This is a genomic window from Candidatus Zixiibacteriota bacterium, from assembly GCA_040752815.1.
GTDB lineage: Bacteria > Zixibacteria > MSB-5A5 > GN15 > FEB-12 > JAGGTI01.
On record JBFMGC010000011.1, the window covers coordinates 1 to 57,671 of the forward strand.

Annotated in this window: 50 protein-coding genes, 1 tRNA gene and 1 pseudogene (1 of these 52 running past the window's edge); 44 read left to right on the forward strand and 8 right to left on the reverse strand. The window is 57.5% G+C overall.

What is annotated here, in order from left to right; genetic code table 11:
* The 8 genes from AB1772_04490 to AB1772_04525 all read left to right on the forward strand — a co-directional run.
* A partial coding sequence (locus AB1772_04490; protein ID MEW5795601.1) for an AsmA-like C-terminal region-containing protein occupies nucleotides 1-1,394 on the forward strand: 1,394 nt, incomplete at its 5' end.
* A gap of 238 nt (nucleotides 1,395-1,632) precedes the next feature.
* Nucleotides 1,633-3,474, forward strand: a complete 1,842-nt coding sequence (locus tag AB1772_04495; GenBank protein MEW5795602.1) for a PAS domain-containing sensor histidine kinase — start codon at nucleotides 1,633-1,635, stop codon at nucleotides 3,472-3,474.
* A gap of 174 nt (nucleotides 3,475-3,648) precedes the next feature.
* Nucleotides 3,649-4,515 carry a YicC/YloC family endoribonuclease gene (locus tag AB1772_04500; GenBank protein MEW5795603.1) on the forward strand — a complete coding sequence of 289 codons (867 nt, stop codon included), beginning with the start codon at nucleotides 3,649-3,651 and terminating at the stop codon, nucleotides 4,513-4,515.
* A gap of 17 nt (nucleotides 4,516-4,532) precedes the next feature.
* Entirely contained in the window at nucleotides 4,533-5,162 is a 630-nt protein-coding gene (gene gmk, locus AB1772_04505; GenBank protein MEW5795604.1) for a guanylate kinase, read from the forward strand.
* Nucleotides 5,163-5,191: 29 nt separating this feature from the next.
* Complete coding sequence (gene rpoZ, locus AB1772_04510; protein ID MEW5795605.1) at nucleotides 5,192-5,422, forward strand: DNA-directed RNA polymerase subunit omega; 231 nt, start codon at nucleotides 5,192-5,194, stop codon at nucleotides 5,420-5,422.
* A gap of 33 nt (nucleotides 5,423-5,455) precedes the next feature.
* Nucleotides 5,456-7,744, forward strand: coding sequence for a type I DNA topoisomerase (topA, locus tag AB1772_04515; protein ID MEW5795606.1), 2,289 nt, complete (start codon nucleotides 5,456-5,458; stop codon nucleotides 7,742-7,744).
* A gap of 237 nt (nucleotides 7,745-7,981) precedes the next feature.
* Nucleotides 7,982-9,982: a PAS domain S-box protein gene (locus tag AB1772_04520; GenBank protein MEW5795607.1), complete on the forward strand. Its 2,001-nt coding sequence runs from the start codon at nucleotides 7,982-7,984 to the stop codon at nucleotides 9,980-9,982.
* A gap of 65 nt (nucleotides 9,983-10,047) precedes the next feature.
* Nucleotides 10,048-10,962, forward strand: coding sequence for a tyrosine-type recombinase/integrase (locus AB1772_04525; protein MEW5795608.1), 915 nt, complete (start codon nucleotides 10,048-10,050; stop codon nucleotides 10,960-10,962).
* A 157-nt stretch (nucleotides 10,963-11,119) separates the two neighbouring features.
* Here AB1772_04525 and liaF read toward each other — a convergent pair whose 3' ends face one another.
* The 3 genes from liaF to AB1772_04540 form a co-directional block, all read right to left on the reverse strand.
* Entirely contained in the window at nucleotides 11,120-11,839 is a 720-nt protein-coding gene (gene liaF / locus AB1772_04530) for a cell wall-active antibiotics response protein LiaF (GenBank protein MEW5795609.1), read from the reverse strand.
* 310 nt (nucleotides 11,840-12,149) lie between these two features.
* Nucleotides 12,150-13,559: a multiheme c-type cytochrome gene (locus tag AB1772_04535; protein ID MEW5795610.1), complete on the reverse strand. Its 1,410-nt coding sequence runs from the start codon at nucleotides 13,557-13,559 to the stop codon at nucleotides 12,150-12,152.
* A 60-nt stretch (nucleotides 13,560-13,619) separates the two neighbouring features.
* A complete protein-coding gene (locus tag AB1772_04540) occupies nucleotides 13,620-14,912 on the reverse strand; it encodes an alginate export family protein (GenBank protein ID MEW5795611.1) in 1,293 nt (430 codons plus the stop codon).
* A gap of 258 nt (nucleotides 14,913-15,170) precedes the next feature.
* Here AB1772_04540 and argF point away from each other — a divergent pair, with 258 nt between their 5' ends.
* The 5 genes from argF to AB1772_04565 all read left to right on the forward strand — a co-directional run bounded on the left by argF (nucleotide 15,171) and on the right by AB1772_04565 (nucleotide 21,295).
* Complete coding sequence (gene argF / locus AB1772_04545) at nucleotides 15,171-16,076, forward strand: ornithine carbamoyltransferase (GenBank protein MEW5795612.1); 906 nt, start codon at nucleotides 15,171-15,173, stop codon at nucleotides 16,074-16,076.
* 51 nt (nucleotides 16,077-16,127) lie between these two features.
* On the forward strand, nucleotides 16,128-16,964 hold the full coding sequence (locus AB1772_04550; GenBank protein MEW5795613.1) for a hypothetical protein: 837 nt from the start codon (nucleotides 16,128-16,130) through the stop codon (nucleotides 16,962-16,964).
* Nucleotides 16,965-17,213: 249 nt separating this feature from the next.
* A complete protein-coding gene (locus tag AB1772_04555) occupies nucleotides 17,214-17,705 on the forward strand; it encodes a PaaI family thioesterase (protein MEW5795614.1) in 492 nt (163 codons plus the stop codon).
* A gap of 139 nt (nucleotides 17,706-17,844) precedes the next feature.
* Entirely contained in the window at nucleotides 17,845-18,357 is a 513-nt protein-coding gene (locus AB1772_04560; protein ID MEW5795615.1) for a hypothetical protein, read from the forward strand.
* A gap of 172 nt (nucleotides 18,358-18,529) precedes the next feature.
* Complete coding sequence (locus tag AB1772_04565; GenBank protein MEW5795616.1) at nucleotides 18,530-21,295, forward strand: M20/M25/M40 family metallo-hydrolase; 2,766 nt, start codon at nucleotides 18,530-18,532, stop codon at nucleotides 21,293-21,295.
* Between the two features lie 185 nt (nucleotides 21,296-21,480).
* Here AB1772_04565 and rpsT read toward each other — a convergent pair whose 3' ends face one another.
* A complete protein-coding gene (rpsT, locus tag AB1772_04570) occupies nucleotides 21,481-21,735 on the reverse strand; it encodes a 30S ribosomal protein S20 (protein ID MEW5795617.1) in 255 nt (84 codons plus the stop codon).
* A gap of 94 nt (nucleotides 21,736-21,829) precedes the next feature.
* Here rpsT and murJ point away from each other — a divergent pair, with 94 nt between their 5' ends.
* The 7 genes from murJ to AB1772_04605 all read left to right on the forward strand — a co-directional run bounded on the left by murJ (nucleotide 21,830) and on the right by AB1772_04605 (nucleotide 29,735).
* Nucleotides 21,830-23,365 (forward strand): murein biosynthesis integral membrane protein MurJ, encoded by a 1,536-nt coding sequence (murJ, locus tag AB1772_04575; protein ID MEW5795618.1) that lies wholly within the window; start codon nucleotides 21,830-21,832, stop codon nucleotides 23,363-23,365.
* A 16-nt stretch (nucleotides 23,366-23,381) separates the two neighbouring features.
* The gene (locus AB1772_04580) at nucleotides 23,382-25,682 is read left to right on the forward strand and encodes a ComEC/Rec2 family competence protein (protein MEW5795619.1); all 2,301 of its coding nucleotides are present in this window, start codon (nucleotides 23,382-23,384) and stop codon (nucleotides 25,680-25,682) included.
* A gap of 186 nt (nucleotides 25,683-25,868) precedes the next feature.
* Nucleotides 25,869-27,080 (forward strand): DUF4388 domain-containing protein, encoded by a 1,212-nt coding sequence (locus AB1772_04585; GenBank protein ID MEW5795620.1) that lies wholly within the window; start codon nucleotides 25,869-25,871, stop codon nucleotides 27,078-27,080.
* Nucleotides 27,077-27,439 carry a hypothetical protein gene (locus AB1772_04590; protein ID MEW5795621.1) on the forward strand — a complete coding sequence of 121 codons (363 nt, stop codon included), beginning with the start codon at nucleotides 27,077-27,079 and terminating at the stop codon, nucleotides 27,437-27,439. The genes AB1772_04585 and AB1772_04590 overlap by 4 nt, the downstream gene beginning before the upstream one ends.
* Nucleotides 27,440-27,545: 106 nt before the next feature.
* Nucleotides 27,546-28,415: a tetratricopeptide repeat protein gene (locus tag AB1772_04595; GenBank protein ID MEW5795622.1), complete on the forward strand. Its 870-nt coding sequence runs from the start codon at nucleotides 27,546-27,548 to the stop codon at nucleotides 28,413-28,415.
* Nucleotides 28,416-28,432: 17 nt separating this feature from the next.
* The gene (locus AB1772_04600) at nucleotides 28,433-29,410 is read left to right on the forward strand and encodes a hypothetical protein (GenBank protein MEW5795623.1); all 978 of its coding nucleotides are present in this window, start codon (nucleotides 28,433-28,435) and stop codon (nucleotides 29,408-29,410) included.
* Nucleotides 29,394-29,735, forward strand: a complete 342-nt coding sequence (locus tag AB1772_04605) for a roadblock/LC7 domain-containing protein (protein MEW5795624.1) — start codon at nucleotides 29,394-29,396, stop codon at nucleotides 29,733-29,735. Before AB1772_04600 ends, AB1772_04605 begins: the two co-directional genes overlap by 17 nt.
* 38 nt (nucleotides 29,736-29,773) lie before the next feature.
* Here the strand turns inward: AB1772_04605 and AB1772_04610 are convergent.
* A pseudogene (locus tag AB1772_04610) lies at nucleotides 29,774-29,908 on the reverse strand (hypothetical protein).
* Between AB1772_04610 and AB1772_04615 the strand changes: the two are divergent.
* The 12 genes from AB1772_04615 to AB1772_04670 all read left to right on the forward strand — a co-directional run bounded on the left by AB1772_04615 (nucleotide 29,869) and on the right by AB1772_04670 (nucleotide 42,937).
* Nucleotides 29,869-30,822: an ADP-ribosylation factor-like protein gene (locus AB1772_04615; protein ID MEW5795625.1), complete on the forward strand. Its 954-nt coding sequence runs from the start codon at nucleotides 29,869-29,871 to the stop codon at nucleotides 30,820-30,822. The pseudogene AB1772_04610 and the gene AB1772_04615 sit on opposite strands and share 40 nt — an antisense overlap.
* Nucleotides 30,823-30,840: 18 nt before the next feature.
* The gene (locus AB1772_04620; GenBank protein MEW5795626.1) at nucleotides 30,841-31,326 is read left to right on the forward strand and encodes a roadblock/LC7 domain-containing protein; all 486 of its coding nucleotides are present in this window, start codon (nucleotides 30,841-30,843) and stop codon (nucleotides 31,324-31,326) included.
* A gap of 77 nt (nucleotides 31,327-31,403) precedes the next feature.
* Entirely contained in the window at nucleotides 31,404-33,101 is a 1,698-nt protein-coding gene (gene pilB / locus AB1772_04625; GenBank protein ID MEW5795627.1) for a type IV-A pilus assembly ATPase PilB, read from the forward strand.
* A 161-nt stretch (nucleotides 33,102-33,262) separates the two neighbouring features.
* Nucleotides 33,263-34,339, forward strand: a complete 1,077-nt coding sequence (locus AB1772_04630) for a type IV pilus twitching motility protein PilT (protein ID MEW5795628.1) — start codon at nucleotides 33,263-33,265, stop codon at nucleotides 34,337-34,339.
* Between the two features lie 39 nt (nucleotides 34,340-34,378).
* Nucleotides 34,379-35,578, forward strand: coding sequence for a type II secretion system F family protein (locus tag AB1772_04635; protein MEW5795629.1), 1,200 nt, complete (start codon nucleotides 34,379-34,381; stop codon nucleotides 35,576-35,578).
* A 104-nt stretch (nucleotides 35,579-35,682) separates the two neighbouring features.
* Nucleotides 35,683-37,362 (forward strand): ATP-binding protein, encoded by a 1,680-nt coding sequence (locus AB1772_04640; protein ID MEW5795630.1) that lies wholly within the window; start codon nucleotides 35,683-35,685, stop codon nucleotides 37,360-37,362.
* A 72-nt stretch (nucleotides 37,363-37,434) separates the two neighbouring features.
* A complete protein-coding gene (locus AB1772_04645) occupies nucleotides 37,435-39,234 on the forward strand; it encodes a peptidylprolyl isomerase (protein ID MEW5795631.1) in 1,800 nt (599 codons plus the stop codon).
* A gap of 58 nt (nucleotides 39,235-39,292) precedes the next feature.
* Nucleotides 39,293-39,850 (forward strand): phosphatidate cytidylyltransferase, encoded by a 558-nt coding sequence (locus tag AB1772_04650; protein ID MEW5795632.1) that lies wholly within the window; start codon nucleotides 39,293-39,295, stop codon nucleotides 39,848-39,850.
* Between the two features lie 195 nt (nucleotides 39,851-40,045).
* On the forward strand, nucleotides 40,046-40,252 hold the full coding sequence (locus AB1772_04655; protein ID MEW5795633.1) for a cold shock domain-containing protein: 207 nt from the start codon (nucleotides 40,046-40,048) through the stop codon (nucleotides 40,250-40,252).
* Nucleotides 40,253-40,384: 132 nt separating this feature from the next.
* The gene (locus AB1772_04660; protein MEW5795634.1) at nucleotides 40,385-41,416 is read left to right on the forward strand and encodes a GntG family PLP-dependent aldolase; all 1,032 of its coding nucleotides are present in this window, start codon (nucleotides 40,385-40,387) and stop codon (nucleotides 41,414-41,416) included.
* Entirely contained in the window at nucleotides 41,413-42,186 is a 774-nt protein-coding gene (locus AB1772_04665; protein ID MEW5795635.1) for an MBL fold metallo-hydrolase, read from the forward strand. Before AB1772_04660 ends, AB1772_04665 begins: the two co-directional genes overlap by 4 nt.
* Nucleotides 42,187-42,415: 229 nt before the next feature.
* Nucleotides 42,416-42,937 (forward strand): multiheme c-type cytochrome, encoded by a 522-nt coding sequence (locus tag AB1772_04670; protein MEW5795636.1) that lies wholly within the window; start codon nucleotides 42,416-42,418, stop codon nucleotides 42,935-42,937.
* Between the two features lie 137 nt (nucleotides 42,938-43,074).
* Here the strand turns inward: AB1772_04670 and AB1772_04675 are convergent.
* Nucleotides 43,075-43,148 (reverse strand) — tRNA-Pro (locus AB1772_04675).
* Nucleotides 43,149-43,381: 233 nt separating this feature from the next.
* On the opposite strand from AB1772_04675, the gene rlmN reads away from it, so the two are divergent.
* From rlmN to AB1772_04690, 3 genes are read left to right on the forward strand one after another with little or no spacing between them, the layout of a single operon-like run.
* Nucleotides 43,382-44,413 carry a 23S rRNA (adenine(2503)-C(2))-methyltransferase RlmN gene (gene rlmN, locus AB1772_04680; protein MEW5795637.1) on the forward strand — a complete coding sequence of 344 codons (1,032 nt, stop codon included), beginning with the start codon at nucleotides 43,382-43,384 and terminating at the stop codon, nucleotides 44,411-44,413.
* 9 nt (nucleotides 44,414-44,422) lie between these two features.
* Complete coding sequence (locus tag AB1772_04685) at nucleotides 44,423-45,832, forward strand: hypothetical protein (GenBank protein ID MEW5795638.1); 1,410 nt, start codon at nucleotides 44,423-44,425, stop codon at nucleotides 45,830-45,832.
* Complete coding sequence (locus AB1772_04690; protein ID MEW5795639.1) at nucleotides 45,829-46,254, forward strand: hypothetical protein; 426 nt, start codon at nucleotides 45,829-45,831, stop codon at nucleotides 46,252-46,254. Before AB1772_04685 ends, AB1772_04690 begins: the two co-directional genes overlap by 4 nt.
* Before the next feature lie 240 nt (nucleotides 46,255-46,494).
* Here the strand turns inward: AB1772_04690 and AB1772_04695 are convergent, their stop codons facing one another.
* The gene (locus AB1772_04695; GenBank protein MEW5795640.1) at nucleotides 46,495-48,297 is read right to left on the reverse strand and encodes a S41 family peptidase; all 1,803 of its coding nucleotides are present in this window, start codon (nucleotides 48,295-48,297) and stop codon (nucleotides 46,495-46,497) included.
* Between the two features lie 344 nt (nucleotides 48,298-48,641).
* Between AB1772_04695 and AB1772_04700 the strand changes: the two genes are divergently transcribed.
* Genes AB1772_04700 through AB1772_04715 form a run of 4 tightly spaced genes read left to right on the forward strand, consistent with a single transcriptional unit; the run spans nucleotide 48,642 to nucleotide 51,735 of the window.
* Entirely contained in the window at nucleotides 48,642-49,421 is a 780-nt protein-coding gene (locus AB1772_04700; GenBank protein ID MEW5795641.1) for a S26 family signal peptidase, read from the forward strand.
* A complete protein-coding gene (locus tag AB1772_04705) occupies nucleotides 49,418-50,077 on the forward strand; it encodes an HAD-IA family hydrolase (protein MEW5795642.1) in 660 nt (219 codons plus the stop codon). Before AB1772_04700 ends, AB1772_04705 begins: the two co-directional genes overlap by 4 nt.
* Nucleotides 50,078-50,080: 3 nt before the next feature.
* Nucleotides 50,081-50,581, forward strand: a complete 501-nt coding sequence (locus tag AB1772_04710) for a methylated-DNA--[protein]-cysteine S-methyltransferase (protein MEW5795643.1) — start codon at nucleotides 50,081-50,083, stop codon at nucleotides 50,579-50,581.
* A gap of 53 nt (nucleotides 50,582-50,634) precedes the next feature.
* The gene (locus AB1772_04715; GenBank protein MEW5795644.1) at nucleotides 50,635-51,735 is read left to right on the forward strand and encodes an aminopeptidase; all 1,101 of its coding nucleotides are present in this window, start codon (nucleotides 50,635-50,637) and stop codon (nucleotides 51,733-51,735) included.
* A gap of 77 nt (nucleotides 51,736-51,812) precedes the next feature.
* Here AB1772_04715 and AB1772_04720 read toward each other — a convergent pair whose 3' ends face one another.
* The gene (locus AB1772_04720) at nucleotides 51,813-53,588 is read right to left on the reverse strand and encodes a S8 family serine peptidase (protein ID MEW5795645.1); all 1,776 of its coding nucleotides are present in this window, start codon (nucleotides 53,586-53,588) and stop codon (nucleotides 51,813-51,815) included.
* Between the two features lie 359 nt (nucleotides 53,589-53,947).
* On the opposite strand from AB1772_04720, the gene AB1772_04725 reads away from it, so the two are divergent.
* The 5 genes from AB1772_04725 to AB1772_04745 form a co-directional block, all read left to right on the forward strand.
* Nucleotides 53,948-54,475: a prepilin-type N-terminal cleavage/methylation domain-containing protein gene (locus tag AB1772_04725; protein ID MEW5795646.1), complete on the forward strand. Its 528-nt coding sequence runs from the start codon at nucleotides 53,948-53,950 to the stop codon at nucleotides 54,473-54,475.
* A 306-nt stretch (nucleotides 54,476-54,781) separates the two neighbouring features.
* Nucleotides 54,782-55,834, forward strand: a complete 1,053-nt coding sequence (gene pilM / locus AB1772_04730) for a type IV pilus assembly protein PilM (protein ID MEW5795647.1) — start codon at nucleotides 54,782-54,784, stop codon at nucleotides 55,832-55,834.
* An 11-nt stretch (nucleotides 55,835-55,845) separates the two neighbouring features.
* Entirely contained in the window at nucleotides 55,846-56,580 is a 735-nt protein-coding gene (locus AB1772_04735; GenBank protein MEW5795648.1) for a PilN domain-containing protein, read from the forward strand.
* Between the two features lie 13 nt (nucleotides 56,581-56,593).
* Complete coding sequence (gene pilO / locus AB1772_04740) at nucleotides 56,594-57,220, forward strand: type 4a pilus biogenesis protein PilO (protein MEW5795649.1); 627 nt, start codon at nucleotides 56,594-56,596, stop codon at nucleotides 57,218-57,220.
* 15 nt (nucleotides 57,221-57,235) lie between these two features.
* Nucleotides 57,236-57,671, forward strand: the 5' portion of a protein-coding gene (locus AB1772_04745) for a hypothetical protein (GenBank protein ID MEW5795650.1). 1,112 nt of this gene lie beyond the right edge of the window; the window shows 436 of its 1,548 coding nt (coding positions 1-436); its start codon is at nucleotides 57,236-57,238; its stop codon lies beyond the right edge, outside the window.

Sequence of the window (57,671 nt, forward strand, 5' to 3'; positions counted from 1 at the left end):
GCCGGTTTCCCTCGGGTCAGCTTGCCGTCAAGGGCAGGGTGACCGACCTGATGCCGTACCTGCTGGCCGACTCGGGAGCGGCGGTGGCCGTCCCGCCGATGATCGATGCTGACATTCGAGGTACGGTGAACCTGGCCATGGTTAGACCTTATTTGCCGCCGCTGGGCAATCCGCAGGTCTCCGGAGAACTAACTGTCGATATCAACGCCTCAGGTAAGCTGAGCGAGTTGGCCAGCCTGCGCCCCCGTGGCAGAGTCAGTATAACCAACGCCGCCTACAATGATTCGCTCCTGCCGGAACCGATTGATCACTTCAACGCTGAGCTAACGCTCCGGCCGGATACAATCGACATCGGTCGCCTCGCCGCCCGGTTCCCGTCGAGCGATGTCTCCCTTAAGGGCCAGTTAATCCGACCGTTTCCTTATTTCCTGCCTGTGATGGGGCTGAACCGCGACAGCCTGGCCAAGCCGCTGCTTCTATTCGAACTCACGTCGCACCGGTTTGACACCGACCGCTTGTTTCCCGAGGCGGTGCCGGGTTCCGGCGACGCTTCAATGACCATCTCCGCCGACTCGGTGTCTCCGGTGATTCTGCCCGACATTGAAGGGCGCGGCACCTTCAAGGCCGATACAGTCATCTACTGCAAAGTGGAGTTTACGCAGGTCGACGGCAAGGTGCGGATCAAAGATCGCAAGATAGAGTGTTACGATGCCGCTGCGAGGGTGTATTCCGGGTCGGTCGCGGGCAACACGACAATCGATCTCTCCGATTTCGAAAACCCTCGATACGTCGGCGAATTCCAGGCCACGCAGGTAGAGGCGAACGATTTCGCCTCCCGCTTCACCAAGTTCGGCGGATTCTTGTTCGGAAAGGGGAATTTCACCGGAAGCTATAACGCCCGGGGGTGGGAGCCGAAGGACTTCTTGAACTCGCTCACGCTCGACGGCAACCTGAATGTCCGCGATGGCCGGCTGGTTACATCGGGCGAGTTCCTTTCCGCCTTTAACAACCTGGCTACGGCTCTGGGTAAGTCGTTTGGCAAGGAACAGGCGCTCAAGGACCTGGCTTCGAAAGTAGCCATTCGCAGCGGGCGCGTTTTTGTGGATAGCCTGATGACCTCGCTCGGGCAGTTCGGAGATTTTGCGCTGGCCGGCTCGTATGGTTTCGACGAGACGCTCGATTATACCGGCGTAGTCAAAATGACTGCCGCGACCGCCGACCAGCTCGGCGGCTTGGGCAAGCTGCTGGGGCAGAAAGACACCAAAGGAGTAAATGTCCCGTTCCGTATTACCGGCTCGATTACTGCCCCCAAAGTCGAGATTGACGCCAAGGCTCTGAGCAAACAGGTGGGGGAAAACCTGCTGGAGCAGGCTATTGATCGCCTAAAGAAGTAGGGTGGAGCATAACCCGCCCGGGGCACGGCGAGCTCGCCGCATCCTGGTCCAACCACCTCAAGTCTTACCGAGCGAAATCGCGCGGGCCAGAGCCTTTTTTTCTCAATTTCCGTCCTGTAACAGCCGATACCATATAGAGTAACCGGTAATAGGCACTCGGCTGCAAAATTGGTTGTCCATAGTCTCCTGGTGGAGGATGTCAGCCGAAGCGCTTTGGATGCCCGGACATGAGTGGTGTATGACTGCGACCGTGATTGACCAGACGACCAACATTCGCCGCTGTGCGATGTGCAAGATTGATCGAAAGGGTCGTTTCATCCTGGCCAATCCGGAAGCGCAGAAACTTCTCGGACTTAGCGAAGTCGAACTCTTCGGCAAACCGTTTATCGATTTTCTCCAGGCGGCCGATCGCCAATCGTATCTCAATCTCATCAAGAATCGCAACCCGTACGATGCCGGTTATGACTCGGCCTGTGTCACGATGATTGGCGCTGACGGTCAGGCCATCCCGGTCACGCTGTTTGTAGCGGTGAATTTTGGTGGCGGTAATCCGGCTAATTATCAGGTTGTGATCCGTCAGGAGGAAGTCCGACTGCCGGCCGTCTCTGCCGATTCGAAACCCGAACACTGGGAAGAGATCATAAGATTGCTCGTGAGTGAAACCGGCTCAGTGAATCATCAAAGGCTGATCGAGTTACTTCTGGTCGTTACCGGTGTCAAATCGGTTGCAGTCTACGAGATCAGCGATACCGAGTGCCGCATTCTCGCCGCCGTTGGCGACGAGCCGATTGGCCTTGACCTGACACCCCTTCCGTCCCTGGAGCAGTCGGATCCGCCTTGCGAGGTCCGGGCGACTTTCAGTCTGGAGCCCGGTCGCAACGGCCTGGTTCGATTCATACTTGATCAATCACTCCCGGCTGAGGTCGCCGCTCCAATTCGCGGACGGACAGAAATTGCGGCCAATCTCGTGCATGCGGCCCGGCCACCGATCCACTCAGGATCGACCGACGTCAAGACCCCGGCGCCGCCGGTGCATCCGTCGCAGATACTCGACCACCTGAGCATCGGCTACATTGCCTTTGACGACTTCGGCAAGCCGTTTCTTAGCAACCAGACATTCGAATCGCTGCTGAACCCATCGTCAATGCCGGCCACGCTCCAGCAGTTGGTCGAGCTGGTCGGCGCCAGGTGCGGAGAATCGGCGGCGATGGCGGTGGATGGATATCTGTCGGCCCTCGCCACCTGCGACTGCCTCCCGAGTTTCAAGGCCACCTACGATACTCTCGACAGCCGCACCCTCACTGTCGAGGTTCTGCCCTTCGAGTCACAATCGGAGAAGCCGTCGTGCTGTTTCCTGTTTTATGAGCCGGGCAGTGCCCACCCGAGACCTGTTGGATCGCACGGGGTATCGCCCCACGTGGGGACCACAGCGATCGAGTTGCTCCGCTCTACGGTGACTGCCGCTTTGTCCGTGTGGCAGAAGCTGGAACATGAGCATCACAATCAGCTTAGCCGCGACGGTGGATTCTACCTCGGCTGCCTGAGTCATCATTTGGCGATGCTCGAGGAGACGATTGCCGACCTGGATAGGATGCTTCGGTTGATCGGCGACGAAGAAGAGCCGCAGGTAGTCGACCTGGGCCTGCTCGTTTCACGAGTGTCCGATGAAATCGGCAAGAATCATCCCGGGTTGTCATTTAGCGTGCGCCACACTGATCTCTCCAAGGTCAAAACCCGGCTTCGGAAGATCACGGCCGTGTTGTATGATGTCCTTGCAGTGGCCACTCAGTCCGGGATCGACCGGAAAACGGAAGTGACGGTCACCACGTCGGTAGAGTCCGGCATCTGTACCATCTGGATTCGTGACAACGGGCCGGGACTAAACTCGCGCCAGAAGAAGACAATCTTCACAATTCGCCGAAGTTTCGCGCAGGACAAAACGCGTCGGCCGGGTGGTCTGACCGTGGGCCTGGCGCTGGCGCGGGAGATTGTCACCGGTATGGGTGGTGCGCTCGAACTTGAGACCCGTCCCGGTAAGGGCACGATCATCAAGATCACTTTTCCGATTGTTCAAGGCTGACTTCGCCGCATCCAATCTCCTTGTACGGCATTGCTTTAGGGCCAACAGCTCGACTGATTACGGCAGAGATTCGGCGCGCTCATTTATTCCTGGCGTCCACATTACCGGTTGACAAACGGGGTCAAGCCTCTATTTTGCGGGCTTGTCTTTAGCGACGGGTGGAATATGAACTCGATGACCGGCTTCGGCCGGGCGGAAATTGACAGTCGATTTGGCCGGTTTACAGTTGAAGTGTCCAGCGTCAACAGCCGTTTTCTGGAGTTGGCGGTGCGCCTTCCCCGAAACCTGACCGCTCTGGAACCGCAAGCAAGAGAACTGCTTAATGCCGGTGTCACGCGTGGAAAAGTAAGCCTGTTTGTCAATCTGATGGACAACGGCCACGCCCTCACCGGGCCGCTCATTAATAGGGAGCTCGCCCGAAACTACCACCGCGAGCTGTTAAAGCTCAAACGCGAGCTCAAGCTTGAGGGCGACCTGAGGTTAAGCGACATCCTCCAGATTCCCGAGATTACCCATCCCGTTGCTGCCGAGCCAGACCAGGAACGTATTTGGCCCGTTATCAGGAAGGGGATTCTCAAGGCACTCAAGGCGATGCAGGCGATGCGCGCCCGCGAGGGCAAAGCAATGGCTGCCGATATGGCTCGCCGTCTCAAAGTCATGACTGGCCTGATTGCCAGTGTGGAAAAAAGCACGGCGGGGGCGGTTGAAAAATACGCCGCCAAGCTCGCGGCACGGATCGCGGAACTGCTTAACGGCCAAAAGTACGATCCTGTCCGCCTTGAAGAAGAAATCGCCATCTTCGCCGACCGGACCGATATCGCAGAGGAGTGCCTCCGCTTTCGCAGTCACATTGACCAGTTTCTGCAGACGATGAACCAGTCTGAGGCCGTCGGGCGCCGTCTGAATTTCATCTTGCAGGAGCTGAATCGCGAGGTCAACACCATCGGCTCCAAAGCCTCGGAATTCGACGTTTCGGCGAAAGTGATTTCGCTGAAGGAAGAGATTGAGAAGCTTCGCGAGCAGGCCCAGAATGTCGAATGAGGAACGCGGAGCAACTGGTGCGAGATAACAAACCGGGCAAGATTATCATCATATCCTCCCCCTCCGGCGGCGGCAAAACATCTATTTGCCGTCGACTTCTCTCATCAGCGCGCCGTCGACTCGGATGGCGGTTTTCAGTTTCGTACACGACACGCGCCAAACGGCGCGGTGAACGCCACGGCCGTGAGTATTTTTTTATCGGCGAGGACGAGTTCCGTCGCCGGGCCCAAAGAGGCTTTTTCGCTGAACACTTCAAGGTGCACTTGTATCACTATGGCACACCGCGCAAACCGATAGAGGATGTGCGCCGCGATGGCGGCGCGATGCTGTTCGATGTGGATGTCCAGGGCGCTGCAAAACTAAAGAGAGAATACCCCGACGCCATATCGATCTTTGTATTGCCGCCGTCGCAGGCCGAACTTCGCCGCCGCCTTAGGCGGCGAGGCACCGAGACCGCCGAGCAGCTACAGCTGCGGTTGTCGCACGCCCTTCAGGAGATGCGAACGTTTCGGAAGTACGGTTTCGACTATGTCGTTGTAAACAAGGAACTTGGGCGCGCCGTGGCACAAGTTCTGTGTATTGTGGAAGCGCACGAGTGCAGGGTGGATCAAACCGGCCCGGAACAATTAAGAAAGCTAACAGGTTAGGGCACGATACTTATTGGAGAGTTGATTTAATGGTAAGCAAACTGAACGACAAAACCGAAACTATCGCCGCCAATCGATACGAGATGGTCCTGGTGGCTTCCAAGCACGCCCGCCATCTCAATTCCAAGCGTCTAGCCAAGCTGGCCCGGCTTCAGGAAGGCACAACCGAAGTGGACATTGAAGCCAGGAAAATGACCGCGGTGGCCCTGAAGGAAGTGCTGGAGGGTAAAGTAAATTTCCAGCGGACCGATAGGGAATAGCAATATCGCTAGCCAGTCGCATAGGAAAGTTCGATGGCCAAAAACCTTCTCATTGTAGAATCGCCTGCCAAATCGCGCACCCTCAGCCGATTTCTCGGCAAGGATTTTGAAATCCTGTCGACCATCGGTCATCTCATCGATTTGCCCAAATCGGCCCTGGGAGTTGACGTCAACAACGACTTCCAGCCCAATTATGAAGTGATCGACGGCAAGGAGAAGGTGTTGTCGAAACTCCGCAAGGCAGCCGAGAGCGCCCGAGCTGTCTATCTCGCGCCCGATCCGGACCGCGAGGGCGAGGCGATCGCCTGGCATGTTGCCAACAACCTCCCCGGCAGCCGCGCGAAAGTGCATCGCGTTACCTTCAATGAGATTACCAAGTCGGCCGTGACTGAGGCTATCAAAAATCCACGAGACATCGATCTCGACCTGGTGAACGCCCAGCAGGCGCGCCGCGTGCTGGATCGGCTGGTGGGATACATGGTGTCACCGTTCCTTTGGAAGACCGTGGCGCGAAACCTGTCCGCCGGGCGGGTACAGTCGGTGGCGCTTCGCCTGATATGCGAGCGCGATGTAGAAATCGCGAATTTCGTGGCCGAAGAGTATTGGAAGATCAAAGCCAATCTGTCCAATTCGTCCGACGAGTCATTCTGGGCGGTACTGTTCAAGATCGACAATCAAACCGTTGTCAAGGCCGGCGAAACCACCCGCAACAGCATAGTCATCACGAACGAGGCCGACGCCAGGGCGATTGAGAAAGACCTCCACAAACAGAAATACCAGGTTGCTGAGTTAAAACGCACTGAGCGGATCCGCCGTCCACCTGCGCCGTTTATAACATCGACCCTTCAGCAGGAAGCAGCCAAGGTGCATGGGATGTCGCCCAAGCGGACTATGGCCATTGCGCAGGCGCTCTACGAGGGTGTCGAGCTTGGCAAAGAGGGCCCGGTTGGTCTGATCACGTACATGCGCACCGATTCAACCCGCATAGCAGGCGAGGCGATAACCGCCGTGCGTGACCATATAGCCGCCGAATACGGTGCATCTTACCTGCCGAGTAAGCCCAGGGTGTATGGAAAGCAAAAGCAGGCCCAGGATGCCCACGAGGCCATCAGGCCCACCTATCTAACTCTGGCTCCGGATAAGGTCAGGAAGAGCCTGACTCCTCCCCAATATAAGCTGTACAAGCTGATTTGGAACCGGTTTGTGGCGTCGCAGATGAAGGACGCCGTTTATGACATTGAAACGGTCGATATTACGGGCGGCAAGTATCTCCTTCGGGCCAAGTCACAGCGAATCAAGTTCGACGGTTTTCTTAAGGTCTATCACGAGGAGAAAGAGCCGGATGAGAACGGCAACGGCGACAACGGGTACGAGCAGCTGCCGGCGATGGAAGAAGGGGAGAGCCTCAAGCTGAACAAGGTCGAGTCGGAGCAGTCGTTTACCAAGCCGCCGGCGCGATATTCGGAGGCGATGCTGGTCAAGCGGCTGGAGGCTGACGGAATCGGCCGGCCTTCGACCTACGCCATGATTATCTCGACCCTGAAAGAGCGCAAGTATGTCGACTTGACTGAAAAGAAACTGCACCCAACCGATCTGGGGGTGACCGTCAACGGAATACTGGTCGAGCACTTTCCGAAGATATTCAACGTGCAGTTTACAGCCGGGATGGAGAAGGAATTAGACCTGGTCGAAGAGGGGAAAGACGACTGGGTGGACGTGGTACGGGAATTCTACGAGCCGTTCAGCGAACAACTCTCCTCCCTGAAAGGAAAAGAGCGCCAGATTAAGGCGGCGATGGTCGAAACCACCGATGTCAAATGCCCGAAGTGCCAAAGCCCGATGGTCATCAAGTGGGGGCGCAATGGCCGGTTCCTGGCTTGTTCATCCTGGCCCAAGTGCAAGTCCACTCAGCCCCTACCCGAGGAAGCCGCCCGCAACCAGACCGATGAAAAGTGTGACAAGTGTGGTTCGCCGATGGTGGTTAAATCCGGGCGTTTCGGCCGCTTTATGGCCTGCTCCGCATATCCGGAATGCAAGAACACCAAGCCGCTGACTCTGGGGGTCAAGTGTCCCAAGAAGGGGTGCAACGGCAAGGTGATCGAAAAGACCACTCGCACCAAGCGAACATTCTTCGGGTGCACCAATTACCCGAAATGTGATTTTGCCAGCTGGGATCGCCCGGTGGCTACCCCTTGCCCCGTGTGCAGCAGTCCGTACATGCTGCAGAAATCGTCGAAAGTAAAAGGCGAGTATCTCCGTTGCCCCGAGTGCAAGCATGAGATGGTCGAAGAGCAGCCTGCCGAGAATACTACCCCTGCCTGATATGAACGAGTCTTGAAGACTGTATCGCCCGACTTGACTCGACCTGCCCATGCCGGTATGATTTGCCTTACAGGCTGAATGGTCTCAGAACTTCGCGGCCGGCGCCTTCACGACGGTAACTGGCCGCAAAATACCCGCAGTTGCCACGGATTGGCGCGTATGATCTATAACAAGCCTTGTAGAAGCCACCTGGGTTCGCCTCGCCGAGAAGATCAGTCGTAGTATTGGCCCGAACTTATGACTGCATCGAAACCAGATTCCGACTCCCCCCGCCGCGACCACGCCGGTGGCCGCGCCGGACCCTCGTGGCATCCCTCGCCGAACGTGGTACCGTCGGCTGCCCGTCAGCTCCTCGATTCCCTGCGTGGAATCGACGATATGGTGTATTTCCTGGGCTTCGACGGCCGCACCTGTGGGTTCAATCCGGCCAGCGGGGAGCTGACCGGCTATTCACTTGACGAACTGGAATCCGACCCCGGGTTTCTCGGTCACCTGATCCACCCCGATGACCTCTCGGCGTTGCGCGATCTCCACACTGATCGGCAGCCATCGATTGAGATCGACTATCGTCTGAAGGGCCGGGATGGTTCCTACCGATGGGTGCACTCCCATCAGATCGGAGTGAGGGACGAAGACGGTATGCTGTCCGGATACATCTGCCTGGATCGTGACGTGTCGGAACAAAAGGCTGTTCAGGCCGCGGTCCAGGTCGAACGCGATCGCACGCTGGAGTACATTAACATAGCCGGTGTCATTTTGGTCGCCCTCGACACCCAGGGGCGAGTCACCATGATAAACCGCATGGGGCGTCAGATTCTCGGGTATGAAGAAAGCGAGATTATCGGCGCAGGCTGGTTCGAGCACTTTCTACCGGCGTCCGAAAGGCAGCGGACACGGCGTGCTTTTGACCAACTGATGGCCGGAGAACTGAGTCTGGCCGAGCGTTTTAACAACCCGGTGCTGACCAAGGACGGCCGTGAGCGCCTGATATCCTGGCGCAACATGATCCTCCGCGACAAGTCGGGCAACATCACGGGCACGCTCAGCAGCGGAGAAGATATCACCGACCGTCGCCGCGCCGAGCGAGCCCTGGAACAGAGCGAGGCTCAGTTTCGCGCTCTGTTCGAGGGTACTTCAAGTTGCATCGTATTCATCAAGGACCGAATCATCAAGTATGCCAACGCGGCGGCCCTGCGGATGTTCGGCTATACGCGCGAGGAAATGATCGGCCGGGACACGATGATCGTGCACACCTCGCCTGAGAGCTACGAACAGGGCAATCGCATTGTCTATGAATCGGTCCGGCAGAACGGGACATGGCAGGGCGAGTGGCTGCTAAAGCGAAAAGACGGCAGCCGGGTTTGGATGGATACGTATGTGACGGCGATGCCCGATGGCGGAACCGTCGTGATTCTCCACGACATCACCGACAGGGTCCAGGTCAAGGCCGCGTTGAGCGAGCGGGAGGCTGAGCTGACTGCTATCTTTCGCGCGGCGCCAGTCGGCATCGGCCTCACAGTCGATCGTGTACTCAAGCAGGCCAACGAAAAACTTTGTGCCATGCTGGGATACACTCCGGAGGAACTGATCGGGCAAAGTGCCCGGATTCTCTATCCTACCGATGAAGAATTCGAATATGTCGGTCGGGTCAAATACGATATGATTCACGAAAAGGGCACCGGCACGGTGGAGACACGTTGGAAGCGCAAGGACGGGACGGTTATCGACATCCTGCTCAGCTCGACACCGGTCGATCCGGCCGACTGGTCGAAAGGAATCACTTTCACGGCGCTGGACATTACGGAGCGCAAGAAAAGCGAACAGGCGCTGCTCGACAAAAACGTCGCTCTCAGGGAAATCCTCAATCAGATCTCCGCCGACCGCGAGGCTATTCGCGAGCAGATCGCTACCAACATTGGCGAGACGGTGCTGCCGATGCTCAAGCGAATCGAGGAGAAGGCATCCCCGTCGCAGCTCCCCCTTGTGGCGCAGCTCGAAAAAGACTTTAAACAGATCAGCGCCCCCTTCCTTGATCTGCTGAAGAAGCGCCAGCCCGCGCTTACTCCGCGTGAGACGGAGATTTGTCGGCTGATCAAGAACGGCATGACCTCAAAGCAGATCGCCGAAGCACTTAATGTTTCGCTGGGCACGGTCCACAAATACCGCGAGTTGATACGCCGCAAACTCGGCCTGGCGAATGTCGACATCAACCTCACCAGCTACCTGCAGAGTCTCTGAAGATCCGGCACCGGACAGCACCGTTTTACTTTGACTGCCCCGATTGATTTCAATATCCTTAGAACATGCTCAGGGAAGCGCTGTCAGCGTTCTTGAAGGATCTGGCGGAAGACAAGGGGCGCGCCGCCCAGACGATTGCGGCCTATCAACGCGACCTGACCCCGTGGGTGGAATACCTCGAAGAACAATACACCGCGCTGCCGGACCAATCTAAGAATGACCCGCTGCTTTTGCGGGTATATCTGCAACAACGAGGCACCTCCGGCGTGTCTAATCGCTCGCTGGCACGGTTTCTTTCGGCGTTGTCATCGTTTCAGAAGTTTCTTGCGGGTAGGTCGAGTACCGCCGGCTATCTATTTCAAATCCCCCGTATCAAGTTCGGTTCGCGCCTGCCGCAGTTTTTGCCGCAGGCGGACACCGCTCGGCTGTTTGAGCATGGCAATGCCCGCGAGGATAAGCAGTCGTATTTCTATTGGCGCGATTATCTGATGATAGCGCTGCTTTACGTCACCGGAGTGCGGAGGGAGGAACTGTCCCGTATCAGGCTCGGAGATATCGACATGCGCCAGGGTCTGATACGTGTGATCGGAAAAGGCAACAAAGAACGCGTGGTGCCGATTGGCGACACCACCACGGCCGACTTGAAGGTGTATTTGGCCAAACGCGGTCAATTTGTCGATGAGAGAGGACCACACGCAACAGAGCTGTTTTTGAATCGCCTTGGGCAGCCTCTGACCGTACGGTCGGTTGACCGACTGGTGAAGCAGTTTGGACGCGGCGAGGGACTTGACTTCACGCCGCACACTCTCCGACACTCCTTTGCCACGCACCTGATGGAGAACGGCGCCGACCTGATGTTGATCAAGGAGATCCTCGGGCACGCATCACTGTCAACCACCCAGAAGTACACCCATGTCACTGCAGAGACGCTGAAGAAAGCGTATCAAAGAGCGCACCCGCGGTCAGGGGCGAAGAATTAGGGGGGATATCTCAATCTCATCCCACCCCCAAGCGGGTGGGCCACCCGGCATGGTTTGTAGTGCCCGGCAGATGTCCTCATCTGCCGGCGGCGGCCAGTTCTTCACTTGGGAGCGACTCCCATCCCAGCGCCCGCCGCAGGCGGGCTGGGGCAACGGGTCAGACCACGTATATCCGCACGTCGCCGATGAAGTGATTGCTGGCGATATACATTTTCGAAGGTGCGTCGCTATAGTCCGCGGTTTGAGCGTCCAGTGAATTTCCGAATCCGGATGACCGCTTGCCCATCATCTCGATATCGCCGATAAAACTGGAGCTCTGCGCCAGAAGCGCCATCCCTTCGGGCACCAGGACGCGCACGTCACCTACGAATCCAGAGATGATCATGCGATTGAGCCCCGGCGCCAGTTGTCCCCCGTGAAGCTTGACCTCGACATCGCCGATGAAGCTGCTGACCTCAACGTTCTGGAGCGAGACGCCGCTGCAGTCTACGTAAAGGTCGCCGATGAATTTGTCGTAGCGCACCTTGCCGATCTTCCCCTGCTCAGGAGTCGCTGATACTCGTACGCTTTTGCCCGGGGCAGCCCCACGAGAAGTTCGATCTGATTCAGGCCGTCGGAAGTCTTGGCTATGAACCGCCGGCGCAGGCGGAGGGGACGGGTACGGGTACTGTTCGGCAGCCGTGCCGGTCGTTGGATCGACCTTCTCCTGGCTGCGCCGCCGGGCTAACAGCCACAACCCGACGCCGATCAAAAAAAGCGGAAAGAGGTAACCGAGGAATTCCCCGAAGGTGAAATCGAGCAGTCCGGTGGTCCGGCAGAGCAAGAGTACGCCCAGGACTATTAAAATCGCACCTGCTATCCATTTTTGCCCGGACATGTTACTCGTCTCTCGTTCAGCTTCCTCTATATGGCTTACGAAATATGCCTCAAGCGGTTACACGCCGCAAGGTATTTGACCGAGTGGCATAGGAAACGAGGGTTGACGAATTGCTCGAATTCTAAACAGCATCCCGGCGTGCTGGGCGGACACCGGGCATGCGGCCGAGGCGTCAGTTCTCCGCCCATTCCGGCCACGGGCGGCCGGAATGGTTCAGACTATGAATCTGACGCAACAAGTCGTCGGTAAGCGGACTGCTGAATCCACTACGTGAGAGACGTCGTGGCGCGAGTCGCCACTACAAGCCCGGCTACTGCCCGTAACGCTTGCGGAATTCCTCCGCCGCCTTAATTCGCGCCTTCTTTACCTCTTCCGGTTCGTTGCCGGTGTACCACTTGTGGTCATCCATATCGAGTACCGACGCTATCAGCTCTTCGACTTCTTTGGCAGCTACCGCTTTCTCGTCACCTTCGGCCTTGCCGTGCTCGACTATCTCACGAGCCTGCGCCAGGAAGGGGCCGTAGAACCGGTCGGCAACTTCAAAGAAGCCGTGCCATTGCGTGTAATCGGGGGCGAACATGGCGGCGCCCATCCGCGCCCGACGTCCCTCGTGATGCCAGAGATAGAAGTAGGTCCACTCGAACTCATCGTCGAAAGTAATATCCGCCGTGATTAGTCCGGTCGATCTGATCTTGTCATAGATATTGGTCGCCGGGATTGCGAACTTGTTGTTGTAGAGTTCGACCGCAGCGTCGTACTGCGTGTAGAAGTTGTCTACGTAACTGCTCGTGTGGCAGTTGGAGCAGACGTTTTTCATGTCTGCCCGACGAGCCTCCCAGCTCTTGACCGTCTTGCCGGCCTTTTTCGCGGCGGCGTCGACCTTTTGCGAAATCGGCGGGCGCAGAGTCCAACTGATGCGGTCGCCGACATCGTGTGTCAACGGTAAATCCTGGGTGGCCGACATGTGGCAGGTCGCGCAGGTCGGCGCGGCCGAGTAGTCCACGCCCACTATCCATGACGCGCTTCCCAGTGCCATGCGGTCGATATTCGCGTAATAGGCGATCCCGTGCTTTGATTCCTCGTAGATTTCTTTCTGGGGATGGTCCGGGCCCAGGTGGCACTTGCCGCAATTCTCGGGCTGGCGCGCGAGGGCGGCGTCGAACGAATGGCGGCTATGGCAGGCGGCGCATGACCCCTTGGAGCCGTCGGGGTTGATCCGCCCCATGCCGGAGTTTGGCCAGGTGGCCGGGTCAAGCTGCCCCTCGGCGAGCACCTTGACTACCGAACCATGACACTGCTTGCAGCCGTTGACCGCGGCCGCCGGACCCTCGACCACCTCACCGAGGACATTGTCCAGCGAACCCAGAATCGCACCGGCATCGGCATGGTGCGATTTCTGAAACTGCTCGAACTCGACCTGGTGGCACTTAGAGCAGTCTTTCGGTGAGACGATTATGGCGATGTTATACCCGTTGTGCTCGAAACCGTCGGGATCACTCGGCTCAGCCGCGTGACACTCAAAGCAGCCGACATCGGCTGCGTAGTGACGGCTCCAGCGCCATTCCTTTACCAGTCCCGGCATGTCGGATTCGTGGCATTCGATACACGATGCCGACTCCTCGGTCAGCTTGTTGGGAACCGAGCGATACTGGCCGACCACGGCTGACCCGGCCAGCCCCATAATCAGTATCCCGATTAGTATAGTTTTTCGCTGTCTCATAGTGTGTTTAATCCTCCAGTCGTATCGCCTTCAGTCGTCTTTATCAGTCGAGTACGCTTGTCAAAAGTTCACAGTGGTTTGAGTGTACAGCCACCATGTCGGGTCGGCCTGGGTAAGGTCGGCATCGCCCTCGCGAAATCGTACGAACGATTCTTTGGGCAGAAACACCGACCCTCCCGCAGTAGCCTTGACTCCGGCTATGCTAACGGTGTTGATCGTGATGTCTATCTCCATGCCGACGTCGAAGGTGGCCTGTCCGGTGCCGGGATCGCGATAGTTCTGCGCCGTGCGGAAGTAGTGGAAGTCCGCGCCGGCGGTCCAGTTAGGATGAGGATTAAACCTGGCTCGACCCAGGATATCTATAAGCCCCGCCGACTCCGAATTGACGAAGTTATCCATATAGCCCCTGAACTTGTGGCCGGTGTAATACGTGTTGTCGTAAGTTTTGATTTTCGTGTCGGTGGAATCATCGTCGCCCGAGGCGAAGTCGACACCGGCCGAAATCTGTGCTTTGGCGCTACCGGCGAAAGCATAACCGGCCTCGGCAGTTAACATAAAAGCCTGGAGATCGTAAGTAGTCGCTTCGTTGATAACCTGGCCCGTCTGAAATGCACCGTTTAGCTCTAAATCAAGTGGTTCGATCTGCTTCTTATAGTAGATGCCGAAGTTCCACCGATCGAGCACATGATCGTCCGGATCGGTCACGCTTGTTTCTTCTCCAAAGAGTGATCCGGCCGTGTCAAAATCGATTTCGTAAAAGGCGAACAGTTCTACTCCGGCGCTGTCCAGCTCGACCAGCGCACCGAAAACATCGAAATCACCGTTGAAGCCTTCGTAATTCTCTTCCTGCGGTTTTAGCCAGAAGCCGTTTATGGTGAAGCCGGGGGACTCATACCACCCGATCGCCCCCTCCCATATGCGGCCGACATTGTGCCAGTCTACCGAGCCGAACACGCGCTGATTTCCCAGGTCGAACGCAAACCGGCCGGCCTTGCTGCCAAAGCCGTCGAACCAGATCCGGTCAACCTGGATGTATGCCTGATGCAGGTCAACGTTTTTGCCGTCGTTCAACGAGCCGGACTGCAGCTTGCCGAACTGATCCCTGCCTCCGAGAGTGCGGCTGTCCTGGAATTGAACAAAAGCGTGCGCGTTGCTGTCGATCGTGGCCTCTAAGCCGACCCGTGTTCTCATGAGCGCAAAAGTCCGGGTCGTGAACGCCGTATCGAATGACTTTTCATCAAGCTCGCACCGCACTCGGATCTGCCCCGATGTTTTAAGGGTCGTCTCCGCCGATGCCGCACCAGTGAGTATCGCCAGAATCGGGATCAGGACGCTGAAATGACATTTTTTCACGTTGAACTCCTTGAAGCCTGAGAATCCTGTTAATGCCGTGTCTCGGTCATGCGTCGGATCGCCCCGGCGGTCCACGCGACACTGCCATAATCGCAGTTCATGCCTAAGCTGTCATTTGACTCAAGTCAAGAAAAACCGCCCGCGAGATCGCTTTCAGTGGTTATGGATGTCGACCTTAGCTCACGCCTTGACAGCTTGACCCTTGCCGCCTTTATTGGCCGGAAATTGTGCCGTAAACTCGACATTTGAGGAGAAGATATGCCCCGTTCACTCTGCGAAATCACTGACTTCAGCTCAGCAGAAATCCACGAAATGCTGGACTTGTGCACCGACCTCAAATCAGGGAAGCTCGCCCCGAGACCTCTTGAGGGGAAAGCAGCAGCGTGCATCTTTCTGAAAGAATCGCTTCGGACGCGGGTTTCATTCGAGGTAGGGATCAGTCAACTGGGCGGCCACCCAATCTATATCACCGACAAGGAAATCAAACTCGGCCAGCGCGAGTCGGTGGCCGATGCCGCGAGAGTTTTATCGCGTTACGTAGGTCTGATCATGATTCGCACCTTTGCTCAGGCCGATGTGGTTGAGCTGGCGAAATACGCCTCGGTGCCGGTCATTAACGGCCTGACCGACCTGGTCCATCCGTGCCAGATCCTGGGGGACTACTTCACGGCGATAGAACACCTTGGCAAGCGCGAACGGTACGCGGTGGCGTATCTCGGCGACGGCAACAATGTCACTAATAGCTGGCTGAATTTGGCCTCCCGGGTGCCGCTGGACATCAGGGTGGGTACGTCCGGAGACACGCTCCCCAACCCGATTCATGTCGGGCGCGCCAAGTCCAATCCAAAGAGCAGGGTGCTGATTACCGACGATCCTAAAGAAGCCGTCCGCGGTGCCGATGTAGTCTATACCGATGTCTGGGCCTCGATGGGCCAGAAACATCTGGCAGAAGAAAAGGCGAGCAAACTAAAGAAGTTTCAGGTAAATAGCGCTCTGCTGGAGGAGGCCGGACCCGAGGCGATAGTGATGCACTGCCTCCCCGCCGAACGAGGCAAGGAGATTACCGACGAGGTGATGGACGGGCCGCGCTCGGTGGTTTTCGACGAGGCAGAAAACCGACTGCATATACAGAAAGCCATCATGGTGTTTCTGCTGCAGCACTGAGCCCCGCGCCTAATCCGCCGGCAGGAGCGATCCAACGAAAGGAGACGCACCATGCGTTTCATCAAGTCACTCCTCCCGGCGGGGACGACCGTTTCTCTAACCGTTTTCCTGGCGCTCGGCTGCTCGGATGACAAGAAGCTCACTCCGCCTACGCCACCCGAGGATCATGGTATCGAGTCGATGCTCGGGCTGATTCAGTCTCAGGTACATGAGTATCTCGATTCGGCTGCGGCCGCAATGGAAGCCGGCCTCGAAGTAGCCACGTTTATCGATGTCGACTATACCGACATCGGCGACGCCTTCATGGGGCCGGGCCTGCCGGATTCGACTGTCGACCAGCGCCGCTGGATCGTGTCCTACCTGACGGATCTCTCATCCGGCACAGGAACCCTGTCGATTATTGACTCACTTGCGTACGTGGTAAACGGCAATCTGAGCATCAACGCGCGCGGTGCCCAGGCCATGTATGTCAAACATAACTACGGTTTTGTCAGCGACGACACCACGGTGACTTTTACCGATCGCACGAACCGCGGTGATCTCCACATTACGGGGATCGACGGCACCACTGCTACCATCAACGGTGAGTTCCAGGTGACGATCAGGGATAAGTTCGTGGCGTCAGATTCGACGGTCTGGAACAACTGGATTATCAATTCGACGGTCTCCGAGCTGGCTTTCACGCGTACCGGCTTGACCTGGACCACGGGTTGCCCCAACTCCGGGACGTGCACCGTGAACGTCGAATACCAGTACGGCCGCAATGAGGACATCCCGACCACCACGGAATGGCAGTTTGACATCACGTTTACGGATGGAACGATAGCGGCCGATGTCGCCGTGGGGCAGTTGCGGACGTCATACGACTACACGCTCTGCACGCCGTAGTCGGTGTGGCCGCATCGATTCTGCAGGCCGGGATCCATGTGTTCCCGGCCTCTTGTGTGACTCACGTCGGACGGTTTGTTGCTTGGGATACGGTGGTGGGGTAGACGTCACCCTTCGACAGGCTCAGGGTGACGAAGGGGGATGAGTCACGGTGACCAAATCACATGCGTTTTCCACGCCGTAGTATCGGTGCCTTCGCTAGCCACCGAAAACACCAATACCCCAAAGTCATGCTGAGCCTGCCGAAGCGTGACTTACCCCGACCCCGACTTTGACATGGCGCTTCCCGCGACCTATCCTCACCCCATGAAAGAGATAATTAGATACGGCGGCTGCTTTGTCTGCGGGGATCAGAATAAGTTCGGCCTGCAGGCGAAGTTCTTTGATAATAACGGCGAGGCCGTCACCGATGTCGTGGCCTCGCCGGCATTCGAGGGATATTACGGGATATATCACGGTGGGGTGCTGGCAAGCCTGCTCGATGAGGTGATGATTAAGGCTATATTAGCGCGAGGGGTTTTTGCCGTGACCGCGGAGATGACCGTTCGTTTTCGCCGACCCGTGTCGATAGGCGAGAAGCTCAAGATTACCGGCAGGATCGTAAGCCGGAAAGGCCGGGTTTACGCCACGGAGGGCACAGCCGCCGGTTCCGACGGGACTGTCTTTGCCACGGCCATCGGCACCTATCTCGAGGCGCGCGAGGACCTCAAATCGCGACTGGTCCGCTCGCTCGGTAAGTAGTCTGCTGCGGAACTCGCCAAATCGTGAACGGCACTGCGGACTAGCGAAATCTGCACTTGAAGTCGTAGCATATCCTGCTGATATACAATGTGTTAACCTCCGGCCGGAGAGCGGCACTCGGGTTGCTCTTTAGCCCAGGATGGCCGCCGGCATCCCGCGTGTAGACTGCTACATAGGTTCGTTCCACAGACCGCTTCAGGAGCCCTGGCTGGAGGCTCAGGGATTCGGTAAGGGCTTGATTCTGTTCGCTATTCCGAGCCACGGCATCATCTTCAAATGCATGGCCAAGGGGGATCCGGTCGATCTTGAATTCGGCGCCTTTTTCGCCCTGCTTCGCTTCGTACAAACCTCGTTAGCCGCGCAGAAGATCACCGCAGTGCGGGTGCACAGCTCTTGTCCGGAATTCGTCTTCGCGATCTTAAATGACGGCCCGCAACTCAAGGCGCGCCGCGGCCGCCGCAAGGTGCTGAACGAATACCAATCCCGCGTTGATACTGAACTCGTCTTTATTCAGCCAAGGCAGAACAAGGTGTGGGCGGCCCCGGAGAATTTCCCGTGCACTCCCCAGAACCAGCCGCCTCCGCTTCGGCCGCAACGAACCGGTCGGCCGAGAGTCCGGTTTTGTCCCATCCAAAAGGGAATTGTGCTGTAATACGCAGGCCCCCAAACCCGGTCAGTCTCCTTGACAAAAACCTGTTCGAGGGTACTTTGAGTCAGTGGTCACCGGCGAAACTACCCGGTCCCACAATATGTTACACAGGCGCGACGGTACTCGCGTCCTATGGGTGGCACATGATCAATTCCCGGAAACAGGACAATTCCCGATGACAACCCACGGACGTCACCGAATAGTCGCGACTCTTGTTCTAACCGTATCGTTAAGCCTTATCGGCAGTGTTGAATTGTTGGCGGAGCCAATCGGACTGGTGACCATTAGCAGCGACTCAGATGCTGAGGTCGCCCGGTCCATTGTAGGCACCGCCTATATTCGGAGCAGCAACCGGTTCCTGGTGACGGCCGATTTGGTGCAACAGGGTATGCTGTCGTCGGCCGGGCTCGAGTTCGAATTGCTGCTCGAAGAGGCCGACCCTGCCGCGGTCTATCAGATCTATGCGCTCGATCATCCCAAAGCGCCGATGATATTGGATCTCGAGGCGTTTGGCCGCGTGATCGAACTCGGGCGCGACATCCGAATCATGCAACTGACTCGCGCTGAGGCCGCCTCGGTGGCTGATGATGCCCAGCTCGAGACGGTCAGTCTGAGCGAATTATCCGTGCCGATATTCTATCCGCACCCCGTGGTTGCTGCTCCGCTGGTGGATACCTACCCGTCGGATTCGCTCACTAATCGCGTAAATCAGGACTCCCTGCGGGCCTTTGTGCAGCGTCTCGAAGATTTCCGCACCCGTTACACTTACACCGATTCGTGCCTGCGTGCGCGCGACTGGATCGCCCAGAAGTTCCGTGACTGGGGGTATACGGATGTTACCACTCCCGCGTTCTACTATGGCGGCGCCTGGCATTACAACGTCAAGGCGGTGAAGCCGGGCGTGGCAGAGCCGGACAAGGTGATCGTGATCGGCGGCCACTATGACTCTTACGTACGCAGCGATCAGTCGCCCGGACGGTTTATCTACGCCCCCGGGGCCGACGACGACGGATCGGGAACGGCGCTGACCCTTGAGGCTGCCCGCGTGCTGGCCAATGTTCCGCTCCGCAAGACGGTGATCTTCATGCCGTTCGGCGCCGAGGAGATCGGCCTTGTAGGGTCCCAGAATGCCTCGGCAGATTTTGTCACCGCTGGAACGAAACTGGAGGTCATGTACAATTTCGATATGGTTGCTTTTACGGCCAATTCGTACTGGGATTTCGAGTTCTCGTCGGGCGACATCACGGCCTATCGCGATTTCTCCATTGCCAGCGCCGTGCGAGTAAGTGACCTCATTCCGGTGACCGCCTCCGCCGGTTCGAGTTCGGACCATTACCCGTTTGACCAGCGCGGCTTTCCTATTGTCAACCACATCGAGTCTGATTTCAATACCCTCGGATGGCACACCAACCTCGACCTGACCTCGCGGCTGAACATCCCGTACTTTGCCGAAGTTACTAAGACGGCGGTGGCCTCGCTCGCGGTCGTGGCGGATGCCGCATTTCCAGCGCGAATAACCAGCATTGCTGATGTCGGCGACGGTCAATCGCTCGAAGTCGTCTGGTCGGATTGCAACCCCGGTTGCCAATACACGGTCTACTGGGGAAGTGCGCCAGGGAACTACACCGATTCGGTTGTGGCTCCGGTCGGCCAGTGTGATGTCACCATCACCGGGTTACTTACGGGCCAGACCGCCTATATCCTGGCATTGGGGGTGGCGCCTAACGGATATCGCGCCTTGTACGGCGTTGGAGCAAGCGGCACACCGCTTTTGTATCCGCGAGCGCCGTCGTCATTCTCCGGAAGCCCCCACGGTTCCCAGATGCGCGTCGATCTGACCTGGCGGTCGAACAACGAACTGGATTTGTCTCACTACCGGCTGTATCGCCGCGTTAGAGATGTGGGAGTATGGCTGACCATTCAGGACGGCATCACCGATACTTCGGCGACAGACTACGACCTTACTCCGCACGTGGGCTACCAGTATGCCGTGGCCGCGGTCGATAATGACGGTTACGAGTCACCCATGTCTCAGGCGGTGCTGATCTACCCGGCCACCTACGACGGTGGGCCGGTGATCGGGGATGGATTTGTGAAGGATCACGACGATGACCCCACGCAGGCCCAGCAGGAAGCCTGGCTTGACACGATTCTCGGTACGAACGGCTTCGGCGTGGCGCCGTCCGACGAATACGGCGGTCCGGTGACGTTATCGACGATCGGCCAGTATGGCACGCTGCTCTGGATTGACGACGACGTGATTGTTAAGAACATTGCCGCCAGCGCACCCGCCCTCGATGAGTTCTCCCAGCACGGCACCAATATGCTCATCTCCGGGTTCCGGACCTGGTACGGATGGTCTGCCAAATCAGTGCCGACCTCGCACCTGCTCTACCGTGAATTCGGTTTATCGTACTATGATTACACGGCGCAGTTTGATTTTATCGGGGCCTTCGGTCAGGACGGCTGGCCCTCGGTGCAGATCGATCCCACCCGAGGAGTGGACGAATGGCGCGATATCGCCAAGCTGACCGGCCGCCCCGGCGCGCAGGTCATACTTCGCTTCAATTCGCTCCTGGACCTTCCGGAATGGGAGAATCAGCCGGTCGGACTTGCGTATGAGACCGCCAACGGCAAGCGGGTGCTATTATCGTTCCCACTGTACTATCTCACTCCGGCTTCGGCCACCGCTCTGATGACCAAAGTATTCGAGTACTTTGGCGTATCGGCGCATTTCAACAAAGGGGATCTGGACAACTCCGGAACTATCGACGTAGTTGACATTACGATCCTGATCGATCACCTCTTCATCAGTCAGAGCCCGCTCCCCGACCCTTCCGCTGCGGAGATGGACGCCAATCCGGGGGTCAGTATCGGCGACGTCTTCGTGCTGATCGAGTATCTCTTTCTTGGTGGCCCCGCGCCCTCCGCTCGACCGTAAAGTGTGACTCATGGCTCGGGCGAGTCCAGTCGCCCAAGCGCTTCCCGGCAAAAACTTGTTGAATCCTTGGGCGGTGAGTTCCTAAGTTGGATAGACGACGCTCGCCGCGCAGGTGGAAACGAAAGAAGCCCCGCGCCGGGGTCGGGCGCGGGGTTTAATTGGTTGGGTGGCTCGATAATGAAAAGCTATGATAGCTTGGCGACAAACTGGGCCAGACGGGATTTATTTCGGGCGGCGGTGCGCTTATGAATGAGTCCGCTGCCGGCCGCTTTGTCGATAATTATCGTGGCTTCCTTGAACTTGAGGACAGCCTCGTCCTTTCGGGTTTCAACTCTAACGTCCTTGATGGCCTGACGCAGCCGCGAACGGAACGACCGGTTCCGGTTGCGTTCCGCCTCGGACGTCCTCATGCGCTTTTCGCACGACTTATGATTCGGCAACTCTCATCCTTTCATGCTTCTGTGAACAACTCAACCATGGAATATAATCGGCGGGGCTGCTTTGTCAACGGCTAACCGGACGAAAAGTTCCACGGTGGCCTCGGTCAGCAAGGTATCCGGCGCCACCGCGATTTCCCGTGTCCTGGGCCTCGTCCGCGAGCAGGCGCAGGCCTATTTCTTCGGCGCGTCGATGGCCACCGACGCCTTCGTAGCCGCTTTCCGCATTCCCAATTTGCTGCGCGATCTTTTTGCCGAGGGGGCGCTGTCCGCCGCGTTCGTGCCGATTTTTAAAGACAAACTGGTGAACGAATCGGAGGACAGTTCATTTGCCCTTGCGCGTACGGTCGCCTCGGCGATCCTGCTGGTGGTCGGTGCGATCGTTCTGCTGGGAATGATCGCCACGCCGGTGCTGATCTTCATTTCGGCGAACGGCTTTACGGAGGACGCAGAGAAATTCGCCCTGACCATCGATCTCACCCGCATCATGTGGGTCTACCTGTTGCTCGTATCGCTTTCAGCTTTGGTGATGGGTATGTTGAACTCGTTTGGGCGGTTCGGAGTCCCTGCTCTGTCGCCCGCCATGTTCAACCTGGGGATAATCGCCTGTGTGTTTATCATGTATCAATGGTTTGACGTTCCGATTTACGCGATGGCCATAGGTGTGCTGGTGGGCGGACTCGGCCAGTTGGCGATGCAACTGCCGCAGCTCTGGCGAATCGGGTTCCGCTTCCGCTGGAGTTTCACCTTTTTTGACGAAGGTTTTCGCAAGGTGCTCCGAATGTTCCTGCCCATGGTAGCCGGGATGTCCGCCAGCCGGGTGAACATCCTGATCAGCACTTTGATGGCGTCATACCTGGTGGAAGGTTCAATCTCGTATCTCAATTACTCTTTTCGATTGATGCACTTCCCGCTGGGGGTGTTCGCTGTGGCGCTCGGCACGGTCGCTCTGCCCAACGCATCCGAGCTGGCCGCCCGTAGAGAATTTGATCGCCTCGGCGCGGCGCTTTCGGAGTCCCTCAGCCTCAACCTGTTTCTGATCATTCCCTCGGCGGCGTTTCTGGCGATCATAGGAACCGATCTGGTCGACGTTATCTATCGCTGGGGGCGGTTTTCGCAGGGTGACACCGTCAACACCGGCCTGGCGCTGCTGCATTATTCGTACGGGCTGATCGGCTTTGCCGCTGTCCGCGTGACCGTGCCGATTTACTATGCCCTGAAAGATTCCTCGCTACCGATGCGGATTTCGATAATCTCCGTCGCTGTAAACATCGCGCTCTATTATCCCCTGATGAAGCTGCTCAGCTTCGCCGGGCTGGCCGCGGCAACATCGATTGCCGGTCTGGTAAATTTCGCTTTGCTTCTCGTGTATCTTCCGCGAAAGGGGGTAAGCCTGGAGTACCGACCCCTCTTGTTCAGTTTCGTGAAAGTTGGCGTGGCATCGGCCGTCGCGTTTTATGGTGCATCAATGCTTCCCATTCCCGCATCATCTGACTGGCCCGAGGGCATCGCCAGGCTCTGGCAATTCGGGGCGAAGTTTACGGTGGGCGTGATCCTGTATCTGCTTCTATGTGCAATACTGAGAGTACCCGAGATGCGGCTCATCCAAAATCGAATTAGGCGACGGACATAATTGTGAGCGGGGGACTGTGCTGAAAAGTTATCCCAGTCTTTTCCTACTTGGCTTTGTAGTCGCTGGAATCGTGGCGGCGTACCTGGTTACGCCGCCGTTGGCGTTGTGTGTCTCAGTAGGCGTAATTGCCCTGGCGCTGGCGGTATGGCAGCGCAGGAAGGAGCGCTGGGCCGTGTCGGCTCTCCTGGCCGGGTTGGCTCTGACTGCGGTGGCTGCGGTCAGCTTCACGCTGCGGTTCCATGTCGGCGGCACGGATCATATTCGGCAGGTCCTCGCGGTACCCACGCTGTGCCGGGTGTTCGGACAGGTCGACGACTGGCCTGAAATGAGACGGGGGAGGACCGAAATAACTATTGAAGTCGACTCGCTCTCCTTCCGCTCCGCTGCTGCTTCGCAGACTCGTCGAGTCTACGGACGCCTGCTTTTGAAGGTAACCGACACCACCACTTTGCTCCAGCGCGGCGATCGCATCGCTTTCTCTGCGCGCGTCTACCCGGTGCGTGCCGGGCGACACGACGACTTCGATTACGGTCGCTATCTCAACCTGCGGGGAATTTCCGCGCAGGCTTTCCTGCCCACCCTGCTAAGCGTACATGTGGATCGGCGCCCCCCTGTCGGTTTCTGGCCGATTGTAGATGACATCAGGGAGACCATTCGCGCGAGCTTCGACCGAAACCTCAGCCCGGTGACATCGGCCCTGGCGCGCGGTTTCCTCATCGGCGAAACCAGGGATATTCCCCCTGCCGTCTACACCCTGTTTCGCGACAGCGGCACGCTGCACCTGCTGGCAGTGTCCGGCGCCAACGTGGCCCTGGTGATCATCTTCTTTCTGTGGGTGATGCGCCCGTTCTGGCTGGGACCTGCCACCCGTTCGATCGTTCTCCTGATTGTTATAGCTGTATTCGCAGGGGTTTCTTACGGGGACCCGTCGGTCATGCGCGCGTCTATTATGGCAGCGCTTGTTCTGGGTGCGCGCTTGCTCGGACGCCCGTTCGATCTGAACAATATCATCGCGGTGACGGCGTTGATCGTCTTGCTCGTTCGGCCGGCGCAGCTTTTCGACGTAGGTTTCCAGTTGTCTTTCGTGACTGCCTGGGGGCTGGTTTTTGTCGTGCCGCGGCTGGCCGTGCTGTTCCAGCCGGTTCACGAGCGTCGCTGGTATCGGTGGCTGGTCTTGCCGGCAATGGTCGCTTTGGTCGCGCAGTTGTTTTCGACACCCTTGATTGCGCTGTACTTCGAGCGAATTCCCGTCATCTCTCTGGCGGCCAATCTGGCAGTTGTGCCGTTGGTGTCAGTCGGCGTCATTGGTATACTCGTCCTGCTGGTAGCTGATCTAATATGGCCATTGCTCGGCGCCTGGGTGGGCAGCCTAGTGAATCTCTGGCTGAACGCAGTCGTGATAGTCCTGCAGGTTTTCGGTGGCGACCACATGCCGGTTCTGGGGGCCGGTGCGCTTTTCGCTTCAAGCCTGGGGTCGTTGATAGTCGTCTTTATCTATGTGCTGCTCACTCTGACTGTAGTGGCAATCGTCCGCACATGGGCCAGAAAGGTTGTTGTATTCGGAGTTCTTCTGGCAGCAAACGCATACCTCGTCGCCGGTGTCGCGGCATCGTTGGACGGCGATTCAGCACGATTGCGAATCGAACGCATCCCCGGCGGATTGAGCGTTACGCTCTCGACACCCGAACAAGCCGATGGCGATCTCGTCATCACCAATCTCACCCGTACGGCCTACGCCGCCGATTCCAGCATGCTCGTCCCGAACCTGCGCCGTCAAAATGTCTCACGGCTTCGCCACCTGGTGGTGTTGGCCGCAGATTTCGATGCCATGGACTACATTCTGCGGCTGGCGCAGCGGTTTTCCGCTGACACCATCTGGATAGCTCGAGGTCTTGCAGGTACGGTCAGTGACGCGCAGGGCTTTCGTCGTGACATCGCATACGCCGGCGCCATTGTCCCGTTCGGCGGCCGAATCGATTCCACGGGACGGTCGGGATGCCACCTTGGAGACGGGTATGTCGGCATTCGGGTCGGCGACGCTCAAATTGAAGTTGTGGAGTCGACGTCGCTGCATCGGCCGTCTTCACTACCTGAGGCACAGAACCGTTTACTGGTAATCAGCGGACGCTGGACGCCAAACTCCGAAGACTGGCGCCGGATTGCAGAAGCCCGATATGACCGAATCATCTGTTCAGAAATCGCACAGGCGTCCGGAGCCTCGTGGCCGGATGTCGAATTTGACACCGATGCCGTCACCCCAGACTTCGTGCAGGATTTGTCGCGCCTTGGCATGATCGAAATCGACCTCCCTCGCTGATTAGTCTCAGAGCTCATGCGCCAAGGGATGTCGATTTAGCGTGCCATAGGGCGATCCTGCCCAACAGCGCCCCGGCTGGCTGCCCTTTCGCTTAAAGGAAAGCCCCTTTTGGCCCGATAACTATAAAGAATTGGCGTCAAAACAGGACCAGACTGCCTATCGAACTATGTCCAGGAAGTGACTAAGATGAGTTTATCAGGTAATCTGAGAACAGTGGCGTTCCCCGACATCCTTCAGCTTCTTGCCACCGGCAAGAAAACCGGAATGCTGGAGTGCCGTACCACGACCCGCCAGAAGGAAGTTGCCTTCAAAGACGGCAATATCGTGTACGCGTCGTCGGTCAACAGCGCGGAGGATTTGCTCGGCAACATGCTGCTGAAACGGGGGCGGATTTCCAAGTCGGATCTCGAACGCGCGATCGGCCTGCACAAACAGACCGGCCGCCAGCTCGGCACGACCCTGATCGACATGGGGCTGTTCGACAAGAATGAGATCGCCGAGTGCCTCAAGCTCCAGATCGAGGAGATCGTGTACAACCTGTTCTCGTGGCAGGAGGGCGATTTTGTCTTCCACGAGGGAGTCGCGCCGCGCAACGCGCCCTTTTTGATCGAGCTGGCCACCATGAACGTGATCATGGAGGGCACGCGCCGAATCGACGAGTGGATGGAGATTCAGAAAGTACTTCCGGCCGACGACGTTCTGCTGCGCATCTCCAAGTCACCTAAGTCGAACCGAGAAGAACTGACCATTTCGATGGATGAGTTCCGCCTGCTGTCGCTCATCAACGGTGAACGAACCCTCCCCGAGCTGATCAATCTCTCGCCTATGGGCGAGTTCGTCACCTGCCGAGCGCTCTACCGTCTGATTGTCAATCACCTCGTTGAGGTGGCCGGCAAGAGCGAAAAGGCCCAGGATGCGGAACTCGAGGACGAGGAAGAGGCGGTGCTGGCGATTGTCTTCAAGCTGTACTCAAATTGTTTCTATCAGGTGCACTCCCGCGTAGCCCAAATGCTGGGCGGCGAGAACACCAAGTACCCGTCGTTCGCATCGAAGTACCGCTCCGGCCTGACCACGTTCTTCCCTGGGGTAGATCCCCGCTCCGACCTGATGCCGCCATTTGAAAAGTTTGTGGCGGCCGTGCGCTCCATGCCCGAACACATCCGCTATCATCAGCTCATGGCCGGACTGGAGAGGATGCTTTCCGAGCAGCTCCTGTATGTCTACCAGCTTCTGGGCGACGGGGTCTTTCATGACACGATGACCAAAGTGAAAATGGAAATATCGGAACCGCTGGCCAGTCGGCGCGATCTGGTCAAACGGTACAACATCGAAGAAGATTTCTACGGTACGATCAAGCGTGCCGACAAAATGGTGAAGCTTTTGAGGGGTTCGTTATGAAGATGACCGGCATAACTACGTTGGTTCTGGTTTTTGGCCTGGTCGGCCGCAGCGAGGCGGCCAACCTGGGTGTGATTGTCAGCCCGCCGAATTTTCTGAGTCTGGTGGTGCTTGGCCTCGCGGTGGCGGCCATCGTGGTCGGCTTCCAGCTCTTGGGAGTCATTCGCGGAGGTTACCTTAGCCGGGCGTGGCAGATCTTTATCGCCGGTTTCGGCGTCCTGGCGCTCGCTCAAATCCTCACTCTGGTGCGGGTGACCGAGATTGCACCCATCCCGGCCTGGGTGGCTCCGGCTTTGACGGCAATCGCCGCGGGAGTGTTCTTCTACGGAGTTTTCGAGACGAAAAAGGTCTTGAGCTGAGTTTATTTGTGTTGACATAACCGCTTGGGAGATATATAAATACCACAGCCCGGATTCGACCTCTCAGGCAACCGATTGATATTTCGGAAGTTACGAGCGGAAGCTAATGACAGTCGACTTGGAAATCGATAATCGCATCACCAAGTGCCAGAAGATACTGGAGATGGATCCCAATTCGCAGATCTTCGCGGCGCTGGCGGAGGCGTACCGCAAAAAGGGCGAACTGGAAAAGGCGTTCCAGGTCTGTCACAATGGCCTGCGCCTGCATCCTAACTACGGCGCCGCCCACATGGTGATGGCCAGGGTCAACCTTGATCGCGGTCTCTACGATTGGGCTGAAGCCGAGTTGGAGAGGGCGCGGCAGGTCGACGGGAACAGCCGGACGATCGAACTCCTTCTGGCGGAGATCTACATATACAAGGGCGAGTACCAGGCCGCCATCCGCCTACTCAAGCGGCTCGCCGCATCCGATCCCGGCAACGATCATGTTCAGCGCCTGCTCGATATCGCTCTGCGCATTCCGCAGGAACAACAGGCTGAGCTTGGTGGCCCGGAGCCGGAACCGGAGCCGGTAAAACCTGAGCCGGTCACGCCGACTGCGCCCGTGCCAAGACCCTTGGCTCCGACCCGCCTGAGTCCGGCTGAGATGCTGGCCGAATCGCTTCAGATAGGCGGTGTGGGCGGGGCGTTGTATGTCAATTCGGAAGGCTTGGTCCTCGAGACGAAGTGGAGTTCCAAAGCCGATCCGGCGGTATGTGGTGCGTCCATGGCTGAGGTCAGCAAGTTCCTCGACCAGGAGCTGATGAAGATTTCATTTGGCCGGGTTGGAGCAGTGCTTATCGAGACGGGTCGCCAGGTGTTCTATATCATCCGCGTAAGCGGCGGGATGTTTGTCATCATGAGCGACGCCAACGTAAATCTCGGTTCGCTGCGAATGAGGATGGCCACGCTGGTCGAACGAGTGCAGATACTTTAGGCAGGGCAGATATGGAAATGACCGGTCAGACTAACCGACGAATCATCATCTTCTCTTTGGGTGCGGTGATTGTACCTCTGGTGGTGTTTCCGTCCCGCCTCGGGACCGATATTGCCCGGGCCTCCCTGGTCAATGCGCTTTACGAACTGGTTTACTACGGCGTTGTGATATTCATATTCCACCGCAGTACCACGCTGCTTCGGCTGATTCAGGGAGCCGGGGTCTGTTTGATCTACCGCCTCGCCCTCGGCGCAGTGTTCGGACTGCTGCTGGCGGCTGTCTATTCGCTGCAGACCAGGGTATCACTCACGCTGGGGATGTCCGGTTATCTCCCCGCTATACTGTTTCAAATAGCGCTGGCGCCGTTCGTGCTCAAGCCGGTGGTCGATCAGCTCTATGGTGATGAACCAGTACGGCGTCGGGCTGCCCCGCCAATTCAGACCGACACGCGCGCGGAGTTTGTCCGCCCGGCACACGTTCCGGTCAAGCCTAAGGCGGCCCCGGAGGCGCCGAAGGTCCCGGCATTCGCGGCTGCCCGTAAACCCGATTCCGCAGCATACCACCGGAGTGCGGACTCCATGCGTGAACTTAACGGTTTCGATAGAGCCGTCTATTACCTTGGCGAACACAGCGCCGTGCAGCTGGCGACAATCGTGGACAGCGAGGGACTCACTCTGGGCAGCTTCAAGCGCGGTCAGGTCCGCCCTGAAGACTGGGCGCCGCTGGCTCTGCTGGTCGTGGGGGAGAGCGGCCAGGTGCTGGAGCGGGGGAATTTGGACGGTCTTGAAAAAGTCGACTTAATACTAAAAGATAAACGCCTGGTTGTGGCGCGGCCCGAGGGTCTCTACCTGATGGTCCTGGCCGAGCGCCACGATGATGACCTGCTCAACATCCGCATCAACCAGGCGCTGGAGATGATTAATAAGTTTGTCGCCGAGCGTTACGGCAATAAACTGCACCCGAACGCGGAGAGAGTTCATGTACCAAGTGCTTAGCGATCTCAATAAGACGCCCGGTGTGACCGGCTCAATGGTAGTCGGTAACGACGGTATCGTAATTGCCGCCGACATGGCGTCCGGTTTCGAGGGTGAGACAGTCGGCGCCCTGGCGGCGTCGATCACGTCCAACATCCAGAAATCCCTGGACCGTTTGGACACCACGCCCTGGACTCAGGTGACAATAGAGGCGGACGATGCCAAGCTCTTCTTCACCGACGCCAGCCTGGGCATACTCGTGGTCACTACCGAAAAGGTGGTGAACATCGGGCTGATTCGTCTGGAGATACGAAACGCCATAGACAAGCTCAAGCTGTCGACCTGATCAGTCAGAGAATAGGATTACTTTCTATATGGTCTCAATCAACTACTCGGCTCGTGAGGTATGCTGCAAAATTGTCTACTACGGACCGGGTTTATCCGGCAAGACGACCAACCTGCAGTATATCCACTCGAAGGTGCCGCAGAACACCCGGGGCAAGCTGATCTCGCTGGCCACCGAAGCCGACCGCACCCTGTACTTCGATTTCCTGCCCATCAATATAGGCACGATCAACGATTTTCAGGCGAAGTTCCAGTTGTATACGGTGCCGGGACAGGTCTACTACAACGCTACCCGCAAGCTGGTGCTTCGAGGCGTGGACGGCCTGGTTTTTGTCGCCGACAGCCAGGCGGACAAGATGGATGAGAACATCGAGTCGCTGGCCAACCTCGAAGAAAACCTGCGCGAATACGGCTACGATATCAATCAGTTGCCGCTGGTGCTGCAGTTCAATAAGCGTGACCTGCCGAACGTGCTGTCGGTTCAGGAACTCAACGCCCGTCTTAATCCCCGAGGCCTGCCTTTTTTCGAGGCCTCGGCGCCATCAGGAAAAGGAGTATTCGACACCCTCAAGTTGATCATAAAGCTGGTGCTGGACAAAGCCAAATCCGCCGGATCGTCGGCGATGAGCCAACGGGCAGCGCCGCCGCCAGCGGAAGCGGCGCCGTATCCATCCGGTGAGCGGGTGGCCGCCGCGCCGCAGCCGACCGCCGAGACAATTCCGACTCGAACCGACTCGCCCCAGCCGGTAACCGCCGCACCCGACTGGAGAACCGCCGCGCAACCCGCGGCGAGTGAGTGGAACGCTCCGTCGCAGCCGACAGTGGCGGTAGCTCCCGATCCCGCGTTTCGTCCGTATCCGGGCAGTGATCGCCAGATGTCTGCGGAGCGTCGCACGGGCCGCGTGCCTGTCGTGTCCGCACCACGGGAGCTGCCGGCGGCATCATTAGAGAAAAACATCGGTTCCGATTCACGTGAGCACGCGACCGGCGCCGGTTCGATGAATACACCCCAGATGGCCCCCTCGCTCAGGCGTCGCGCCGCGAACAAGAAACGCAGCTTTTTCAAGCGCCTGTTCGGGATCAAATAGTTTTGCCTGGAGGACACTATGTCTGACGACAGTCTGATTATCTACGAAGAAGAAATAGCAACCATTGATGCACTTCTGAAGAAGATGCTCAAAGGGGCCGAGGCCAAGTGCGCTCTGCTGGTGGACAAGGACGGCCACCTGATCACGCGACAGGGCTTTACCCACTCGCTTGATACCACTGCGCTGGCGGCACTGCTGGCGGGCTCTTTCGCCTCGACCCGGGAAATCGCCCGGCTGGTCGGCGAATCCGAGTTTTCGGTGCTCTTCCACCAGGGTAAGAAAGACCACATCCACATGTCTATTGTGGGGGACCGCTCCATTCTTGTAGTTATATTCGACGATCGCACCACGATCGGTATGGTTCGCCTGTACGCCAAGGAGACGGCCGATGAGCTCGCCCGGGTGTTCAAGAACATCCGGGAGCGGAAAGAACCAGCCGAAGCGCTAAGCGGGGATTTCTCGGACAAGGCGCAGGAAAGGCTGAACGACATCTTCCAGGATTGACCCCAGCCGCCGCCGGACCGAAAGTCCGGGAGGTCATTCAATAATACGAGGTCCTTTGCTGAAGTATTAGGCTGATTATGTCTGCGGAACTTAGTGCCATTCTGGTAAAAGCGGGGAAGATCACCCAGGATCAGGCGAATGCGGCACTGGAACGTTCCAAACAGACCAAGGAAAAATTCTCCAAAGTCCTGGTTGACCTGGGGGCGGTCGCCTCGGAAGACGAGGTCATAAACTTTGTCGGCAAGCACCTTAAGATCGGTGCGCTGCGGCTGAGCGATGTCGAGCTCAACCCCGAAGTAGTCAAGCTCATCCCGCTCGATATCGCCCGCAAGTTCAAAGTCATCGCCATCAGCAAGATCGGCAAGACGCTGCTGGTGGCCATCAGCGACCCCAATAACATCTACGTACTCGACGCTATCAAGTTTATCACCGGTTGCAATGTCCAGCCGGCGATCGCGCCCGAAAGAGAAATCGAGAAGGCGATCGAGCAATACTACGCCGACACCGGCGCCCTGTCTGAAATCGTCAAAGGTCTCGAAGACGATCCGGATCTCGAGGTCGTTTCCACCGAGGACATCCCCTCCGAGACCGACCTGATGTCTCAGATTCAGGACAAGCCTCTGGTCAAGCTGGTGGATTCGATCATCGGCGACGCCATCCGGATGGGGGCTTCCGATATCCACTTCGAGATGTACGAGAAGAAGATTCGCGTGCGCTACCGTATCGACGGCGAGCTTCAGGAGATGGCCCCGCTGCCCTTCAAATACCGCGCCGCCATCGTGTCGCGTATCAAGATTATGGCCGAACTGGACATTTCGGAACGTCGGTTACCCCAGGACGGGCGCATCAAGATCAAGATCACCGGTCGCACGGTCGACCTTCGTGTCTCGGTGCTGCCGACCATATTCGGCGAGAAGGTCGTAATGCGAATTCTCGATCCGATGGCGCTGCGGATAGATATGACCCAGCTCGGTTTTCGCGAGCCCGACCTGGCTCGCTTCCATGAGCGCATTCACGCGCCGTTCGGCATTGTGCTGGTCACCGGCCCGACGGGTTCAGGTAAGACGACAACGCTGTACTCCGCGCTTCAGCAGTTGAATACAATCGATGTCAACATCATGACCGCCGAGGACCCGGTCGAGTTCAATTTCGAGGGGATTAATCAGGTAGCGGTCAAGCCGGACATCGGACTGACCTTCGCCAACGCCCTGCGCTCATTCCTTCGTCAGGACCCGGACATCATCATGGTCGGTGAGATTCGTGATAGTGAGACCGCCGAGATCGCCATCAAGGCGGCGCTCACGGGCCATCTCGTGTTTTCGACGCTGCACACCAACGACGCGCCCTCGTCGGTGACTCGTCTAATCGATATGGGTACGCCCAATTACCTCGTGGCGTCGGCCACGCAGCTCATCATGGCCCAGCGCATGGTCAAAAAGATCTGCCAGAAGTGTAAGGAAGAGGTCAACCTGACCGCAGAGCAAGTGGAAGCGCTCAAGATGGGGCCGGAGATGCTCAAGGGTATTCGCGCGTTCCGGGGGAAAGGGTGCAGCGCCTGCAACAACACCGGCAAGTCGGGCCGAACGGGTATCTATGAGGTAATGCCGGTAACTCCGGCTATCGAAGAGATGATCCTCAAAAAGGCTGCCGATTCCGCCATTAGAAAAGTCGCGATGGACGAGGGGATGTTCTCGCTGCGCATGGCGGCGGTGGACAAGATGAAGCAGGGCGTCATCAGTATCGACGAAGTTTTCTCTGTGACCGGTACGAACTAACACTCTCCAGGCTTTATCGTCCCCCCCAGAATCATTTGCCCGTCAATCACTTAAACCGGCCTACCGGCACTTTGGCGGTCAAGATTCTGCTCTGATTACCGATAACAGACAGAGAACAACTTTGGGAGTCAAAACCGCTTTCGCAGAAAGAGGAGTTCTCGATGGTCTCGTTGCGCGAATTGCTGGAACAGATGGTTCGAATGGGTGCATCGGATCTGCACCTCACCGCCGGATCCCCGCCCGTGGTGCGGGTTGACGGTAAACTTCAGCGAATGCCTTATGACATGCTCACCAGTGAGGAAACGAAGAAGATTGCCTATTCGATGCTCAACGAGAAACAGAAGCTAAAATTCGAACAGAATTGGGAGCTTGATTTTTCTTTCGGTATCGAATCAATGAGCCGGTTCCGCGCCAACATCTTCATGCAGCGTGGCAACGCGGCAGTCGCTCTGCGCCAGATTCCCTATGAGATCAAGACTTTTGAGCAGCTTGGTCTGCCTAAAGTGATATCGGATTTCGCCAAGTTGCCGCGTGGCCTCGTACTCGTGACTGGCCCGACCGGCTCCGGTAAATCGACCACGCTCGCGGCCGTAATCGACAAAGTCAATAAAGAGCGCCCGGTGCACATAATCACGGTGGAAGATCCGATCGAATACCTGCACCGCCACCAGATGGCGCTCATAAACCAGCGCGAGGTATACTCGGATACGCCGTCGTTCGCGTCCGCACTGAAGTACGCCCTACGCGAGGACCCGGACGTGGTCCTGGTGGGTGAGATGCGTGACCTGGAGACGATCGAATCGGCGCTCTCGATATCGGAGACCGGCCACCTGGCTTTCGCCACGCTGCACACCAACTCGTGCGCGGAGACGATCAACCGAATTGTGGACGTCTTCCCGACCAATCAGCAGGAGCAGATTCGGGTGACGCTGTCGTTCACGCTGCAGGCCGTGGTGTCACAGGTTTTGATACCGAAAATCGGCGGCGGGCGGGTGCTCGCCATGGAAATCATGATTGCCACGCCGGCGGTCAGAGCGATCATCCGCGATGACAAGATCCATCAATTGTACTCGATGATCCAGTCCGGCCAAAAATACGGAATGAAGACGATGAATCAGTCGCTGGCCGAGCTGTACCAGGCCGGTAAGATTTCCATCAACGATGCCATGGGCACCAGCCACAACCAGCAGGAGCTGAGCGAAATGCTCTCGCGGCAGAAAGCGCCGGCCTACGCCTGAGGCGGCGTGCTGAGATCGGAATGAGAAAGGAATACTGATATGCCAGTTTTCGAGTACAAGGGCAAGACCCTGGCCGGGGCCGCAGTCCAGGGCACCATGAAGGCCAACACCCGCGCCGATCTGGAGCGAGTGCTGCGCCAGAACCGGATCATGGTGGTATCGATAAACAAAAAGGCCGCCGAGATCGATATCAAATTTGGCACCGGCATCAAGAGGGTCGAAATATCCCGCTTCACACGCCAGTTCTCGACCATGATTGGGGCCGGCCTGCCCATGGTGCAGTGTCTCGAAATCCTGGGCGCCCAGACCGAGAACAAGGAACTGGCGAAGGTAATCAACCAGGTCCGCGAGGCTGTACAGGGCGGCGCAACCCTCTCCGATGCGATGAAGCGGCATCCGAAAATATTCGATGAGCTCTACACCAACATGGTGGAGGCCGGTGAAGTCGGCGGAGCGCTCGATACCATCCTGGTCCGCCTTGCGGTCTACCGCGAAAAGGCCGACCAGCTCATTCGCAAGGTCAAAGGCGCCATGGTATACCCGAGCGTCGTTATGATTGTCGCCGCCCTGGTCACATTTGGTATGTTGACCTTTATCGTGCCGGTGTTCGCCAAGATGTTCGCCGGACTCGGTGCTGAGCTTCCCGAGCCCACCAAAGTGGTGCTGGCGATATCGCACTTCCTGAGTTCAAACATCCTATACCTGTTCTTTGGGTCGGTTGGTCTGCTGGCGGTGTTCCTTTATTGGAAACGCACCCCCAGCGGCGGTATGGCGGTGGACAAGGCTATGCTGCGGATTCCGGTCCTCGGTAATCTGGTCAGGAAATCGTCAGTGGCGCGTTTCACCCGCACACTGGCGACACTTCTGGCCTCAGGCGTTTCGATTCTGGAAGCCCTTGACATCACCGCCAAGACGGCGGGCAACAAAGTCGTGGCGCGGGCGATTAACCGCTCGGTCGTGGCCATCGCTGAGGGCGATACCATCACCGGACCGTTGAAGACGTCCGGCGTCTTCCCGCCAATGGTAATCCAGATGATCGGCGTCGGCGAAAAGACCGGCGGCCTGGACGAGATGTTGAACAAGATCGCCGACTTTTACGACGAGGAAGTAGACGCGGCCGTGAGCGCGCTGACCTCGGTGATCGAGCCGGTGATCATCGTGTTCATGGGCATTGTGATCGGCGGCATTATGATCGCGATGTATCTGCCGATGTTCGACATAATTGGAAAGTTCAACTGATCGCGTGGCGCTTTCGGTTGCGTTCAAGTAAGTGAGTCAGGCGGCCCGCCACGGCGGGCCGTTTGCCGTATATGGATAGTACTTCTGCGCCTCAAAGACTCGGCTTGTTTCTGCCGCTGCGACTGGCCACCTATGTGGTCCTGATCGCTATTGTCGTTGCCTGGATGCACTACCCCCGGTATCTGCACTTTCAGGTCATCCTCTACTCGTTCGTGACGTTGGCGTTCGCGATCAGTCTCGCGCTGGAGAAAAGGTCTCGTCTGACCCGGGTGACTCAGGTACTGATTGCTCTGCAGTTCCTGCTCGAAATCACGCTGGAGACCGGGATAATTTTCGTCACCGGCAATCTGCACTCGCCGTTTTCAGCCCTTTTTGTCCTTACTATCGTATCGGCGGCGCTGGCCTACCGCGTGGCCGGCACCCTGGTGGTGGCGTCAGTGGTGTCGGCCGCTTACGTTCTTGCCATCTGGCTTGGATTGAGTAACGTCGCCGGTCAGTTCAGTGTCAAGGTTTTCGAGACCATCTTCTCCTCGAACGATTTGGCGTTCTACGGTATCCTTCTGCACCTGCTCGTTTTCTATCTTACGGCATTCATATCCGGCTATCTGGCCGAACGGCTCAGTCACCAGGAGCGCCAGTTGCACGACGCTTCCAGCGCGCTCAAGCGGGCGCGGCTCGAAACGGATGACATCCTGCGGCACCTCAATTCCGGCCTGCTGACGGTCGATGCCGCCGGCCGCATCATATACTTCAACCGCGCGGCGGAACGGATTCTCGGCTACACCGAAGAAAACGTCAAGGGGATGCCCTGCACCGAGGTGTTCTCGGAGCGGATGCCGGAGCTGGCCGCCTGCCTGATGACCGGGGTACTATCGCGATCAAGCTACCCGCGGAGGGAGCTGGAAATTGTCGATACCAGCAACCGGCGTGTGCCGGTGGGGCTGTCCACCTCGATACTTACCGAGGACTTCGGCGAACTTCGCGGCGTGATCGCCATATTCTCGGACCTGACCGAGGCCAAGGAACTCGAGCAGAAAGTCCGCAACAGCGACCGACTGGCCGCAGTGGGCGAGCTTTCGGCCTCGATCGCTCACGAAATACGCAACCCCCTAGCGGCCATATCGGGGTCGGTTGAAGTCCTGCAAAAGGAGCTTCAGCTTGACGGAGAAAACCACCGGCTCATGGCCCTGATCACCAAGGAATCCCAGCGGCTCAATAAGATCCTCAGCGATTTCCTGACTTACGCCCGCATGGGGCGCCCCGCTTACAATAAAGTAGAACTCTGCCACGTGGTCGCCGACATCCGCGAGCTTTTGCGACGCCACGAGGCGGTGGCGGACAACATTACGCTTGGGTTCGAGACCGATGAATCGATCGCCTATGTTTTCGGCGATGAGGACCTGATCCGGCAACTGCTTATGAATCTGGCCATCAATGCCTGCGAGTCGTTTGATGGCCGTCCCGGGGATGTGACCTTTCGCCTGGAGCGCGGCCCGGGTGAAAATGTGATCCGCTTGAGCGTTGGCGACAACGGCCCCGGTATCGAACCGAGGCTGCAGGAGAAGATCTTCCAGCCATTTTACTCCACCAAGAAATCAGGAACCGGCCTGGGTCTTGCCATAGTCCATCGTATTTGCAATGCGCTGCGCTTGCGCCTCGACCTGGATAGCCTTCCCGGCGAAGGAACCACCTTTACGGTTTGGTTCAGCAGTTACACGCTGGGCCGTTCGATTGCGCCCGGCCTGACCCCTACCGATGAGCGCGCTTCAGTTGCGCCGTTCTAATCCATTTGGCCTTGATTTCGGCCCCCGGATGTATAAGTTGGAGTCTCGATTTTACCGGGAATGGAGTAACGAATGCGCGTTTGTGTTGGCCTCGGCCTGACGTTGGTGACTTGCAGCCTGATTTTCAGCGGTTGCGGGGGTCCGCCGCCGGTCGGATGGGACACTCTCGAGCGCCTCAATTACAACGTGGTCGAAGCCGAGCCGGGCCTTAGAATTCCGGCCAAGCACCTCTATGAGTTGATCTATTTCAGCCGCGTGTCCTCGGTCGGCGGGCCGGTCTCCGATTCTGTAATTCAGGCATTTCGGGACAGCGTGACAGTTGACACGTTGATCGGTCTGACCGTTGACGAATTCGAGCTCGGCAAGCACTGGTACCAGTACCGCGAATATCGTGACCGCACCAACGCCGCTCTGGAGCACCTGTTCTGGACGAACCAGGTCGGGTCGACAATTGCGATCGACTCGCAGGAGGTAATCGACTACTACCACAGCCACGCCGAGGAATTCTCGCTGCCGGAACAGGTGAACATCTATCACATTCTAAGCAGTCCACTCGGGTTTCGCCAGGGACGAGACTCGCTGCTGGTGGCGCGCTTCACGCGTGAGGACCTCGATGCTTTCGCCGAAGTGTTCGTTCATCGGCTCTATCAATTACTGGAGTACGGCGAGCCATTCCAGAACGTAGCGTTCAATTTCTCACACGATGTCATGTCTCGCGAGAAGGGGGGACATCTGGGGTGGACACGACGCGGAGTTTACGTGGACCCGTTCGATTCAATCGCCTTCTCGCTGCAGGATGGCGAGTACTCGGTGCCGTATAAGGATGCCGACGGATGGCATATGCTCTACCGGGCGGCTTATAATCCCGGCGGTCCCCAGCCGCTGGATTCGTCATGGGTATACACCAGAGCGTACAATGCGGTTTTCAACATAAAAGGCTCGGGCCGGGCGAACCGGATTGTGGACAGCCTTCGTAGCGCCGCCGTATTCGAGTACAACGACCTGTTGCTGACCGATACGATTGTTCATCTCGTGGCGGATTCGGTTTGGGCGGCGGTTGTCAATAAGACCGACACGGTTGATTTTTTCCGGCTGAAGGGACTCGAGGACGACTACCGCAAGAGCTATCAGGTCAGCAACACTACTCCGGATATGCGTCGCCTTATGGTGATGCACGCGGCCGGCCCGCTCATAATCGTGCAGGCCGCCCGCAGCCTGGGGCTGGACACGCTCCCCAATCATCGGGCCACCGAGCGCCAGGTCTGGCGCGAAACTGTGAAAGCCCTGCGCCTGGCCTTGCTTTACAATCCTGACACCTGGGCGCCCAGCGATTCGGCCGTCGCGCAGTACTATCAAGAACATTACCACGTGTTCAACCCGCCTCTGTTCATTCGCGCCGAGCAGCTCCTGGTGCAGGAAGAAGAGCTGGCTCATTTCCTGCGCGAGCAGATACAATCGGGATTCACGCTGCCCTACCTGGCTGAATACTACGGCAGGGAAGAGGGGTATTCGGTTATCTATGAAAACATGGGCGTAGTTAAAGAGGGCTCGGTCGACCCAGTCTTGTTCGACGCGCTTCGGCGCACGCACGCCAGTCGGGTAACCAAGGTCGTGAGAACACCGCGCGGCTATCATATCGCCAGAGTGTTGGAACGGGAGTATCCGCAGTCGCTGGACATGGCGGCGGGAGCGATTCGCAGCTTGCTGATCGAGCAGTATCGGCGGCAAAAGTGGTTCGATTTCCGCGATGAACTATTTCGCAAGCAGCAGGTGCGGTTTCCGGGAGTGCTTCCGCCGTTCGAGCTTCCGCGCCTCTCCCAGAGGAATCACCCGCGTACCCTGCCCAGACCAAGCAGTGACTCCTACTTCTGAGCATACCACGGCCGGTGAGATCCCCTTCTCCCAGGAACTCTGGCGGAAAGGGACTCACATGGCAGCCCTCGTGATCCCGACGGGCTATTATGTCCTCGGACTGTCTCCCCGCCAGGCCCTGGCCATTCTGATCCCGATCGCGCTGGCGATGCTCCTGATCGATATCTCGCGCCTTCGTCAATGGGCCTTCTGGCGGAATTTCGCCTCGCGGATTGGCGGCCAAATGGTGCGCGGTCATGAGCAGCTCGGCGATTTCACCGGCGCCACGTACATTCTCATCTCAGTGTGTATGACTATTGCGATGTACAGCAAGCCGGTGGCGATCGCCGCGATCGCGTTCATCATAGTCGGCGATACCTTCGCCGCCCTGGTCGGACGCAAGTTCGGCCGGCACCGGTTTGGGCGCAAATCTGTCGAGGGTTCCGTGGCGTGCCTGGTAGGCACGGCTCTGGTCGCAGTGCTTGCGCCTGGTTTGACTTTGACGGTCGCTTTGGTGGGGGCGACTGTGGCCACGATCACCGAAGCAGTCTCGCTCAAAGTAGACGATAACATCAGCGTGCCGATTGTCTCAGGTCTGGCGATGACATTACTCCAGAGGATACTCGAAAGCAGCTGACAGAATTCAACCGCGCATCTAACTCTTTTGGATACAACAAGTTGCGCGGCTTCCGTTCGGCTATGTTCAGAACTCTGCGTAGTGGACCGATTTTCTTCAAGATTTTGTTGGCGTCAATTTTGAGGGGGGCGTATAATCTATGTAGAGCATGGAGCTCAAACCGGAAACTTTTCACACGGTACTGGAGGTGTACTTGTGTCCAAAGGCCGAGTCAAATATTTCAACGAGAACAAAGGTTGGGGGTTGATTGCTGATCGTGAGTCGGATCGCGACATCTACGTTCATTACACTGCCATCAGGATGGACGGCTACAAGACTCTCAGAGAAGGACAGGAAGTCTTGTACGAAATCACCCATACTGATCGAGGCCCCCAGGCTCTCAATGTGACTCCGCAACTCTGATCAGTCAGTACAACTGTGAAACGCCTCTCCGGACTTCGGTCTGCGGGAGGCGTTTTTTTGTGCAGCGATCACCGCACGTTTCAGTCGTCAATTAGCTTAACAAAGGTCAACCGCGACGATATATTCCCGCCCATGAAAACTATCGATCTCCGCTCTGACACCGTTACCCGACCGTCGCCGGCCATGCGCCAGGCCATCGCCGCCGCGGAGGTTGGCGATGATGTCTTCGGCGACGACCCCACGGTCAAAGAACTTGAAAGGTATGTAGCCGGTCTGTTCGGGCGCGAGGCGGCGCTGTTCGTGCCGTCGGGCACGATGGCCAATCAAATCTGCCTCAATGTGCAGAGCCGCCCCGGCTGGGAGCTGCTCTGCGATCGGGAGTGCCACGTGGTCAACTATGAGGGTGGCGCGCCAGTCCTGCACTCTCAGCTACTGGTCAACCTGATCACGACCGAGCGCGGCATGATCACCGCCGACATGGTCCGCGCCCTCATTCGCCCAAAAAACCTGCATTGCCCCGAGACCAAAATGGTCGCCTTGGAGAACACGCACAACCATCACGGCGGGACTATTCTCCCACAGGATGAGATTGTCAAAGTCAGGGAGGTCTGTGATGAGTTCGGGCTGGTGTTTCACCTTGACGGCGCCCGCATCTGGAATGTCCATGTCGCCACGGGGCTTTCGCTGCCGGAATTGACTCGGCCGTTCGATTCGATCTCGTGCTGTCTCTCCAAGGGATTGGGGGCGCCGGTCGGGTCAATGGTGGTCGGATCCGAGGATTTGATTAACAAAGCGCGGCGCCGGCGCAAAATTCTTGGCGGCGGCATGAGGCAGGTCGGCATCCTGGCGGCGGCCGGTCTGTACGCGACGAAAAACAACATCCCGCGTCTGGCGGAAGATCACGCCAATGCCCGCTTCCTGGCGGAACGGCTGGCAGAGATTAGGGCCCTCGAGGTCGACATGTCCCGGGTGCAGACCAACATCATTCTGGTGAACATCGTTTCCGGCCAGAGTGCCGAGCAGGTGCTGGCCCTGGCTAAGGGTGTCGGGGTGCTTGCCGTTCCTTTCGGGCCAAAAACACTCCGTTTTGTCACTCATCTCGATGCCTCCCGCGCTGACTGCGAGGAGGCCGCCGGTCGGCTGGCCGAGGTGCTGGACCGATGACCCAGGATTCGTTTACCATTTTGGGGTCATCGTCGGGTCTCCCGCAGGCGAACCGCGCCTGCTCGGGGTATCTGTTGGACACGGGCGGCAGCCTCAGCCTGATCGACTGCGGGGGAGGAGTGACATCGTCGTTTCTAAGGCAGGGGTTTGACCCGTTGAAACTCGACCGGGTGTTTATAAGTCACACGCACTCGGATCACTGTTGCGAGCTTTCCCTCGTGATTCAGATGCTGCACGTGCTTCGGGCGAATCGGCGGCTCGACGTCTTCGTGCCCGACGAGTTTGTGCGCCCGTTTTTGTCCTGGCTCAACGCGGTCTATATGTTTCCGCAGCATCTCGCCCTCGACCTGCACATTCGGGGCTACGCTGACGGTTTCAGCTTCCAGGGCGACCGGTTCGAACTCACTGCTCATGCTAATCAGCACCTTGAGAAGGCCGCCGAGATAATCGAGCAATACGATATCCCCAATCGGATGCAGTGCCATTCGTTTAGGATTGCCACCGAGAAGGCGCGTCTTTTCTATTCGGCGGATATTGCCTCGTTCGAGGAAATCATCCCGCACCTGCGCGATCTTGACTACGCTCTCATAGAATCGACCCACATTGAGCTCAGCAAGCTGATCCAATACGCGAAGTCATCCTCCGTCAAAAAGTACATTCTAACCCATCTGGGCAGCCCCGAGGAGCTCGACACGCTTCGGGGGCGGATCGAGGCCGCCGGGGTGGGGGACATCACCCTGGCTGAGGACGGTCTCAGGCTGCAGCTTTGAGCAGCTTACTCAGGCCTATCTGACTGCACCGACGCTGTCGGGCTGAGCCGCCCGCGGCATGCGGAAAAAAAGACTCATCCTTCTCGACAATTGACGGGTAGAATAGGTTGAAATGGACCGTGTAATATTATGCTTGAAAAGCGCCCCTCATGGGCGCATATTTGCAGGCAGCAATATGTGGTTCGGGCCCGCCGTTGCGGGCCAAAATGACAACCTCAGGAGGTTTTCGATGAGTTTCCGTTGGTTGAGCGTGATGTTTACGGCAGTTGCGGTTCTGGCGTTCACGGGGTCGCTGATGGCCCAGGAGGCCGCCAAGACCGAGCCGGCCAAGCACCAGTATGTCGGTGTCAAGGCCTGCAAACTGTGCCACAAGAAGGACGGAATTTTCGACAGCTGGTCGGCAACTGCACACGCCACCGCTTTCGACAAACTGTCCGAGGAAGACAAGAAGAACGAGGCGCTAAAGCCCTATTATACGACCGGGACTACCGCCGAGGGTGAGCTTCTAACCGGCGTGCAGTGCGAGGTTTGCCACGGGCCTGGTTCGGATTACAAGAAGAAGTCAGTTATGGAAAGCCGGGAGGCATCGGTGGCCGCCGGGCTGCTTATTCCGGACGCCAAGACCTGTGCCAAGTGCCATAACGATAAGGCTCCGGCCAAGCTGGCGGCTACAGCCAAGGACTTCGATTTCGCCAAGCTGAAAGAGAAAGGGGCCCACGCTGCGGCGATCAAGACCGAGGCGGCCAAGTAACAACGGTACCCCGTCTTGTTAAAAGAATGTCCAGCGAGCGCCTCCACGAGGGGGCGCTTTGCTGTTTGGCCGACATCGGCTAGGACCCCATGTGGCTGGAAGGCAACTGGGATACCGAATGACTCGATTAGTTTCAATCGGGGTGAGAGGATTTGAACCTCCGACTCCATGCTCCCAAAGCATGTGCGCTACCAGACTGCGCCACACCCCGAAACCGTTGTCCATGATACCGTATCGGCCGGGAGGTGTCAAGCCGTGACCGCAACCCCAGTACACAGGACATCCGTGACCCGTGTGTGGTGGACATCCCCGCCCACCACGCGCCAACGCGGCAGAATTCGTGCGTGGTGGACGTCCTCGTCCGCCACGGCCCAACGAAAAAGAAACTGCCCGGAATGCTATGCAGACCGTTGTCCTTTGGCCGTTCCGCATTAGATTCCCATTATGATTCGACAAAACCTGCTCGGCAACACCGTCAGTCAAATGGAAAAGATTTTCCAGCAGATGGGCGAACGCCCGTACCGGGGCAGGCAGCTCTTCAAGTGGCTGTACAATAACCGGCAGTATGACTTTCAGTCGATGACCGACCTCTCCAAAGAGGTGCGTACTCGTTTGCTGGACAACTACGAATTCCGATTACCGAGCCTACAGATGAAATCGGAATCGAAAGACGGCACGGTCAAATTCCTGTTTCGTCTCGACGACGGTCTGCCGGTCGAAACGGTGCTGATCCCCGATGAAGATCGGCAGACGTTGTGTGTTTCGTCCCAGTCCGGCTGCGCCCTGGCCTGCCGGTTCTGCGCTACCGGCACCATGGGGCTGAAACGAAATCTCTCGGTGGGCGAAATCGTTGGGCAGTTGTTGCACGTGCGCGAGTCTTACGGGGCCGACGCTTATTCCAATGTCGTCTTCATGGGTATGGGGGAGCCTTTCAACAACTACAATAACCTGGTCGAGGCGCTGCGGATAATGACCTCGTCTCTGGGGCTCGGCATCGCCGCCCGGAAAATCACGGTCTCGACTTCCGGTATCACTCCGCTCATCCGCAGGTATGCCGACTCGAAATTGAAGGCGAACCTGGCGCTGTCTCTTCACGCCGCGTTCCAGGAGAAGCGCGAGGCTATCATGCCGGTCGCCCGCACCTACAGGCTCGACAAGTTAATGGACGCGATCAGGTACTACACGCAGCAGACCGGTCGGCGCGTGACTTTTGAATACATCCTCTTCGAAGGCTTCAATGACACCATGGAGGATGTTCTCAGTTTGACCCGGCTGGTGCAGGGGATACCGTGTAAGATTAATGTCCTGGCCTATAACCCGGTGCCGGGTCTTGATTTCACGCGGCCATCGGACGAGCAGGTTGACTGGTTTGCCAGAATGCTGTATCCTCGGACACCGGCTGTGACTGTGCGCAAGAGCCGGGGGCAGGATATCGCCGCGGCCTGCGGGCAACTTGCAGCTCAGATGATTCAATAGGAGCCTCAGATGCAGTTCAAAATGTCGGGCCTTGTTTTCGTTCTGGTCATTCTCAGTACGGCCATCAACGCGTCGGCAGAAGATCCGGAGGTGATAGTCGGCGAGATCGGCTTCCCCAAGCGGGTCTGGGGAACGGGGACACTGGAGTTCGATGTCACCAATAGGACCGATTGGCTGAAATTCCTGGTGGTTGAGACCGATGTCACTTTCGAAGGCTCCTATGTCAACCCGCACCGCGTCACGCGCACGCCATTCGTACTGGAGCCGTCGGCCAAGACCAGGTTCGAACCAAGAATCGTGATCCCGTCCAACTATGGATTAATGAAGCTCTGGGTGCGTCTGTATGACGTAGTCGACACACTGGATGTTCTCGCTGCCGGCACGAAGCTATTCGAGCAGCCGTTCAACATCCGTTTTCATGTGCCCGAGGCGGTCATCCCCTATTTCCAGGAGCGAATCACTCTCCCGCCCCTGGTGGGCCACTACGGCCTGTTTGACAACGAATTCACGCGTCTGCTGCTGGTCCTGGCGAACGAGGGGAAGACTGTGCCGCAGATCGCCGCTATGTGCGAAACCGACACCGCCTTTGTGGCCGAGTGTGTTCTCGGCCTGGCGGCGGCGCGATTTGTTTCACGTTCCGGTGACAGCTTGAAAGTGCTGACACCGGTGATTACCAAGGCGGAGGCGGTCGAGGGGCGGGAACTGGCGGACAGGATCGCCGACCGCCTGGCGCGCAAGCTTGCGGAAAACCTTGGCCGCCGCCGACCGTTTCTCGATTCGCTTATAAGCGCCGGCGTAGCCAGCGGGGACAGCACCGGGTTCAATACCGGCGCACGAGTCTTGTTCCAGCCGCATCCTCTGGTCGGAGGAATGCTCCTCTGGCAGGTGCTGGGGCAGAAGTTCATTACCGGCAGCCGCAGCCTCGAAATCTTCTACGGCACCGACTTCTGCAACCCCAGAATCGGACCTTTTATGTATCTCGTGCTGGGCGGCGACTACTTCAATGGCCATCATTTCTACTGGGCACAGGCCAAAGCGAGCGGCTATGAATCCCGTTTCGGTGACAGCATCCCGCCGATCACCTGCTGGCCGGGGTATGAGAAGAAACTGACGCTCTATGAAAACACCGACTGGAGCTTCGGCCAGGGACTGGATGCGAGAGAAACCTTTTTGTACGACACCGCCATGGTGATCCCCATGATGCGCATGTTGGACCAGGACACCGAGTCGATTCTCAGCGACGCCCTAGAGGAGCTTCGGCATTTGAATAAGAAATGTCGCGAGGGCGACCTCAGCGTAGCGGTTCGATACTGGTTCTGGAATCTCGTGGCATCAGGGACTCTGGACCGCCTCGTGAAGAATGGCGTTGCTTACCGCGTCAGGAGGGGCCAATACCAGTATCAGGAAATACGGCTGTGATGCGAGTCTGCCGCCATGCCTCGCTTCTGGTCTTCCTGCTGATGGGATGCGGCAAAGACGAGCTGCCGTCGCGGGAGCAGATCCCGATCCTGCACGAGCGGCTGTTCGTTCTTGAGAGGGGACTTCGCGACCACAACCGCGCGGCGATCGACTCGCTGCTCTCGGTGGACATTCTCGATCACAAGCAGGACTCCGATTCCCTGCTGCGCTATGTGTACCGGCCGGACCATTCATTCGCCTTTCAGAAACTCGGCGACTACACGATCTTCTTCAATCGCGACCTGGCGGTGATCGACTGCTTCATCATGGACAGCACGTCGGGTCATGACCGCCCGCTACGACTCACCTATCGCCTCGACGATGACAGGTGGCTCGTCACTCAATTCGCTGAGGGTCATCCCGACTCAACCGGCTTGCTGTAGGGTGGCGTCTAGCCTGGCATCGAAGTCGCCGACAGTATAAGCCGTCGGGCAGGGTCGCCCGACGGCACGTAGATGATTATCGCGAGATCCCACCCGTTGGGTGGGGTACCGAAGAGGCCCTTGCGTGAGGTTTTTCGAAATCCAACTTCGATGAGTGGGGCCCCCGCGAAACTCCGCACAAAAAAAGCGCCCGCGAAATTTGCGGGCGCTTGCATCCACAAAGAGAGTCACATGCGTGATTTATAGTTCGGCCTTCTTCTTCCCCTCTGAGATCAGCTTCGAGTACTCTCCCGGCTGCGTCAAAATCTCGCGGGCTTTCAAAAGCGCCTTGTCCGACTTGAATAGGATGTTTTCGTAAACTCCGCGCTCGCCGAACACCGACGAAACAATTTCTCGCTTGATCGCCCGGCGGATATACTCCTCGGAGCGGTCGAAATCGACTTCCTTCTCCGACGCCACCACGGCGTCCATCTCTTTGAGCGTGGTCTCGAATTCCGGCTCTTTGTTCTCTTCCGTAATCGTCGTTTTCAAATCTTCGACGGCAATCTGGAGCGCAGACTTATAGGTGAATTCCTTGTCTTTGATATACTGACGGAATTCCCGGAGGACTCCGTCGGAGACCTCGAAGTCAGGCTTGATGTCGGGATGTGCGGCGACGTACTCGATCGCGAAGTTGAAGAACATCGAGCGCCGTTCGAGGTTTATCTCAATCGGTTTCCAAAGCTCACGATCGACGCTCACGTCGGGAGAGATCCCACCACCGCCGTACACCACCCGTCCTCCGTTGGTGTAGTAAACCCCTTTGTCGGCAACGACCAGCGAGTCGCCTGCTTCTTCATCGTCCGCCTTGTCATCGGCAGGATGTTTGGCCTGGCGATCAGGTTTCTGGATGCACCTTCCCGACGGCACATAGTACTTAGCGGTGGTGAGCTTGAGGGACTCACTGCCGTCGGAAGAGATCGGAAAGATCTGCTGTACCAGTCCCTTGCCGTATGTGGTGCTGCCCACTACCAGGCCGCGGTCCCAGTCCTGGATTGCGCCGGCCACAATTTCCGAGGCCGATGCGGTGCCTTCGTCGACAAGGACGATAAGGGGTTTGTCCTCGGGGAACAGCGGCGGACGTTCGGCTCGGTAATGGCGCTCGCCCATTCCGTCGCGGCCCTTGGTGTATACGATCTCGCGTCCTTCGTTCAGGAACAACTCGGCCACTTCCTTGGCCTGGTCGAGCAGGCCGCCGCCGTTGGAGCGCAGATCAAATACAACCGATTCCACGTTTTGTTCGTTGAGCGACGTCACCGCCTCGCGAAGCTCACGGCTGGTTTCTTCGGCAAAACGGGAGAGCCTGATATATCCCACCTTCGTGCCCGGCAGGACCCCGAAGTAGTTGACCGACCTGAGCTCGATTACGGCGCGCTCAACTTCGAATTCAAGGGTCTCGTTGATACCGGTTCTCTTGATTTTCAGCACGACTGATGTGCCCGCCGTGCCGCGCATCAGGCCGACCGCCTCGGTACTCTTCATGCCCTGGGTGTCGTGGCCGTCAATTTCCACAATGACGTCGCCTGCGCGAAGCCCTTTGCGGTAGGCCGGAGTGCCCTCGATCGGGGAGATGATCATGATGCGGCCATCGCGCTCGTCGATCTGCATCCCCAGCCCCTCATACTTGCCGTGCGTGCTCTCCATGAGCGCGTCGTACGCTTCAGCCTCCATCAGCACGGAATATCGGTCCAGGTCCGCCAGCATCCCTTCCACACCCGCCTTGATGATCTTATCCATGTCCACGTCTTCCATGTAGTGGTTGCGGATACTGAAGGCGGTCTGGGTCAGTTTCTTGACGCTGCGGAGGAAAGAATCGCGATCCTGCGACGGCGCGACCTCCACCACCGGGTGTTCCTTGTCGAGCTGAATCTGGACAGTGTCCGCCCAGAGAACCGGCTCGAGGCGACTCGGCGAAGCCTGGCTGGCGTCGCCGGGATCGGCAAACCATATCAGCGCCAATGCGAAAACCGTTATTCCGAATAACTGAACCGTGAAGCGGTACATGTTGAACCTCTAAGTTAGCCTGTCAATGGTCAATCTATCATCATTCGTTGTTTTGTCAAGCGGAGACGGTCTGAAGCTTCTGCGTATCTCATTGATATTATATACACTTAGCAAGGCGGTTGAGTTCCTCTGCTGTAACTCCGACTGTCAGCTCCGAGTATTTTGCTGTCCGGTATGCGCTTAGCTCAAGCAATAGCATCTGTGCGGCAACTTTACTTCGGCGCGAGTCGTCCAATAGTTTGGGTTCGTGCAGCGAACCTGCTCATTAGTATCGGCTTACCGGGCCACCGTGGGCACGGACGACCAGCAATCTGTGCTGTTTTCGAACAACTGTCACTCAACCAATGAAACGATTTACCAATAGTCTCAGTTTCGCCTTCCTGCTCAATCTCATTCTCCCTGGAGCGGGGCACCTGTATTGGCGTGACTATCTGTTTGGTCTGTTCATCTTCCTGGTGATGCTCATCGCCTCAGTGTTGTTCCTCTTCAATTTCCTTTTTGATTTGCCGCCTCTCGCGAAAGGCGTGCTCTTCGGCGTGCCGATAGTCTTCTACCTGTTCTCATTTGTTGACCTCGCGCGTACCGTTCGCCGCAAACAAAACCCCCCGCCGCGTTCCGAGGTCACCGCACGGGTCTTTGTGGTCGGATCGTTACTCATTGCCTTGTTGCTGCCGCTGTCGCCCGCGAATTTCGCGATACGCAATCGCCCTACCGTTCTGAAAGTCAACGATGAATCCCTCGCGCCGGCGGTGAGATCCGGCGGCGTCTTTGTTGTCAATCGAGCGGCCTATTCGGTTCGTCTTTTCTTTCTGGAAAAAACGCATCAATACAGGAGTCCCGGCAGGCTGGATCTCGTATTGTTCGCGGACTCCTCGACGTCAGCCAGGCTGGGGTGGGTGCTTGCCTTGGAAGGCGAGGAAATCGAGGTAGCGGGGGGATCGCTATATGTTGACGGTTTGCCGGTACCGGGCAATATCTTGGTTCTGAATCAACTCGGGCGCCTTCCGTTGACGAGGGTCAGGCTGGGAACTATCTTGGTCGGCGCCCCGAACGGGGGTGCGAGTCTCGAAATAGTACAGATTTCGGACCGTGACATTGTTGGGAAAGCGTACCGGTTGTTTTGAGAGCGATTGATTGTCTCATCTTTGACCTTGACGGCACTCTGATTGACTCCTCGGTGGGGGTAATCGATGCGGTCAACTATTCGCTGCGGATGATGAATCTGCCCCAGCAGGCCCCGGAGAAGATTGTCAGGTACATCGGGTTCCCTGTCGAAAAGATGTACGCGGATTTTGGTGCCAAACCGGTGGAAGAACTCCACCATCACTTCCAGTCCCGCGCTGCTCAAAGCATGGTGGCGTCGACCGTGCCGCTGGACGGTGTCGATCGAACGCTAATGCGCCTTCAGGCCGACGGCTACCGCATGGCCATAGCGACAACCAAGATCCGGCCGCACCTTGACGGCGTGATCGCTAAATTCGGCTGGGGTCGTTTGTTCGAGACGTCGGTCGCTGCCGATGAGGTGGCTGCGGTCAAACCGGCCCCGGACGCTTTCCGGCTCGCGCTGCGTCGCCTCGGCGCCTCCGCGGGGCGCGCCCTCGTGGTCGGCGATACCATAAATGATGTTTACGCTGCGCATCGTGTTCCTGTGCGAGTGGTTGCGGTCGAATCCCCGTACGGCGGATTGGACGAGTTGCAAGCGTCCCGGCCCGATTACTTCGTTAGGACACTGGCGGATCTTCCCGGACTCCTAACCCAAATCAACAACCACACCGGATAAGTCATGTCGACAGTGTCCGCACATGCTTTCGAAACCAGTCTGGGAGTAATCCGGGTTGCGTCTACCAAGACTGGCCTCGCCCTGATCTCCCTGCCGGGCGAGTCGGACAGGTCGTTCGATAACCGAGTGAGGCGACTGGCCAAGGGGACGGAAGTCGTGAACGACGGAACTCCGTTTCGCGAGGTGAATCGTCAGATTGCAGAATACCTGGACGGACAACGTAAAGAGTTCACCGTGCCGCTCGATGTCCGAGGCACGGCATTTCAACTTTCGGTGCTTAGCCGGGTAAGCGCTATCCCGTACGGCAGGACACGCACGTACGGAGAAATCGCCAATGAAATCGGCCGGCCGGGGGCGTCCCGGGCGGTGGGAATGGCAAACGCGAAAAACTGCCTGCCGCTGATAATACCCTGTCATCGTGTGGTCGCCGCCGATGGCCTCGGCGGATATGGGGGTGGAATCGAATTGAAGAGAAAACTGCTTGAATTGGAAGGAGCACTTTGAGCGCCGGGAATGTTTTGACCGGAAGCTCAGAGGCCGTCTACAGGAGAAGTAACATGGATCCACGCGTTCGTAAGTTAGCCGATGTTCTTATCAACTATTCGCTCAAGCTCAAGAAGGGACAACTGCTTAAGATTCAGGGTGAGGCGGTCGCCATGCCGCTGCTTCAGGCCTGTTTTGAAGAGGCGGTGCGGGTGGGAGGCAACCCGTATATCGAGGTCATTTGTCCCGACGCCAACGAGGCGCTGCTCAAGAGCGGCTCGAAAGAACAGATAACGTATCTGGCTCCGTGGAAGATGCTCGAGGTACGGAAGATCGATGCCGCGCTTTCGGTTTGGGGCAGCCAGAACACGAATTATCTCAGTGGGGTCGATCCGAAGCACCAGGCGCTGCAGCGAAAAGCCCGAGGAAAGATACTCAAGACTCTCTTCAAACGGATCGCCGACGGGACCATGCACTGGGTAGGGACGCAATATCCTACACAGGCCGACGCTCAAAAAGCGGAAATGTCCTTGCGTGACTATGAGGACTTCGTCTACCGCGCCGGGAACCTGCATCTGGCCGATCCGGTCAAGCACTGGCAAAAAGTGGCCAGAGAGCAGGGACGTCTGGTGAAGATACTGAATCGCGCAGATCGTCTGCACATACGTGGCTCCGAAGTCGATTTGAAGTTGAGAGTCAAGGGACGCAAGTGGATCAGTTGCCACGGTACCGAGAACCTCCCTGACGGTGAAATCTTCACCAGCCCGATTGAAAACTCAGTAGACGGCTTCATCAAATTTACCTATCCGGCTGAATATGACGGCCGATACGCCGAGAACGTCTGTCTCGAATTGAAAGCCGGGCGAGTGGTGGCGGAGAGTGCCTCGCGCAATCTCGACTTCGTGCGCGCCATGCTTAATACCGACAAAGGTGCGCGCCGCGTGGGCGAGATCGCGATCGGCACTAACTACCAGATCAAACGGGCGACAGGCAACACGCTCTTTGACGAGAAGATCGGCGGCACCTGTCACATGGCGGTGGGAGCGTCGATCCTCGAATCCGGCGGCAAAAACCACAGCGCCATCCACTGGGACATGGTCTGCGACCTCAAGAAAGACGGCGAAATCATTGCTGACGGCAAGGTAATTTACCGCCAGGGCCGTTTTGTAATCTGAGCGCTGATGCTCGTGTAAACAAATGCCGGCATGAGTGTGAATCATGCCGGCGTTGTTGTTCTTGCGCGGTGGGCGCCTTATATGCAGAAGGGCAATGGTAACTGGGCGATGAACAGGTGATCGATCAGTTGGGTGACATCGCCGATGCTGATATCGCCCTCCTGAGGATTCGCACCCCCGGATTGGTTTATATCGGCCTCGGCCAGACACGCTGGCGGGATAAGCGATATGAACAGGAAGTCGATGAGCATGGTCACGTCACCAATGGTCGGCACGTCACCCCCAAGGCCGTTGACATCGCCAACCCTCCCCGAGCAACAGCCGAAGTCCACCCGAATGGCGGAATCGACCTTGATGATGCCCCAGCCGTACGTGTTGTCCGGTGCTCCGGCCATCGTTCCGGACATCTTCAGCGCCTCGCGTACACGCCTCGGCGACCAGTCGGGGTGGGCCTCGATAACAAGACAGGCGGCGCCGCCCACCAGCGGTGCGGCAAAGGATGTGCCACTCCCGGCGGCGTAGGTATTCAGGCTTGTCGGGTGAGCGGTAATGGTCGAGACACCCCGGGCACAAACCTCGGGTTTGATGCGGTTATCCGACGTGGGCCCGCGACTGGAGAATCCGGCGATCAGCCCGTTGCTATCGACCGCGCCGACTGCCAGAATGTCGAAGGCATCCGCCGGAGCGGTGATGGTCCCCGCGCCGGGGCCTTCATTTCCGGCTGACTTGGTGACTACGATACCGAGACTATCGGCCATGCTCGCTGCGACTGACGAAATCGCAGTCAAACCATTCATGTCCGCGTAGGTGTAATTGCACCCGCAGGAATCGTCGAAATCAAGATAGCCCAGCGATGAGGTCAGTACGTCCGCGCCGATCGAATCGGAAAATTCCATTGCTGCCACCCAGTTGTCCTCCTCGACCGGCATTTCCGACCTGATGTCTTCAGTCTTACAGATTATGAAATTCGCGCCGTAGGCCGGGCCATAGAGGAAACCATCGGCAATCCCGCCCGCCACTCCCCACACCTGCGTGCCGTGATTGGGCTGGCTGGAAAAGTCTCCGTTGGCAGCCTCATAATCAACATTGGTATCGTCGTTGATGAAATCATACTCGGCCAGGACTCGCCCCTCGGCGTAAGCCGCTGCAAAATACTGATGAGCTCGCCGGGCGCCGGTATCGAGAATAGCCAGAGTCACACCCTGTCCTGAGTATCCCAGGTCGTGCACCGCCGGGACGCCGATCTGATTGAGCTGATTGAAGGAAACGCCATAGTTGAGGGCGTGAACGGACTCGCCTCCTTCCTGCGGAACGGGACGGGTTTCGTCGATCGGCTCCGGCGCCCGCCGGTATCGCGAAACGGGCCGGACCTCCGACACATACGGCAGCCGCGATATGTTTTCAACTACGTCTGGTCTCGCTATAAACGTGGCTGCATTCAGCCAGCGTGAGGATCTCCGATGCCGCGCGCCGAGGGCTTCTATCTCGCTGATATACGAGGTAGAGACGGGCAAATCCGCGAACACCACCCGATTCAGGCCGACTTTCGCCCGGCGGTTGGTTGCCCGTTCGGTTAACCTGATCGAGGTCGCCGCTCGTTGAAAATCGGCCTTGTTTCTCACCTCTTTGTCCGTGAAAAACACCCAGAACTTGACCGAGTCGTCCGGTCGTTGGGCCAGGCAGTCGCGGAAAGACGGAACCAGAGGATCGGTGAGGCGTTCGCGAACGGCGGCGTCAGGGTCAAGAAAGCCGGGTCGACCGGCAGAATCGGCCGTCTTTGCAGATGGGGCTGCCAGCGAACTGACAAGCACAAGCGCGACTGGGATGAGCTGTCGGAGCGGGTGGAAGATCATGCTTACCTCTTAATCAAGTCCTTTCAGTTTGGTCAGCCAAGTCGATTATCCATCTTACAATCTAAGCCGTCGTCGGCTCAGGTCAACGCGAATCTGCTGACTGCCGATACCTGTGGGGCCTCGCCCATAGTTTTGAAACGACGTCGGGGAACCAATCGCTCAAAAGCACGGGAGTCGACGACAGCTCATTCTGTAACATGTTATCGGGCAACGGAACCGGAAGTTCACTGGCTGTCGGGGTGTTCGTTCTCAGACGGCATCCCGTATGCTGACATAGGCTGACGGGCCGACGGCTGAAGGAGCCGCAAAGGCGGGTCGGGCCCGAAAAGTAAGTTCACCCATGACAAAGGGATAGACTTATGAAATGGCGAAAGATCACGAGACCGGGATGCAAAGGTTTCACGCTCGTTGAAATGATGGTGACCGGTGTCATCGTCGGTGTTCTGGCGGCCCTATCCGTGCCTGGCCTGCAGCGAGCGTATGACAAATCGGAACTTCGCTCCGGCGAACGGTTGGTCTCATCGGCTCTAAAGAAGGCCCGCGGGTATGCCATAAGTCAGAAAGACGGCTTTGGTGTGCATATTGACGGCCAAAGCAGGGCGGTGACTGTCTTTGAGAACAGTTCCAACCCCGGGACCCCAAGTCTTGACCATGGTGACTCAGTCTACTCGGTTGATACTCTGCCGCACCAGTTCCGGTACGTCTTCATGGTGTCGGAAAACAACTGTATCGTGTTCCGACCCAACGGCTCGGCGCAAGTTGACACGTACGGATATGGAAGCATTTACCTGATTGGCGAATCCGACAACATGATGGGATACTTCGCCGTAAACGTGCTGGCCTCGACCGGCCGAGTCACCACCTACTCCCACTTCTACAACTGGTAAGCGCCGCAACACCGGTACTAGCGCCCAGATTTAGCCGGCCGGCCTGAAGTTTCGGGACCTCGCGAGACAGGCCGGCCGGCTTTTTTTTGCTCCGGAATTACTGCTCAAGGTACTGGCCGGGCGGACCGATATCAAAACTATCGGCCCTCCGGCTAGTGGTTGTCTAATCAAGACCAAGCCGGGAACTTGCCGTCATTTGGGCCAACGGGGCGGACCTGCCGGGCAGGGCCGCCGATGATTCAGGCGACGATGACAAGAGACGTCGGAAAAGCGAAGAAACAGGTACCTTCAAATTAAGAGATGCCCATGTTGTTCTCAGGCAGACGAAAAAGCACAATTGGATTGGATGTAGGCTCCAATTCCATCAAACTGGTCAAGCTCGATCATGGCAAGGACGGCTATACGGTCTCGGCAATCGGCATACGCGAACTGCCGCCGGAGGCAATAGTCGGCGACGAGATCCGAGACCGCGAGGCGGTCATCTACAATATCCAGTCGCTGATCGACCAGACCGACCCTCGGATCAAAGAAGTGGTAGTTTCGGTATCCGGCCATAGTGTTATCACCGACCGCTTCACTATCGACAAGAAGACCGGCCCGGAAGCGGAACAGGCGATTCTATTCGAGACCGAGCAACGCGCCCCGTTCGACGTGGACGACGTGAGCCTGGATTACCACGTCATCAAGACCGACGACGATATCAACAAGATGGACGTGCTGCTAGTGGCAGCCCGCAAGGAGTACCTGCGCACCTACCTCGATCTTATTGAAGACGCCGGCCTTCAGCCGTGCGTGGTTGACGACGACTCTTTTGCCATTCTCAACTCCTACGAGGCCAATTACGATATCGATCCGACCCGCGTTACCGCCCTGGTCAACATCGGGTACGATGTTACAAACATCACGTACATGTCTGAGGGGTTGTTCGCCGCCACGCGCGACGTCTCCGCCGGTACCCGCGAGATTTTCGAGGCGGTCAAGAAGGAGTTCCGCCTTAATCCGGAGCTGACAGCCAAGGCGCTCAAAGGCGAGATGAGCGACTCGATTGATCAGGATATGTTCAAGGCGACTGTTATGTCGGCGGCGGACGAGCTGATATCGGGGATTGAGCTCGCGTTCTCGTACTTCCGTTCCCAGACCAAAATTGAGAATATCGACTGGATAGTTCTGTCGGGCGGCGGGGCGTTAATCCCGTACCTGCCGGAATTCCTGCAGTCCAAGATTAATATCCCGCTGGAGTTGGCCAACCCGCTTCGCAACCTCGATTACGATCCCGAGCTGTTCCAGTTCGTGCAGCCGGAGAAGATCGCCCCGTTGCTTGCGGTTTCGGTCGGTCTGGCCATGCGCAAAGCTAAGTGAGGCACGGCACCATGATAGAGATAAATCTACTGCCTAAGGACCATCGGAAGGGCACCGGAGCCTTCCAGTTCGGCAAGACCGGCATTTACATCGCCTCCGCTGCAATCGGGGTCGTGGCGATGCTGGTGGCGATCACCTTCTATCAGATGAGCCAGCTTAGCAGCCTCAAGTCTGATATCGAGCGCGCCAACCAGCGGGCGGCCATGCTGCGCGAGGATATCCGGATCGTTGATGCCCTGACCGACGTCAAGGACAAGATACACCGTCGCATAAGCGCGGTCGAAAGACTGGACCGCCACCGCTCCGCCTGGGTGAGGATTCTCGAAGAGGTTTCCCGCAATATGCCGGAGTTTGTCTGGCTGGACGAGTTTAAGGAGAAGCCACTGGATGTTCCCAAGGCCGGCAAGAGAGACGTCGAAAAACCCAACGAAAAAGTCACCGAAAAAACTGAAGTAGCTACGACCGCGCCGGCGGCGGAGTTGCCCTCGCAGCGGGTGGTGGAAATCAAGGGGTACGCTTTCACTCTGAACGCCCTGGCCGCTACCATGATCAAGATGATGCGGTCGGACTTCTTCGATAAGGTGGAGTTGGTAGACTCCAAGGATACCACCTACGCCGATGAAAAAGCGTACCTATTCCAATTGGCCGCCAACGTGCACTACCTCTCGGATGATGAGCTGCGCGCCAGGGTGGCTCAATCCCAGGGTGAAGCCGATTCGACGACGAGTCACACGACTCTGAACTAAGGAAGGACGTCGTATGGACCTCAAAGATTCGAAAACTCAGAAAATCATAATCGGCGCCCTGGCCTTTTTCATCGTAGTCTATTTCTGGTACAGCCGGCTGTATTCGAGTTACAACAACCAAATCAGCGGGCAGCGCCAGGAATTCGAGACTATCACGACCAACCTGCGCAACGTCGAGATGAAAGCCAAATCGCTCGATGCGCTGAAGCTGGAGTACGCCGAACTAATCGACCGTTATCACGAAATCGAGGCGCTATTGCCGGAAGTGAAGCAGGTGCCGTCGATCCTCGTCCAGTTGCATACGGCGTCGTCGATCACCGGCACGCGCATCACCAAGGTGCACCCGCTGCCGGTCGAGGCGCAGGAGTTTTACGAGATCGCGGCCTTTGACGTGGAAATCACCGGCACGTACCACGACTTCGGGAAGTTCGTCAGCTACGTCGCCAACTTCCCGTTCATAGCCAATGTCTCGGACGTACAGATAGCGGCCACCAATAAGCCCAAGGCCAAGTCGAGAAACACTACCGAGGAAGAGGACGTGATCGAGGTGGGTCGGAAGAAAGCCACCATGACCGCCAAGTTCCGTTTGTCGACCTACTACGTGAAAGAGAATGAGCGGCTCGCAGAGCTGACGATGTAAAGGAAGTGAGATGCCATGAAGAAGTTCGCTGTCATAGCTTTTGTCGGATCGCTCCTGGTCGTTGGCTCGGTCTGGGCGTCCCAGGTTACCAATGTCGAGATCAGCTATCAGGCGGGCAGTACCGTCGCTCGCATTGATATCCAGGGACCTGTACGCTTCACCCACCAGACTGAGGTGCCCAAAGACGGCCGCCCGGACAGGGTGATCGTTGATGTGCTTTCGGCCACGCACGAGCTGGGTGCCAAAGAGTTTTCGAATCTGCCGCCCTGTATCATCAAAGGCGTGCGCAGCAGCCAGTATGCTGTCAACCCGGAGAGAATAGTTCGCATTGTGTTCGATCTGAAAACGACCCCGGTGTACAGCGTCACTTCCGACGACAAGTCGATTGTCGTGACGTTCAGTAGTAAGGAAGAAAAGCCGTTCCCGACCTGGTCGTCGCTGGATGCGCTGC

Bases quoted from the DNA above. Each gene is read 5' to 3' on its own strand.
- AB1772_04495 (MEW5795602.1), top strand. From the start codon at position 1,633: ATGACTGCGACCGTGATTGACCAGACGACCAACATTCGCCGCTGTGCG.
- AB1772_04500 (MEW5795603.1), top strand. From the start codon at position 3,649: ATGACCGGCTTCGGCCGGGCGGAAATTGACAGTCGATTTGGCCGGTTT.
- rpoZ (MEW5795605.1), top strand. From the start codon at position 5,192: ATGGTAAGCAAACTGAACGACAAAACCGAAACTATCGCCGCCAATCGA.
- topA (MEW5795606.1), top strand. From the start codon at position 5,456: ATGGCCAAAAACCTTCTCATTGTAGAATCGCCTGCCAAATCGCGCACC.
- AB1772_04520 (MEW5795607.1), top strand. From the start codon at position 7,982: ATGACTGCATCGAAACCAGATTCCGACTCCCCCCGCCGCGACCACGCC.
- AB1772_04525 (MEW5795608.1), top strand. From the start codon at position 10,048: ATGCTCAGGGAAGCGCTGTCAGCGTTCTTGAAGGATCTGGCGGAAGAC.
- liaF (MEW5795609.1), bottom strand. From the start codon at position 11,839: ATGTCCGGGCAAAAATGGATAGCAGGTGCGATTTTAATAGTCCTGGGC.
- AB1772_04535 (MEW5795610.1), bottom strand. From the start codon at position 13,559: ATGAGACAGCGAAAAACTATACTAATCGGGATACTGATTATGGGGCTG.
- argF (MEW5795612.1), top strand. From the start codon at position 15,171: ATGCCCCGTTCACTCTGCGAAATCACTGACTTCAGCTCAGCAGAAATC.
- AB1772_04550 (MEW5795613.1), top strand. From the start codon at position 16,128: ATGCGTTTCATCAAGTCACTCCTCCCGGCGGGGACGACCGTTTCTCTA.
- AB1772_04560 (MEW5795615.1), top strand. From the start codon at position 17,845: ATGGCCGCCGGCATCCCGCGTGTAGACTGCTACATAGGTTCGTTCCAC.
- AB1772_04565 (MEW5795616.1), top strand. From the start codon at position 18,530: ATGACAACCCACGGACGTCACCGAATAGTCGCGACTCTTGTTCTAACC.
- AB1772_04585 (MEW5795620.1), top strand. From the start codon at position 25,869: ATGAGTTTATCAGGTAATCTGAGAACAGTGGCGTTCCCCGACATCCTT.
- AB1772_04590 (MEW5795621.1), top strand. From the start codon at position 27,077: ATGAAGATGACCGGCATAACTACGTTGGTTCTGGTTTTTGGCCTGGTC.
- AB1772_04595 (MEW5795622.1), top strand. From the start codon at position 27,546: ATGACAGTCGACTTGGAAATCGATAATCGCATCACCAAGTGCCAGAAG.
- AB1772_04600 (MEW5795623.1), top strand. From the start codon at position 28,433: ATGACCGGTCAGACTAACCGACGAATCATCATCTTCTCTTTGGGTGCG.
- AB1772_04605 (MEW5795624.1), top strand. From the start codon at position 29,394: ATGTACCAAGTGCTTAGCGATCTCAATAAGACGCCCGGTGTGACCGGC.
- AB1772_04620 (MEW5795626.1), top strand. From the start codon at position 30,841: ATGTCTGACGACAGTCTGATTATCTACGAAGAAGAAATAGCAACCATT.
- pilB (MEW5795627.1), top strand. From the start codon at position 31,404: ATGTCTGCGGAACTTAGTGCCATTCTGGTAAAAGCGGGGAAGATCACC.
- AB1772_04630 (MEW5795628.1), top strand. From the start codon at position 33,263: ATGGTCTCGTTGCGCGAATTGCTGGAACAGATGGTTCGAATGGGTGCA.
- AB1772_04635 (MEW5795629.1), top strand. From the start codon at position 34,379: ATGCCAGTTTTCGAGTACAAGGGCAAGACCCTGGCCGGGGCCGCAGTC.
- AB1772_04645 (MEW5795631.1), top strand. From the start codon at position 37,435: ATGCGCGTTTGTGTTGGCCTCGGCCTGACGTTGGTGACTTGCAGCCTG.
- AB1772_04650 (MEW5795632.1), top strand. From the start codon at position 39,293: ATGGCAGCCCTCGTGATCCCGACGGGCTATTATGTCCTCGGACTGTCT.
- AB1772_04660 (MEW5795634.1), top strand. From the start codon at position 40,385: ATGAAAACTATCGATCTCCGCTCTGACACCGTTACCCGACCGTCGCCG.
- AB1772_04665 (MEW5795635.1), top strand. From the start codon at position 41,413: ATGACCCAGGATTCGTTTACCATTTTGGGGTCATCGTCGGGTCTCCCG.
- AB1772_04670 (MEW5795636.1), top strand. From the start codon at position 42,416: ATGAGTTTCCGTTGGTTGAGCGTGATGTTTACGGCAGTTGCGGTTCTG.
- rlmN (MEW5795637.1), top strand. From the start codon at position 43,382: ATGATTCGACAAAACCTGCTCGGCAACACCGTCAGTCAAATGGAAAAG.
- AB1772_04685 (MEW5795638.1), top strand. From the start codon at position 44,423: ATGCAGTTCAAAATGTCGGGCCTTGTTTTCGTTCTGGTCATTCTCAGT.
- AB1772_04695 (MEW5795640.1), bottom strand. From the start codon at position 48,297: ATGTACCGCTTCACGGTTCAGTTATTCGGAATAACGGTTTTCGCATTG.
- AB1772_04700 (MEW5795641.1), top strand. From the start codon at position 48,642: ATGAAACGATTTACCAATAGTCTCAGTTTCGCCTTCCTGCTCAATCTC.
- AB1772_04710 (MEW5795643.1), top strand. From the start codon at position 50,081: ATGTCGACAGTGTCCGCACATGCTTTCGAAACCAGTCTGGGAGTAATC.
- AB1772_04715 (MEW5795644.1), top strand. From the start codon at position 50,635: ATGGATCCACGCGTTCGTAAGTTAGCCGATGTTCTTATCAACTATTCG.
- AB1772_04720 (MEW5795645.1), bottom strand. From the start codon at position 53,588: ATGATCTTCCACCCGCTCCGACAGCTCATCCCAGTCGCGCTTGTGCTT.
- AB1772_04725 (MEW5795646.1), top strand. From the start codon at position 53,948: ATGAAATGGCGAAAGATCACGAGACCGGGATGCAAAGGTTTCACGCTC.
- pilM (MEW5795647.1), top strand. From the start codon at position 54,782: ATGTTGTTCTCAGGCAGACGAAAAAGCACAATTGGATTGGATGTAGGC.
- AB1772_04735 (MEW5795648.1), top strand. From the start codon at position 55,846: ATGATAGAGATAAATCTACTGCCTAAGGACCATCGGAAGGGCACCGGA.
- pilO (MEW5795649.1), top strand. From the start codon at position 56,594: ATGGACCTCAAAGATTCGAAAACTCAGAAAATCATAATCGGCGCCCTG.